This is a genomic window from Brevundimonas sp. UBA7838 (assembly GCF_002500885.1).
In the GTDB taxonomy this organism is placed as follows: domain Bacteria; phylum Pseudomonadota; class Alphaproteobacteria; order Caulobacterales; family Caulobacteraceae; genus Brevundimonas; species Brevundimonas vesicularis_C.
Window position 1 is genome coordinate 1 of sequence record NZ_DLTK01000109.1, and the last position, 55784, is coordinate 55784.

Below are 55784 nucleotides of genomic sequence, written 5' to 3' on the forward strand. Positions count from 1 at the left end.
GACCCCCGCGCCGACGGCCGCGCCTCAGGCGGCGGCGAGCGCCGCCGAACCGCGTGTCGAGATCGCTGCGCCGCAGACGATCACGATCAACCGCATCATCGTCCAGGGCGCGCAGCGGATCGACCAGACGACGGTCCTTTCTTATCTGCCGATCCGTCCTGGTGACGCGGTAGATGCCTCGGTGCTGGACGTCGCGGTGCGCACCCTGTCGCGGACGGGCCTGTTCGCCGATGTGCAACTGGGCATCCAGAACGGCGATCTGATCGTCCAGATCGTCGAGAACCCGATCATCAACCAGGTCGTGTTCGAGGGAAACAAGGCGCTGTCGAAGGACAAGCTGACCAAGGAAGTGACCCTGGCGCCGCGCGGCATCTATACCCGCGCCAAGGTTCAGGAAGACGTCGGCGCCATCGTCGAACTGTATCGCCTGCAAGGCCGCATCTCTGCGACTGTGACGCCGAAGCTGGTCCAGCTGGAACAGAACCGCGTCGATGTGATCTTCGAGATCAACGAAGGCCCGCAGACCGGGATCAGCGCCATCAACGTCTTGGGCAACGAGGCGTTTTCCGATCGTGACGTGCGCGGTGTGATGGTCACCGAGAAGTCGACCTGGTGGAAGTTCTTCTCCAACAACGACAACTATGACCCCAACCGCCTGGAATACGATCAGGAGCAGTTGCGGAAGTTTTACACCAACCGCGGCTATTACGACTTCCGCGTGGTGTCCTCGGTCGCCGAGCTACAGCCGGACGATCAGGCGTTCCAGCTGACCCTGACGCTGAACGAAGGCGACAAGTACAACTTCGGTGAGATCAAGGTCGTCACCCAGAACGACCGGCTGAACGCCGACTTCCTGAAGGCCCTGGTGCCGATCCGAGAAGGCCAGCTGTACGAGAGCGACAAGATCGAACAGGCCGTCGACGCCCTGACGTTCGCGGCGGGTTCGGCCGGCTACGCCTTTGTCGAGATCAATCCGACCTATAAGGCCAATCCCGAGACGGACACGGTCGATGTGACCTTCAACGTGTCCGAGGGCCAGCGGGTCTACATCGATCGCATCAATGTGGTCGGCAACACCCGCACGATCGACCCGGTGATCCGCCGCGAACTGCTGCTGACCGAGGGCGACGCCTTCAACCGCGCTCTTATGGAGCGCTCGCGCAACAACCTGCGCGCCCTGGGCTTCTTCAAGGACGTTACGGTCGAGGAGACGCGCGGCAGCGCGCCGGATCGCTCGGTCATCAACGTCAACGTCCAGGAACAGCCGACTGGCGAACTGTCGGTTGGCGCAGGCTTCAGCTCCGTGGATTCCTTCACCGTCAACCTGGGTATTTCGGAGCGGAACTTCCGCGGACGTGGCCAAAACGTCGTGGCCCGTCTGGAGTGGGGCTCGCTGCGTCAGCAGGTCGACTTCCGCTTTACGGAGCCGAAGTTTCTGGGACGCGATCTGCGCGCCGGCTTCGACCTGTTCCACTCGCGCTACGACTTGAGCCAGTATTCGTCGTACGACTATCGTTCGACCGGAGCGGGCCTGCGTCTGTCCTACCCGCTGAACGGCAATATGCTGCTCAGCACGCGCTATTTCCTGAAGTCTGACGAGATCATCGTGCCGACGGGCTTCTGCTCGGGCGTGGGCCAGGGATCCTCGGCGCTGTGCGACCAAATCGGCAGCTTCATCAACTCGTCGGCGGGCTACACGCTTCAGGTCAACTACACCAACGATCCGATCCGTCCGACACGCGGCTGGGCCGGTTCGCTGCGTCAGGACCTCGCGGGTTTGGGCGGCGACGTGAACTATGTGAAGACCGAGGCTGATGCGAGCTGGTACTATGGCATCACCCCAGCCTGGGTCGTCAGCGTTCAGGGTTCGACCGGATACGTCAGCGGCTGGAACGGCGATCCGATCCGCATCAACGACCGCTTCTTCAAGGGCGGCAACAGCTTCCGCGGCTTCGAGACGGCCGGTATGGGGCCGCGCGATCTGAATACGACCGACGCCCTCGGCGGCAACTTCTACGCCATCGGCACGGTGGAGCTGACCCTGCCGAACTATCTGCCCGAGCAATACGGCATCAAGACCTCGCTGTTCGCCGATGTGGGTACGCTGGGCGTGCTGGACGACCGCTACAAGCTGACATCCACCGGAACGGTGAACACCAACATCGCCGATGAGCTGTCGCTGCGCGCGTCGGCTGGCGTCAGCATTCACTGGAAGTCGCCGATGGGTCCGATCCGCTTCGACATCTCCAAGGTCCTTTCCAAGGAAGATTACGACAAGACGGAATCCTTCCGCTTCTCGACCTCCACTCAGTTCTAATCGCGGCTTTTCGACCGCACGAGGAAACCCCATGAAAGCTCTGATCATCGCGGCGACGGCCGCTGCTTCGCTCATCGCCACCGCCGCTTCGGCGCAACAGGCCGGCGCGCCCGCCAACCCCGGCCCGGTCATCCCCGGCGTCTGCGTCTATTACAACGCGCGTCTGCTGGCCCAGTCGTCGGCCGGTCAGGCTGTCGAAGCCCGGATGCAACAGCTGGCCCAGGAAGTTCAGGGCGAACTGCAACCCTACGCCACGTCCATTCAGTCGGACGCCCAGCAACTGCAAGCCTCGGGTTCGAGCCTGCCGGCCGACCAACTGCAACAGCGCCGTCAGGCTCTGCAGCAGCGCGCTCAAGAAGCCCAGCAGCTGGAAGCCACCCGTGAAAACGAACTGCGCTACACCTTGGGCATGCAGCGTCAGGCCATCACTGAGGCCGTCTCGCCGATCCTGACCGCCCTGTATCAGGAAAAAGGCTGCGGCCTGCTGCTGGACCGCGAGAGCGTCTTCATGATGAACCCAGCCATGGATGTCACTGACCTGGCGATCCAACGCCTGAACACGGCCCTGCCGACCCTGAGCTTCAACCGTATGGCCGTGCCGGCTCAGACGCAGGCTCAACCGGCTGCCGCCAACTAAGTCGTAGATGCCCGATCCCCGCTTCTTTGAAACCCTGTCGCCCCTTAGCGTCGCCGATCTGGCGGCGCAGATCGGCGGCGAGGTCGAGCGGGGCGGGGATCGCATGATCGCCTCCGTCGCGCCCTTGTCCTCTGCGGACGGGGGCGCGATCGCGTTCTTGGGCGACCGCAAGTTCTCCGCCGCGCTGGCGACGACACAGGCCGGCTGCGTTATCGTGCCGGCTGAGGCCAAGGACGCCGCGCCTTCGTCCGCCGCCGTCATCATCTCGCGCACGCCGCAAGCCGCCTGGGCCAAGGCGTCGTTGGCGCTGCATCGGCCCATACTTCTGGACAAAGCGATCACCTACGACGCGGCGTGCGAGGACGACAGCGTCGTGGTCGAACCCGGCGCGATCCTGGGGCAGGGCGTCCGCATCGGTCGAGGATCCCGCATCGGCGCCAACAGCGTCATCGCGCCTGGCGTGCAGATCGGCCGTGATTGCGCGATCGGCGCCAACGTCAGCGTGGCCTTCGCCCTGATCGGCGACCGGGTGAAGCTGTACGCCGGCGCCCGGATCGGCGAAGCGGGCTTTGGCGCCACGGGGACAGCGGCGGGGGTAATGGATATTCCCCAACTCGGCCGCGTCATTCTTCAGGACGGCGTGACGGTGGGCGCCAACTCATGCATCGACCGTGGCGCCTATGACGACACGGTCATCGGCGAAAACACCAAAATCGATAATCTGGTCATGGTCGGCCACAACTGCGTCATCGGTCGCAACTGTTTGCTGGTCGCCAATACCGGCATCTCGGGCTCGGTGACCGTGGGCGACAACGTCATCTTCGGCGGCAAGGCGGGGATCGGAGACCACATCACGATCGGCGAGGGCGCGCGCGTCGCGGCCGGGGCCGGCGTGCTGGCCGATGTTCCTGCCGGCGAGACCTGGTCGGGTTATCCGGCGCGTCCGATCCGACAGTTCTTGCGCGAGACGGTCTGGCTCGCCAAACAGGCCTCATCGAAGAAGGCTCCGAAGGAATCATAGGGATGAGCGACACGACTGCCGTCGAAGGCAAGATCGATTACGCCGAGGTGATGCGGCGGCTGCCGCACCGTTATCCCTTCCTGCTGGTGGACAAGGCCGAAGAGTTCGTGCCTGCGACGTCGATCGTCGGCATCAAGAACGTCACCCACAACGAGCCTTTCTTTCCCGGGCACTTCCCGATCGACCCAGTCATGCCCGGTGTGCTGATTGTCGAGGCCATGGCACAGACCGGCGCCCTGCTGATGTCCAAGACGCTGGACGTCGCCGTGGCCGACAAGGTCATCATGTTCATGTCGATCGACGGGGTTCGCTTCAGAAAGCCCGCGAGGCCCGGCGACCAGCTCCGTATGGAGGTCAAGGTGATCCGCGCGCGGGGCGACGCCTACAAGTTCCGGGGCGAGACCTTCATCGACGGCAAGCTGGCGGCCGAAGCCGAGTTCATGGCCATGGTCGTGACTGTGCCCACTCCAGCGCCTGGGCCGGCGGCCTGATGACCGTTCATCCCACGGCTCTGATCGACGCGACGGCGACCCTGGGCGAGGGGGTGCAGGTCGGCCCATGGTGCACGGTCGGGCCGAATGTGGTGCTGGGCGACAATGTGCGTCTGGTCAGCCATGTCGTGGTGCAGCAGGACACGACGGTCGGGGCCGGGACGGTCATCCACCCGTTCGCCGTCATGGGCGGCGACCCGCAGCACAACGGCTACAAGGGCGAGACGGTTCGGCTGGAGATCGGCGAGAACAATCTGATCCGCGAACACTGCACCTTCAATCGGGGCACGCCGCAGGGGACGGGCGTCACGGTCGTGGGTTCGAACAACCTGTTTATGACCGGCGCTCACGTCGGCCACGACTGCGTCGTCGGCGACAATGTGGTCATGGCCAACAACGCGACCCTGGGCGGTCATGCTCAGGTCGGGGACAAGGTGTTCCTGGGTGGACTGTGCGCGGTGCACCAGAACGGTCGCGTCGGGCGGGGCGGGATCATCGGCGGTCTGGCGGCGGTGACGCGCGACGTCATCCCCTACGGCTCGGCCTGGGGCAATCATGCGCGGCTGCGTGGGCTGAACTTGATCGGGTTGAAGCGCAAGGGATACGGCAAGGATCAGGTGCGGCGTCTGCTCGCGGCCTATCGCGATCTGTTCGAGGGCGAGGGCGAGTTCGCCGGTCGGATCGACGGCGTGGCGGAACGCTATGCCGACCTGCCCGAGATCATGGAGATCATCGCCTTCATCCGCGACGGCGGGCGGCGTCCGCTGTGCCTGCCGAACGCGGAATGAGCGTGGCTGGAAAGCTGGGTCTGATCGCGGGCGGCGGTGATCTGCCGGCGGCCGTCGCGGCGCGTTGCGACGCGCTAGGGCGGCCGGTTTTCGTGATCCGACTGTCCGGGTTTGCCGATGAACATCTGGCGCACTGGCCCGGCGCCGAATTCGGCATGGCGCAGATCGGTGCGATCCTGAAGGCGCTGAAGACCGAGCGCTGCACGACCGTGTGTCTGGCGGGCATCGTCAATCGGCCGGATTTCAAGACGCTCAAGCCTGATTTCAAAGGGGCGACCCTGTTGCCGGGCATCGCCGCCGCCGCCTCCAAGGGGGATGACGCCCTGCTGCGTAAAATCCTGTCGGTGTTCGAGGCCGAAGGCTTCGCCGTCGAGGGCGCCGACGACATACTGGGCGGCGACACGCTCGGCGCGGGCGCGCTGGGCACCGTCTCGCCGACCGAGGAGCAGCTAGACGATCTGAAGAAGGCGCTGCATGTCGCCGAAAAATCGGGTGAACTGGATATCGGTCAGGGCGCCGTGGTCTGTGACGGGCTGGTCCTCGCGGTCGAGGCGCAGGAAGGCACGGACGCGATGCTGACCCGCGTCGCTGGCCTGCCCGCCGACTTGCGTGGAGCGGTTGATAGCCCCAAGGGCGCGCTCGGCAAGGCGCCCAAGCCCATTCAGGATCTGCGCGTCGATATGCCAGTGGTCGGGCCGCGCACCGTCGAAATGGCGGCGGCGGCGGGTCTTGCGGGCATCGGCGGGGTGGCCGGACGTTTGATCCTGATCGATCGCGCAGCCATCGTCGAGACGGCGAACCGTCTGGGCCTGTTCGTGTGGGGCGAGGATCGGTGAGCCGTCCGCTGAAGATCATGCTGGTGGCGGCGGAGGCTTCGGGCGATGCGCTGGGCGCCGGCCTGGCCAAGGCGTTGAAGGCGCGGTTAGGAGACGATGTGGCCTTTGTTGGCGTCGGCGGGCCCAAAATGGCGGCCGAAGGCGTGGTTAGCCCGTTCGACATCGCCGAATTGTCCATCCTGGGTTGGATCGAGGGTTTGCGCGCCTATGGCAAGGTCAAGCGGCGCGTCGAGCAGACGGCGGCGCTGGCCGAACGGGAAAAGCCCGACGCCGTTGTGCTGATCGACAGTTGGGGCTTCACGATCCGTGTGGCCAAGGCGATCCGGGCCGCGCGGCCGGACCTGCCGCTGATCAAATACGTCGGGCCTCAGGTCTGGGCCTCACGGCCGGGCCGGGCCAAGACCTTGGCAGGCGCCGTCGATCACCTGCTGGCCCTCTATGGCTTTGATGCGCCCTGGTTCGAGCGCGAGGGCCTGCCGACGACCGTGGTCGGGTCGTCGGCGCTTCACGTAAACGTCGATGCTGCGGACGGCGCAGCGTTCCGCGCACGTCGTGGGATCGCGGCCGACGCGCAGCTTCTCTTGGTTTTGCCCGGCAGCCGGCCCAGCGAGATCACGCGGATGGCCCCCGTTTATGAGGCGACGGTCAGAAAGCTGAAGACCACGAACCCCGGCCTCGAAGTCGCCGTGGTCGCCGCAGGGACGGTGGCTCACGATGTTGCGGGCCGCGTCGCCGCCTGGCCCTTCCGCGTTCATCTGGTCGACGAAGCCGAAAAGTATGACGCCATGCGCGCCGCGACCGTCGCCCTGGCCACCAGCGGCACCGTATCGACCGAGCTCGCACTTGCGGGCGCGCCGATGGTCATCGCCTACAAGATCGACGGGCTCAGCTATCAGCTGATGAAGCGGTTCGTGACCGCCAAACACATCACCCTGTTCAATGTCGCGGCCGACGATCGGATCGCGCCCGAGTTTATCCAACACGAGGCGACCCCGGCCATTCTGACGGCGGCGGTTGGGCGGCTGCTGGCCGACCCGGCCCTGGCGGCCGTACAGGCGCGTCTCCAGACGGCGGCATTGGACCTGATGGGACGCGGAGGACCGGACCCGTCCGAACTGGCTGCCGCCGCGGTGCTGAAGGTCATCGCCGAGAAGTCGGCGAGCTGACGATGGCGCGGGCGCTCAGTCCGCGACGTGCGGCCGAGGTCCGCGCCGCGCTTCAGATGGCGGTGGGCGCGATGGCTGCGCTCTATCTCGCGACCTGGCTGAACCTGCCGCACCCGTACTGGAGCGTGATTTCCGCCATCGTCGTCATTCAGGCGAGCGTCGGTGGCGGCGTCCTGACCGTTGCGCGCGACCGGGCCATCGGCACGGCGACCGGAGCGCTGGCGGGGGCGGTGTTCGCCTTCCTTCGTCCGCCGGGCCTGGAAAGCATGGCGCTGAGCATCGCTGTCTCGGCGGGCCTGCTGGCCTTCTTGGCAACCGGGCGGCCTTGGCTGAAGGTCGCACCCGTAACGGCGACCATCGTCATCGCCGGCGGGACGGGCGCGGAAGGACCGGCGTCCCTCGCGCTGGATCGGGTGATGGAAATCCTGGTCGGCAGTGGCGTGGGGGTTCTGGCGATCCTGGCCCTGTTTCCGCGCCATGCCAGGCAGTCCTTCAAGCTTCAGGCGCGCGAGGCGGCGGGCGAGGCGGCGGTGCTGTTGGCCTTGGTGTCAAAGGCCGCCCCCGAGGATGCGTCCGAGATTTCGCGCCGTCATGCCGATCTGAAGCGACGACTGGATGCGTTGGGTCAGGCCGCCAAGAACGTCATCGATCTGCCCGGTCCGCAACGTGAGACGGCGGATCGGGCTGCGCTCGTGCGCGCCTTCTGGCGCGTGCGCAGCGACATCGTCATCCTGGGGCGCGGTTTCCAGGCCGAGGGCGCCGGCGCCCGGCTGGATCCTTGGTCGCAGGATGCGGAGCGCGCGGTGGAGCAACTCAAAGCGCTGTCTCAAGGCAGGGCCGCCCAGCCCATGGGCGCGATCGACCAAAGCCTGGCCCTGTCCATGGCCGTCGAAGGGGACGATGTGGCTTTGGGCGCTGCTGCGATCGGTGTGGCCCATATGCACCGCGATCTGGATGACCTGGCTGCCCGGTTTGCGGATCTGAAGCTGGTCTGACGACAAAGAAAAACGCCGGGGATGTCTCCCCGGCGTTTTGCATCCTAGCCTGCGTATCAGCCGCGTTGTTCGATCGGCACATAGTCGCGCTGGGTCGGGCCCGTGTAGAGCTGACGCGGGCGACCGATCTTCTGCGACGGGTCGGCCATCATTTCCTGCCACTGCGAGATCCAGCCCACGGTACGGGCCAGGGCGAACAGGACGGTGAACATGGTGGTCGGGAAGCCCATCGCCGACAGGGTGATGCCCGAATAGAAGTCGACGTTCGGGAACAGCTTGCGCGAGGTGAAGTATTCGTCCGACAGGGCGACCTTCTCCAGTTCCTTGGCGACCAGGAACAGCGGGTCGTTTTCGCGGCCCGTGGCGGCGAGCACTTCATAGGCCGACTGTTGCATGACCTTGGCGCGCGGGTCGTAGTTCTTGTACACGCGATGGCCGAAGCCCATGAGTTTGTACTTGCGGTCCTTCACGCCCTGGATGAACTCCGGGATCTTGTCCGGGGTGCCGATTTCCTTGAGCATCGTCAGCGCCTCTTCGTTCGCGCCGCCGTGCGACGGGCCCCACAGGCAGGCGATGCCGGCGGCGATACAGGCGAACGGATTGGCGCCCGACGAACCGGCCAGACGCACGGTCGAGGTCGAGGCGTTCTGCTCGTGGTCAGCGTGAAGGGTGAAGATGCGGTCCATGGCGCGAACCAGGGCCGGATCGACGTGATAGTCCTCGGCCGGCACGGCGAAGCACATACGCAGGAAGTTTTCGGCGTAGGACAGGTCGTTGCGCGGCGACACGAACGGCTGGCCGACGTGGTACTTGTAGGCACGGGCCGCGATCGTGGGCATCTTGGCGATCAGGCGAATGGCCGAGATGTCGCGCTGGATCGGATCGTGGATGTCCAGGCTGTCGTGATAAAAGGCCGACAGGGCGCCGACAGTGCCGACCATGATCGCCATCGGGTGGGCGTCGCGGCGGAAGCCTTCGAAGAAGCGATCGAACTGGCTGTGCAGCATCGTGTGGGTGGTGATGCTGTTCTCGAACTTCTCGTACTGAGCGGCGGTCGGCAGTTCGCCGTGCAGCAGCAGGTGGCAGACCTCGACGAAGTTCGACTTCGACGCCAGCTGGTCGATCGGATAGCCGCGGTGCAGCAGCACGCCGGCGTCGCCGTCGATGTAGGTCAGCGCCGATTCACAGGCCGCCGTTGAGGTGAAGCCGGGATCGAAGGTGAAGGCGCCCGTTCCCGCATAGAGTTTGCGGATGTCGATGACGTCCGGGCCGGTGGAGCCCGAAAGGACCGGCAACTCGATCGTCTTGTCCTCGAAGGACAGGGTCGCCGAGCCGGCGGGTTTGGCTTGTTCAGTCATGAATGCCCCTTTGCATCACACGTCCAGGCGCGGGGAGGCGTCGGCCGCTTTTTGGTTTGTGGGTGATCACTTAGTCTGTTGCAGCGCATCATCCAAGCGCCCGAGACTTTCGTCGCGCCCAAGAGCCGACAAAGTTCGTGCAATATCAGGTGATGCTGACCCTGCGGTAAGCGCTGAGCGCATTGGCGGGCCGATCTTTCCGAACCCGACGCCCTCGGATTCCGCAAAGGCCTTGAGCTCGGCTTCCAGCGCGAAGACGTCCCAGGATTGGAACAGGGACAGCCGCTCACGCAGGCGGGCGAGGCGATCCAGCGTCTCACCGGACAGCAGCGCCTTCGCCTTGTCGTCCAGTATCAGCGGACGGGATTTCAGAACGAAGGCGGTTTGGTCGGCCAGATCGAGGATCGTCTTGGCCCGGTCCTTGACGAAAGGCATGGCGCGCTGGAGGCGGGCTTCATCCGCCTCCGCCAGGGCGTGACCCTTCTGCAGATGCGCATCCAGCGTCAGCTTGGCGAGCCGTTCATCGTCAGCGAGACGCAGCCAGTGCGAATTGACGTGGGCCAGTTTGTCGAAGTCCAAGCGGGCGGGCGCCTTGCCGATGCCGGCGAGATCGAACCATTCGATGGCCTGAGCGTCGCTGAACAGTTCGTCGTCGCCGTGCGCCCACCCCAGGCGAGCCAGATAGTTGCGCATGGCCTCGGGCAAGTAGCCCATCTCGGCGTATTCATGCACCGCCTGGGCGCCGTGACGCTTCGACAGCTTGGCGCCGTCCGGTCCGTGGATCAGGGGGATGTGGGCGAAGGTCGGACGCGTCCAGCCCAACGCATCGTAGATCAGGCTCTGGCGCGCGGCGTTGTTCAGATGGTCGTCGCCGCGAATGACGTGGGTCACGCCCATGTCGTGGTCGTCCACAACGACGGCGAGATTATAGGTCGGCGCGCCGTCCGAACGCAGCAGCACCAGATCGTCCAGGTCGTCGGTCGACCAGTTCACATCACCCTGGACCTCATCGGCCACCGTGACCGTCGTCGCCTTTGGCCGGCGGAAGCGCACGACGTGCGGCGAGGCCAGATCATCTACGGTCGGCTCGCGGTCGCGCCAGGGCGATTCGAAAGTGCGCTTCTCCGCCTTGGCCTCATCGCGCAGACGACCGGTCTCCTCGGCCGAGGTGAAGTCGCGGTAGGCGTGGCCGGTTTCGAGCAGTTGATCGACCACCTCGCGGTGGCGGTCGGCCCGGCTGAACTGGAACATCGGCTCGTCGTCGGCGAACAGCTCCAGCCAGCTCAAGCCGTCGAAAATGGCCTTCACCGCCTCATCGGTCGAGCGTTCGCGGTCGGTATCCTCGACGCGGATCAGGAAACGTCCAGCGTGTCTTTTGGCGTATAGCCAGTTGAATAAAGCGGTTCTCGCCCCGCCGATATGCAGATAGCCTGTCGGCGAGGGGGCGAAGCGGGTGACGACAGTCGAGGAAGGTGAGGTCATGGGGGAGGGGTCCGTAAGCGACGCCCTTATACGCCCCGATGCGGCAAAACCTACCCCCGCTGCGCGATTGCGCGCTTGGCTGCACGCCGAAGTCGCCGCCCAGACCCTGAGATGGCGGCTATGGGCGCCGGTCGCATTCGGCGTGGGCGGCGGCGTCTATTTCGCCCTGCGAGTCGAGCCGGTCTTGTGGCCCTTGTTGCTGGGCGCCGCCTTGGCCTTTGGGCTTTGGGTGGTGGCGCGCCGGCGCGGCGGGTCGCGGCGTCTGACCTGGCTGCTGTTGATGGTGGCCTGCGCGTCAGGTGGGCTGGCGGCGGCCAAGGTGCGCACCGAAGCCGTCGCCGCGCCGATCGCGCCCGTGCTCAGCGAACCGACCGTGATCGAAGCCTGGGTCGTTGATGTCGACAGCCCGGGGCAGCGAGGCGCGCGGGTCGTGATTGCGCCGGTCTGGATCCGCGGACTGACGCCCGAGCAGACGCCGGTGCGCTTGCGGGCGACGGTGCGGGGCGAGCCGCCGCGACCCGGCGAGGCGATCCGCTTGTTTGGCATTCTGAATCCGCCGCCTGCGCCGGCCAGCCCTGGCGCCTACGACTTCGGCCGGAACGCCTTCTTCCAGGGCATGGGAGGCGTGGCGTTCGCCTTGGGCGAAACGCGTGGAGCCGAGCTTGCCCCTCCGCCGTGGCGGCTTCGACTTGAAATGGCGGTCAACGGAGCCCGTTTCGCACTGGCCGAGCGGATCGTGGCAAGGCTCGGCGAACGGACCGGCGGGATCGCCGCCGCCATGACCACCAGCCATGAAACCTGGATTAGTCAGGAGGACATGGACGTGATGCGCGATTCCGGCCTGGCGCACATCCTGTCGGTGTCAGGGCTGCATATGGCCATAGTCGGCGGTTTCGTCTTTTTCGCCGTGCGGCTGGGCGTGGCGGCCTGGCCCTGGCTGGCCCTGCGGGTTCACGGCAAGAAGGTCGCGGCCTTGGCGGGCCTCACGGCGGTCGGGGTTTATCTGGTGGTGTCGGGCGCGCCGCCGCCGGCCGAGCGGGCGGCGATCACCGCCTCCATCGCGTTTCTAGCCATCCTGCTGGAGCGACAGGCGGTCACGATGCATGGCCTGGCTGTGGCGGCCTTCATCGTTCTGGCGATCCAGCCTGAAGCCATCGTCACGCCGGGTTTCCAGATGTCGTTCGCGGCGACGGCGGCCTTGGTCGCCTTGGTCGAGGCCTGGCCGAAGCGCCCGCGCGAAATATCCGCGCCTTGGCCGATCCTGGCAGTCCAACGGCTGGGCGGGTGGCTGACGGCGGCTGTGGCGGCCAGCGTCGTCGCAGGATTGGCGACGGGACCTTTCGCCATGCAACATTTCAACCGCACCGCCATGTACGGACTGCTGGCCAATCTCGGCACGTCGCCCGTGGCGGACTTCATCCTGATGCCGGCGCTTGCCTTGGGCGCAGCGCTTGAGCCCTTGGGGCTGGGGGGACCGTTCCTAGCGGTCGCGGGATGGGGCGTGGATCTGATGCTGGCGATCGGCGCCTGGACGGCGGGGTTGCCTGGGGCGGTCAGAACGGTCGCCAGCGCGCCGAACTATGTCCTGCCGATCGCCTTTCTGGGCGTGCTGTTTGTCTGTCTGTGGCAGGGCCGCCTGCGATGGATGGGACTGCCCTTCGCAGCCGCCGTCCTGATCTGGCCGCGTGCGCCGACGCCGAACCTCTGGATTGGCGATGGCGGAACAAACGCCGCCTTTCACCGTGACTGGGCGGCCGTCGTCATACGGCCTGGCGTGCGTGAATTTGCGGTGGATCTCTGGTCGCGACGACGGGGGCTGGCCATGACGGATCGCTCGGAGACAGGCTGGGTCTGCGACCGCTTTTCCTGTCGACCGGAAGCCGATGAGGCCGGGCCCGTTGCAATCTGGTGGGGGCGGAAGTCGCCGAGCTCAGATCAGATGGAGACTTTATGCCGCGCAGCGCCCGTCGTCAGCGTCCGCGCTGTCGTCACCTCAATTCCAAGCGCCTGTCAGGATCGCCTTGTCCTGGACGGGGTGGATTTTGCGCGAGGCGGGGCAGTAAAGTTGTGGCGCGTCCGTTCGGGCGAGCCGAATCGATGGCGCGCGGTGTGGACGGCCGACGTTCGCGGCGACCGCCCCTGGGCGCGTCAGTCCGATCCGGACGTCAGTGATAGCGGCGCATAAGGCCGACCAGCTTGCCTTGGACCGCGACCTGATCCGAGCCGTAGATCTTGGTCTCGTAGTTGCGGTTGGCGGGTTCCAGCGCGATCGAGGCCCCCTTCTTGCGAAGGCGCTTCAGCGTCGCCTGCTCGCCTTCCACCAGAGCCACCACGATTTCTCCGGAGGCGGCGTTGTCGGTCGATTTGATCACCACCATGTCGCCGTTCAGGATGCCCGCCTCGATCATGGAGTCGCCCTCGATCTCCAACAGATAGTGCTCGCCCGAACCCAGCATGGATTCCGGGACCGGGTAGCGGGCGGTTTCATGCTCGATCGCATCGATCGGCGTGCCGGCGGCGATCTTGCCCATCAGCGGCAACTCGCGGGTGTCGTTGGCCGCGAGCGGCGCCGAAGCGCGAACACCGCCGCCGCCCTCGATGACGTCGGGCTTGAACCCGGCGCGACCGCGCGGCGCACCGGCCGTCGCCTGTTCGGGCAGCTTCGTGACTTCCAACGCGCGGGCGCGGTGAGCGAGACGGCGGATGAAGCCGCGTTCCTCCAGCGCTGTGATCAGCCGGTGAATGCCAGACTTGGAGGCCAGATCGAGCGCCTCCTTCATCTCGTCGAACGAAGGGGAGACGCCGGTCTCCTGGATGCGTTCGTGGATGAACATCAGCAGTTCGTGCTGTTTGCGCGTGAGCATCGCCAGGCCCTCATGCGCCCGCCGACGAATCGGAACGGGCCGTGAACATTTGTCGATGTTCTGTAAGTGTTCCTTGCTAATGTCAACTTAACGGCGGCGCTGGGACGGCGCCGGAACGTTCAGGCCGCGAGCAGTCGGCGTGTTGCGGCTTCGACGTCGTCCTGGCGCATCAGACTCTCGCCGACCAGGATCGCCTGAGCGTGCGCAGCCGAAACCCGCGCCACGTCGTCGGGCGTGAAGATGCCGCTCTCTGCGACCAGCAGAGCGCGCACGGGGCTGAGCATCGACAGCCGCTCCGTGGTTTCCAGATCGACCTCGAAGGTGCGTAGAGAGCGATTATTGACCCCAACAAGATCGCCGCCGAGGGCGCAGGCGCGCGCCATTTCTTCCTCGTCATGCGTCTCGATCAGCGCGTCCATGCCCAAGCGTTCGGCTTCCGACAGCAGTTCATCCGCCAAGGTGTCGTCGATCATGGCGAGGATGATCAGGATACAGTCGGCGCCCAGGGCGCGGCTTTCGGCGACCTGCCAGGGATCGACCAGAAAATCCTTGCGCAGGCAGGGCAGGGCGACGGCCTCGCGGGCCTGGCCCAGATAGCCGTCGTCGCCCCGGAAGCTGGGGCCATCGGTCAGCACCGACAGACAGGCCGCACCGCCGGCCTCATAGGCGCGGGCCAGGGCCGGCGGATCGAAATCGGGCCGGATGAGGCCCTTGGACGGGCTGGCCTTCTTGATCTCGGCGATCAGGGCGGGACGACCGGTTTCCTCTCCGACCCGCTCCAGGGCGGCGCGAAAGCCGCGCGGGGCCGATGCGGCGCGGGCCAGGGCTTCGATCGCGTCCTGTGAGGTCGCAGCCTTGCGGGCGGCGACGTCCTCGCGCTTGTAGGCAGCGATACGGTCCAGAACGTCGGTCATGCGGGCTCTTCGCTTTCCAGCGGCGTGGAGGTGATGCGGGCCAGGCGACCCAGCGCCTCGGCGGCTCGACCGTCGTCGATTGCGGCAGCGGCGAGCGCGGCGCCGTCGGCCAGATCGGTCGCGCGATCGGACACAACGAGGGCGGCAGCGGCGTTCAGCAGCACGATGTCGCGGTAGGGTCCGGCCGCGCCGGCCAGAAGCGCGCGCAGGGCGACGGCGTTCTCCTCGGCGTCGCCGCCGCGAATGTCTGCGATAGAGGCGCGCGGCAAGCCGGCGTCCTCGGGCGTGACCTGGAAGCGACGAACCGCGCCATCCCTCCATTCGGCGACGTCCGTGGGGCCGGAAGTCGCCAGTTCGTCCAGGCCTTGGCCGTGAACGGTCCAGGCCCGAATGGCGCCAAGCCGGCCCAGCACCTCGGCCAGCGGCTCCAGCAGACGCGGGTCATAGACGCCCATCACCTGTCGCCTTGCAGACGCTGGATTGGAAAGCGGTCCCAGAAGATTGAAAACAGTCCGGAAACCGATCTCGGCTCGCACCGGCCCGACATGACGCATCGCCCCGTGATATGCAGGCGCGAACAGGAAGCAGATACCGGCCTCGTCCAACGCCTTCTTCTGCTGCGCCTGCGACGCCATCAGGTTCACGCCGAGGATCGACAAGACGTCGGAAGATCCTGATTTCGATGACATCGCCCGATTGCCATGCTTGGCGACCTTCAGACCGGCGCCAGCCAGAACCAAGGCGGCGGCGGTCGAGATATTGTAGGTGTGCTGACCGTCGCCCCCGGTGCCGCAGGTGTCGATCACCTCGTAGGGATGATCCAGCGTCAGGGCGGCTTCACGCATGGCGCCCGCGAAGGCGGCGATCTCGTCCACGGTCTCGCCGCGCATCCGCATGGCGGTGACGGCGGCGGCGACCTGCGACGGGGTCGGCTCGCCGCGCAGGCAGGCGGCGAAGAAGTCGTGCGCCTGCTGGGACGTCAGGGGATGGCCCTCGACCAGTCGGGCGAGGATCGGCTTGAACCCGTCGCCCACGGTCAGGCGGCCGCGAGGCGCTTTACGCCGGCGATCTCAAGGAAGTTGGCCAGCATGTCGTGACCATGTTCGGTGGCGATGGATTCCGGGTGGAACTGCACGCCGTGGATCGGGCGCGTACGATGTTGCAAACCCATGATCTCGCCGTCGGCGGTCCAGGCGGTGACCTCCAGGTCGTCGGGCAGGGTTTCGCGCTTGACCGCCAGCGAGTGATAGCGTGTGGCGATGAAGGGCGAGGGCAGGTCGGCGAAAACGCTCTGGCCCTCATGCAGGATCGGCGAGGTCTTGCCGTGCATCAGGGTCTTGGCGCGGATGACGTCGCCGCCGAAAGCCTGGCCGATGGCCTGATGACCCAGGCACACGCCCAGGATCGGCATGGACTCTGGCGCGGTCGTGATCAACGGCAGGCAGATGCCCGCCTGATCGGGCGCGCACGGGCCGGGCGACAGCAGAACGGCGGCGGGGTTCAGCGCCCACGCCTCGTCCACCGTCAGGTCGTCGTTGCGCACCACATGCGTCGGCGCGCCCAACTCCGCGAGGTAGTGGACGAGATTGTAGGTGAAGCTGTCGTAGTTATCGACGACGAGGATCATGGCTTGGCTTCTAGGCGCGACGCGCGTCCGCGCCAAGCGGGCGCGGCCTTAAAGCGCATTTTAACTCGGCGGGACTAGGACTGGGCGGGTGAAACTCGCCGCTGAAAAAGACATCGCCGCCAAGATTGCCGCCGCAAAGGCGAAGCTGGTCGTGGTCGAAACCAAGCCCAACCCCGTCGCCGCGCTTGGCGCAGCCGCGCTCGCAGCGACTGCGGCGGTTTTGATGGCTGGCGTCGTGGTCATCGGGCCGGGCGTGCAGTTCAACGACCCGGTAATGACGATTTCGCGCTAGCGATTGCCGGTGCGAAAGCGCCAGGCGTCTTCCGCCGCCCGCATTGGCGCCCGCGCCTTGTGCTGGGTCTCGGCATATTCGGCCGCAGGATCGCTGTCGGCGACGACGCCGGCCCCGGCCTGAACGAAGATCCGATCGTTGGCGAACAGGGCGGTGCGCAGGGTGATGCAGATATCCGCTTCGCCGCCGGCCGAAATATAGCCGACGCCGCCGCCATAACCGACGCCGCGCTTTTCGCTTTCCAGTTCGTCGATGATCTCCATCGCCCGAACCTTGGGCGCGCCCGACAGGGTCCCGGCGGGCAGGGCGGCCAGCAGCGTGTCCACCGCATCCAGCCTGGGGTCAGCCTTGCCGCGCACGTTGGAAACGATGTGCATGACCTGGCTGTAGCGCTCGACGACGAAGCTCTCGGTGACTTCAACCGTGCCGGGTGCCGCGACGCGCCCCACATCGTTGCGGCCCAGGTCCAGCAGCATCAGATGCTCGGCAAGCTCTTTTGGATCAGCGAGCAGTTCGACTTCCAGCGCCTTGTCCGCTTCTGGCGTCGCGCCGCGCATGCGAGTGCCGGCCAGCGGCCGGATCGTGACCTCGCCGTCCTTCAGCCGAACCAGGATCTCGGGGCTGGAGCCGGCGAGCTGGAAGCCTTCGAAGTTCAGATAGAACAGATAGGGCGACGGGTTCTGGCGACGCAGCGAGCGATAGAAGGCGAAGGGATCGTCAGTCCAAGACGCCGAAAAGCGGTGGCTGAGCACGACTTGGAAGATGTCGCCGGCGCCGATGTAGTCCTTGGCCCTGGCGACCATCTCGCCGAAGGCCGGCTCGTCCACCGGCGAGGTGAAGACGGGAGCCGGCGTTTGCTGCGGGGCGGCGCGGATGGGCAGAGGCTCGCGCAAGGCCGTCTCGAACGCGTCCAGCCGCGCCGTCGCGGCGTCGAACGCCTCTTCGGAGGCGATGCCCGCGTCGGGATAGGCGGCCGACACCAGAACGATCTCGTGGCGAACCGAATCGAAGATGGCTACCAGCGACGGCCGTGTCAGCACGGCGTCGGGCAGATCAAGCGGATCGGGGTTTGGCGCGCCCAACGGCTCCAGCAGTCGCACCATGTCATAGCCGAAGACGCCGAAGAGGCCAGCGGCCATCGGAGGCAATCCCTCCGGCAGATCGAACTTCGACGCCGCGATCAGCGCGCGCAGGGATTGCAGCGCCGCCAGCGGTTCGGCCGTAAAGCGACCTTCCGCTATGGCTGAGCCGCGCGACAGTTCCGCCGCGTTGGAGCGACAACGCCAGACCACATCAGGATCCAGCGTGAGGATGGAGTAGCGACCCTTGACCGCGCCGCCCTCGACCGATTCCAGCAGACAGGCGTACGGCCGATCGCGTCCCAGCTTCAGATAGGCCGAGACCGGGGTTTCCAGATCGTCGATGATTCGTCGAACCAGGACCTGGGGCCGACCGGCCGAAAGGCCGGCGGCGAAGGCGTCGAACGTAATGTCGCGCGAAGCGTCGTCGGTCATTGCGCCGGTGCGGCGGGCGTTGCGCCACCCGACAGACCCAGGGCCGACAGCGCCTGGGCCGGGTCGTTCTTGGCCTTGGAGCGCTGGGCGCCCGCCGAGACCGACGATTCGACCATGGCCTGCACCAACTCCTGGGTCAGGCGCGGGCGGACCTGCTCGGCCAGCGGACCGGCTACGGCCGGATTGGCGGCGCGGACGTTGTCGACGCGGCCGACCACATAGGCGGTCTGCGACGCCGGCTGCGAGAAGGCCTGGCCCTTGGATTGGCCGAACAGCCCTTGAAGCACGCCCTGACCGAGGGCTTCCTGGGTTTGCTGATTGCGGATGACGCCGGTGCGCACGGTCAGCGGCGCATTGATCGAGCGGGCGACCGCAGCGATGTCCTCGCCATTGCGCACGCGGGTCGTCAGCTCTTCGGCCTTGGCCGACAGGCGACGCATGGTCTCACGCTGGATCCATTGAGCGGCCAGGGGCTCACGCACCTCGGCCAGGGTCGGCAGGGCCGACGGGCGGATGTCGTTGACGCGCACGGCGAAATACTGGCCCTGACCGGCGTCGATGACGTCGCTTTCGCCGCCCTTGGTCAGGCTCCAGGCCGTCTCGAAGATTTGCGGCGGGGCGTTCAGCGCCTGACCGTTCGGCAGTTTGCCGTCCTTGGTGAAGGGCGGCAGATCGACGACGCGACCGCCGGCTTCACGCGCCGCGTCAGCCAGGTTCTTGCCGGCGGTGCGGGCGGCTTCATATTTCTCGACCTTGGCGTAGGTCTGGGACTTCACGTCCTCGGCGCGCAGTTCCTGGATCAGCTCTTCGCGAGCGCTGTCCAGCGTGGCGGGCGCGGCGGGTTGAACCGCCGTGACCTTGGCGACGGCGAAGCCGACACCGGCCTGGACCGGGTTGGACACCTGATTGGCTTGCAGGCCGAAGACGGCGGCTGCGGTCGCGGCGTCGCCGATGGCCGAGCGGGGGGTCTCGTTGAAGGCGGCCGGGGTGATGTTGTTGGCGCGGCCGACGTCGGCGGGCGATTGGCCCGCGCGCAGGGCGGCGGCGATCTTCTGGGCCGTCTCGCGGTTCGGCGCGGTCAGGGTGACGAACGAGCGCGTCTCGGGCTTGCTCAGCGTGTCCTTCTTGAACTCGAAGCGCTCGCGGATGCGGTCTTCCGAGATCGGCGCATTGGCCGAAGCCTCAGGCGTGAACAGAACCACCGACACCATGCGGAATTCGGGCGCGCGCAGGCGGTCGGCGTTCTCCTGGATGAAGGCGTTCAACTGGGCGTCGGTCGGGGCGGGGATCTGACCGGCCATCGCCGGGGTCACCTCGAACCAACGACCGTCGCGGCTTTCGAAGGCGGAACCGGCCAGCAGCGCGCCATAGATGCGCGGCACGCGAGCGCCGGCGAAGACGGCGGCGCCGAAATGCTCCGTCGCGTATTGGTCGCGCAGGTCCTGCTCCAGCATGGCGGGCGTCAGGTTCTGCTGTGCAAGAGCCGCCTCATAGGCCTGCTGGTCGAACTGGCCGGTGACCGAGTTGAAGAAGGCCGGGATCTGGCGGATCTGCTTGACGATCAGCTCCTTGCCCGGGCGAATGCCCGCCTTGTAGGCCCAGTTCAGGAAGCCCAGTTGCTGCGTCTGCTCGGTCAGGAAGCGGACGTGAATATTTTCCGCAACCAGCTCCTGGTTCGTCAGGGGACGGCCGACCTGCTGCTGCAGCCGTTCACGCACCTGATCGAAAGCGGTGCGGAACTCGACTTCGTTCATCGAGCGGTCGCCCGCGTCGATGACGTGTTTCGGTCCCAGGTTGGAGAAGACGTCCATCCGCGCGCCGACGATCACAAAGCTGATCGCGATCAGGACGAGTAGGGCGGCCGCCCATTTGGATCGAGAGAAGGCGCGGAAGGCGGTGAGCATTCGAAAACCCGGGACTGGCCGATATTGGCGTCAATCGTCGCGTATAGTCGGGGCGGGGCCGCCGCTGCAAGGATGGCTTCGTGTCCGGATTGCGGCGGTGCCTCTTGGCTTGGCGGTTTTCGCCTTCTAGACAGGCGGCCATGAAACAATCCGTGAAGATGATCGTCGGCAATTGGAAGATGAACGGCGTTTCGAGCGCCTTGGCGCAGGCTGAGGCGATCAGGGACGCCGTCGGAACGACGGGCCAAGGATGCCGTGTGGTGCTGTGCCCGCCGGCGACGCTGATCGAGCGTATGAGGTCCGCCCTGGCGGGCAGCGACGTGGCGGTGGGCGGTCAGGACTGCCACGAGAAGCCCGCCGGCGCCTTTACCGGCTCTGTCTCGGCCGAAATGCTGGTCGACGCCGGCGCGACCGTGGTGATTCTGGGGCATTCCGAACGCCGCTCGGCTTTCGGCGAGACCGATGCGGACGTCGCCGCCAAGGTCGAGGCCGCCATCGCTGCCGGACTGGAGCCCATCGTGTGCGTCGGTGAAACCTTGCAGCAGCGGGAAGCGGGCGACGCCATCGCCGTGGTGTCGGGCCAGGTCGCGGGCTCGCTGCCGTCCAGCTTGGCCGAGCGCGACTTCGCGGTGGCCTATGAACCCGTTTGGGCCATCGGGACGGGCCTGACCCCCACTCTGGATCAGATCGCCGAGGTCCATGCCGCCGTGCGCGCCGCCATCGTCGCAAAGCTGGGAGAAGGCGCTCGCACCGCGCCCATTCTGTATGGCGGTTCGGTCAAACCGGACAATGCGCGCGACATTCTGGCTACGCCGGAAGTCGGCGGCGCGCTGGTCGGCGGCGCGTCCTTGAAGGCCGAGGACTTCATGCCGATCGTCAACGCCGCCGCGTGACGTTTGCCCCGGGCGCGCTTCGATGATAGAGGCCGCCGCTTGATCGGCGCAGATCCGCGCCCACATGAATGACGCCATGCTCCAGACCATCCTGCTCGTCGCCATCATCATCGTCGCCATCGCGCTGACGGGCATCGTGCTGCTTCAGAAGTCCGAGGGCGGCGCCCTGGGCATGGGCGGCGGTCCGTCGGGCTTCATGACCGCACGCGGCGCAGGCAATCTTCTGACCGTCACCACCTGGTGGCTGGCGGCCGCGCTGTTCGCCCTGACGATTATTCTGACGGTCGTCGGCAATATGGACCGCGCCTCGGTGTCCGGCATCGACGCCGACGCTGTGGGTTCGCTGGCCACGACGCCGCAGACCCAGACGCAGCAACCCGCCCAGCAGCAGCCCGCTGCGCCGGCCAAACCGACGACGCCCTCGCTGGATGATCTGGAAGCCAGCCTGCCGTCGGCCTCCACCGCTCCGGCGCCGGCTCAACAGCCCGCCCAATAGGGCTCCGACAGAGACCCGAGTTTCCGAAAGCGCGCCGCAGGGCGCGCTTTCTTCTTTTGATCAACAGTTCGATTCGACGGCGGCATGACCGAGCCGCGAATCATGGAGTAAGGTGTCCCCCCATGGCTCGCTATGTGTTCATCACCGGCGGCGTGGTTTCCTCGCTAGGAAAAGGCCTCGCCTCCGCCGCTCTCGGCGCTCTTTTGCAGGCGCGCGGATACAAGGTCCGCCTGCGTAAGCTCGACCCCTATCTGAATGTCGATCCGGGCACGATGAGCCCGTATCAGCACGGCGAGGTCTTCGTGACCGACGACGGCGCCGAGACCGACCTGGACCTGGGCCACTACGAGCGGTTCACAGGCGTATCGGCGGCCAAGTCCGACAACATTACGACCGGCCGCATCTATTCGACAATTCTGGAGAAAGAGCGTCGCGGCGACTATCTGGGCGCCACCGTCCAGGTCATTCCGCACGTGACCGACCAGATCAAATCCTTCTGCCTGACGCCCGCCCTGACCGACGCGGGCGAAGACGTCGACTTCGTTCTGGTCGAGATCGGCGGCACGGTCGGCGACATCGAGGGCCTGCCCTTCTTCGAGGCGATCCGGCAGTTGGGCCAGGACCTGCCGCGCGGCCAGAGCTGCTTCGTCCATCTGACGCTGCTGCCGTTTATCAAGACGGCCGGCGAGATGAAGACCAAGCCGACCCAGCACTCGGTCAAGGAACTGCGTTCCATTGGCATTCAGCCGGACATCCTGCTGTGCCGCTGCGAGCAGCCGATCCCGGCTGAGGAAAAGCGCAAGATCGGCCAGTTCTGCAACGTGCGCGAAAGCGGCGTCATCCAGGCGATGGACTCCGCCGACATCTATGCCGTGCCGCTGGACTATCACCGCGAGGGTCTGGACCGCGAAGTGCTGGCGCACTTCGGCCTAAACGACGCGCCCGAGCCGGATCTGACCGGCTGGCAAGAGATCGCGCGTCGCCGCCTGCAGCCCGACGGCGAGGTGACCATCGCCGTGGTCGGCAAATACACCGTCCTCAAGGACGCCTATAAGTCCCTGATCGAGGCCCTGCATCACGGGGGCGTGGCGAACAACGTCAAGGTCAACATCGACTGGGTCGAGGCCGACACCTTCGAAGGCGATCCCGAAGCCTGCGAGGAGCGTCTTCAGGGTGCGCACGCCGTCCTGGTGCCCGGCGGCTTCGGCGAGCGCGGTTCAGAGGGCAAGATCGAGGCGGCCCGCTTCGCCCGTGAGCGCAACATCCCTTATTTCGGCATCTGCTTCGGCATGCAGATGGCGGTGATCGAGGCGGCGCGGAACCTGGCCGGCTATCCCAAGGCCTCGTCCACCGAGTTCGGCCCGACCGCCGAGCCAGTCGTCGGCCTGATGACCGAATGGACCCAAGGCAACCAACGCGTCCTGCGTCAGCAGGGCGGCGACCTGGGCGGCACCATGCGGCTGGGCGCCTATGATTCGACTCTGACAGCCGGGTCCAAGATCGCCGAAATCTACGGCTCGACCGCGATCAGCGAGCGTCACCGCCACCGCTACGAGGTCAACATCAACTATCGCGAGGCGATCGAGCAGAAGGGCGGGCTGGTCTTCGCCGGTCTCTCGCCTGACGGCGTCCTGCCCGAAACCGTCGAACGCCCGGACCATCCCTGGTTCATCGGCGTTCAGTATCACCCCGAGCTGAAGAGCCGTCCGTTCGCGCCGCACCCGCTGTTCGCCAGCTTCATCGGCGCGGCCGTGGTGCAGAGCCGCCTGGTCTGACGGAACGCGGTTCTCACAGACTCCATCGGGTCCGCGTTTTGCAGTAGGCTGTCCGGAACGGATCGAATTGGCACGATCCGAATGCGGCGGGACCGTCGATGATCGGCGAGTTGCTTTATCACCTGCACCGGCACGTACGCCTGGTGCTGATCGCCGGAGCGCTGATGCTCGTGCTCGGCGTGGTCCTGGTCGGCTATGAAGCGCTACGGCTTCTGGACCAGCCGCCGGCCCGCCCGGCCGAAGCCGGACAGGCCTTGAGCTAGATTAGTCGATCTTCAGCCGCACGAAGAGCATCGCCCCGTCGGGATCGCCGCCGTAACGCGGCTCCAACGCCGTCGGCACGCGGTTCATGGCATAAAGACCGCCGAGACCGAAACGGACGTGTTCGGCGATCCGCCAGTCGCGGACAGCTCCGACTGAGGCCTTGCCTACCGTATAAAGCGGGCCGTGGCCGCCGCCGACGCCGGGAACCAGTTCATCCGTCTCGATCCGCTCGGCGCGGGCGAAGACCGTCCAGCGGTCGTTGGGATGGATCGCCGATTCCAGCAACCAGCCGTCTTTCGATTCGCCGTGGTCGTTGGTCTTGCGACCCCAGGCCAGGGTCGAGGACCACCAGCCATCATCGCCCAGACGGCGGGTGTGGATGGCGCTGGCCGACCATTTCGTCTCGTCCTCGTCGGGCTCCAGTTGTTCCGGCGCGGAGACATCGGCGTAGGAGACCTGCAGCGACCAGTCGTCGCTCGGATTCCAGGCGGCGCGAACGGACCAACTGTCCAGCCGTGGCGAATCGATGCCCCAGCGCTCCTCATCCGGCTCGCGTCCCTTGAAAGCCGAGGTCTCGATCTTGAAGCGGTCGTGCGCCCAGCCCAGGGTGGTCACACCGAAGACGATATGGGTCGAATCCAGCCAGTGGTGGGTGATCGGCGCCTCGGGACTGTCCATCGCGCTCAGGCGATGCATGAAGGCGGGCGGGCCGAAGGCGGGCTCGCCCGGCAGGCCGATATAGCCATAGACGCTGTCCTTGTCAGACAGGCGCTTCGAATAGCTGGCCGACAGCTCCATGAACAGATCGTGCGGATGCTGTCGATCGACCAGCGGATTGACCCCGTCCGCCGTCTCGCCCGCCGCTAGAAGCAGCGGATAGCCGGACTTGCCCATCAGCGGGTCGGGACTGAGCATAGCCCGCAGGTTCAGCGTTGAACCATCGTCGAAGTCACGGCGCGCCGAGGTCATCAACATGCCGGCGACGAAGGTCTTGTCGCCGCCGCGCGGCCCAGACTGGCTGTCATAGACCAGGTTCAGCATGGCGTGGGTCATCACCGTCCAGTCCCCACGGACGCTGTGGATGCCGCCGTGTTCGCCCGCGTCGGGCTGCCAGCCGGTGCCGGAGGCGTCGCGGCTCATGGGCCAGGGGCCGTAGGGGCTGGTCATTGTGTGACCCATGCTGGCGTGATCGGTCATCGGTTCGGCCGATGACATGGGCATGTCGTGACCTGCGTGCGGATCGGCAGTGGGCTTGATCGACGCGTGGTGCGAGTGATCCTGCGCCGCCGCGGCCTGAGCCAGGGCGAGCAGGGAAACGCCGGCGCAGACGCCGACGAGAGTACGGATAGCCATTCAAGGCCTCCTCTGATGATCGTGACGGAGTGCGCTCTGCGAGGGGCGCGAGGTGTGTCAGACGATCAGGAGGCGGGGCGGTCCGGGTTCGGGCGACAGCCGTTGCCCGACTGGCAAGGCGGCCGGAACCGCGGCGATGCGCGACGGCGACAGGGTCGGACCGGAAACCGGCGCGGGGTCCAGCGTCGGTACCGCGACGCAGGCGACGCAGCAGATCATCGCCTTCATGGCCTTGGGCGCATGGTTCGGGGTCTGGTCAGGCGAAGACTGGCCTGTCTCATGGCCCGTCTCATGGCAAGGCGCGGCGGTCGCCGGCGACGCCGAGGCGCCGACCGCGCCGAGCGCCAGCACCGACAGGGCGCCGATCAGCAGCAACAGGGATTGAACGATCTTCACGGCGTCAGGATAGGCGTCGGGTCACGGTGCCGCAATGCGTCAGCGCAGCGGCTTCTTGTCGACAAGGGGCAGACCCGGCGCGTCGGGCGCTGTCGCGCCGCCGTCGCCCAGCGCCCGCTGCATGAACACCACGTCGCGCCAGTCGTCGTGCTTCCAGCCGGCCGCCTTGAACACGCCGGCGTGGGTGAAGCCGCGTGTACGGTGCAGGGCGATTGAGCCGACGTTCGCCGCATCACCGATGACCGCGACCATCTGACGAAGACCCATCGCTTCGCACCGAAGGATCAACGCATCGAGCAGGGCGCCCGCGACGCCGCGCCCCCTGGCCCAGGGCGCGACGTAGAGGGAGTCCTCGACCATGTAGCGATAGGCCTGACGGGTGCGGAAAGGCCCGGCATAGGCGTATCCGACGACCGCGCCGTGGATTTCGACCACGAGGCGCGGCAGGCCGAGCGCCTCGACAGCGGCGAGCCTTGCGGCCATCTCGGTCTCGTCGGGCGCCTCCAGCTCAAAGGTGCCGCGCCCATTTGCGACGCTTTCGGCATAGATGGCCGTGATCGCCGCAATGTCGTCGGGACGGGCGTCGCGAATCGTCAGTGCGCTCACGCCTGCTCCCAGCCCTTGTCGATGGCCCAGACGGCGAAGGCGTAGTCGTGGGCGACTTCCTTCAGATAGTCGAACCGTCCGGCCGCGCCGCCGTGACCGGCCTCCATATTGATCTTCAGCAGCACGGGCTTGCCCGAGGTGGTGGCGGGTCGCAGCTTGGCGACCCACTTCTCCGGCTCCCAGTAGGTGACGCGCGGATCGGACAGGCCGCCTGTCGCCAGGACTGCTGGATAGGCTTTCGGCTCGACCTGATCGTAGGGGCTGTAGCTCATCATATAGTCGTAGGCGGCCGGGTCCTCGATCGGGTTACCCCACTCGGGCCATTCGGGCGGCGTCAGCGGCAGGGAGGTATCGCTCATGGTGTTGATCACGTCCACGAACGGCACCTGACCGATGATCCCGGCCCACAGGTCGGGCCGCATGTTGTTGACCGCACCCATCAAGAGCCCACCGGCGGATCCGCCCTGAGCGACAATGTTTCCGGCCGTGGCGTACTTCTTGTCGATCAGGTGTTCGGCGGAGGCGATGAAGTCGGTGAAGGTGTTCTTCTTCGTCATCTTCCGCGCGTCGAGGAACCAGCCCCAGCCCTTGTCTGAACCGCCGCGAATATGGGCGATGGCGTAGATCCAGCCGCGATCGACCAGCGACAGCCGGTTGGTCGAGAAGCTGGCCGGCATCGGGATGCCGTAGGAGCCGTACCCGTAGAGCAGCAGGGGCGCCGAACCATCGACGGGCGTCGATTTGCGGCGCAGCACCGTCACCGGCACCAACTGACCGTCGGATGCCGGCGCGTTCAGCCGCTCGACCACATAGTCATCGATGTTGTGACCGGACGGGATCTGCTGCGTTTTGCGCAGGGTCCGCTCGCGCGACGCCATGTCGTAGTCGAACGTCTGCGTCGGCGTAGACGGCGAGTTGTAGGTGTAGCGGGTGGTCGTCGTCTCGTATTCAGAGGTGCCGGCCAGCGACAGGGCGAAGGCCGGTTCGTCGACTGCGATCTCATGCTCGGCGCCGGTCCGATCGCGGATAATGATGCGGGTGTTGGCGTCGGCACGCTCCTGGCGCGCTAGATGAGCGTTGGTCAGGTCCAGGCCTTCGATGAAGCGGCCCGGCGTGTGCGGCACCAGATCGGTCCAGTTCGCCTTGGCCGGCGTCGCGGTCGGGGCCTGGACGATCTTGAAATCGATGGCCTCGTCCGCATTCGTGCGGATCACCCAGCGGTCGCCCCAGTGATCGACGTCGTAGCGGGTCGCCACCACGCGCGGCTCCAGCACGACGGGCTCGGCCGTCGGCGTGGCGGCGGGAATGTAGCGCGCCTCCGACGTTTCCTGGTTCTGGATGCCGATGACGATGAACTGGTCGTCGGCGGTGCGACCAACGCCGATGAACATGCCGTCGTCGGCTTCCTCATAGACCAGGGTGGTCTCGCCGCCGCGCGCCGGGCGACGGAAGATCTTGTCCGGACGGCCGTTATCGTCGCGGTTGGTCCAGAAGATCCACTGGCTGTCCGGCGAGAAGACGAAGTCGCCGGTGGCGCTGTCGATCACATCGGGCAGCACCTCGCCGGTCGCCAGGTCCTTGACGTAGATCTTGTGAACCTCGGAACCCTGGGCGTCCTCGGCATAGGCGAACAGCGTATGATCCGGGCTGTGGCTTGCGGCGGACACTTCCGAATAGGCCTTGCCCTTGGCCAGTTCGTTGGCGTCCAGCAGCAGTTGAGGCGTGGGCGCCATGACGAAGTTTTTCGTCACCGGCTGACCATCCACCATCCACGTGCCCTGACGCTCGACGCGCATGTAGCGGGGGTGCTGATCGCCCGTCTGGTATTCGACATAGTAGTTCCAGCCGCCGTCCGGCGCCGGAACCGAGCTGTCGTCTTCCTTGATGCGGCCGCGCATCTCGCTGAACATCGTCTCCTGCAAGGGCAGGGTGGAGGCCATCATGGCCTCGCGGTAGGCGTTCTCGGCGGTCAGGTGCTCCTTGACCTCAGCCTTGATCAGGGTCGGATCGCGCAGGACAGCCTGCCAATTGTCGTCCTTCATCCACTGATAGTCGTCGGTCCGGGTGCGGCCCAGTTGTTCGATGACGACAGGGATTTTCTTGGCGACGGGCGGCTGAGGCATGGGGGATCCGGTGGACTGACGGGCGAGCGCGGGGGAGGCCGAGACGGCGAGGGCGGTCGCCGCCGTGGACATGATCAGTTGCCGACGATTCATCGGACGCTCCCTGCTTGTTTTAAGGGCGGACCTTGAAGGTCCGGCCCCATCTACGTCAAACGAAGAAACGCTTCGCCGATCATCCGGCCAGCGCGTCCACCGTCATGCGCCGCAGCAGGTCGCCGCCCTGACCCACGGCCGCCAGACGGCTGGAGACGTGGCCCAGCACATTGGCGGCATAGACTTCGTAGAGGTCCAGCTTGCCCTGCAGCCAAACCGGATCGCCGTCGTTGGCGTCCAGCTTCGCCTTGGCCGCCAGCGCGCCTTTGGCCAGCATCCAGCCGCCGGCCACATCGCCCAGCAGTTTCAGATAGGCGTCGGCCGCCGCCAGCACATCCGCCGCGGCGTTCGGATCGGCCTTCTGATCCAGCAGCCACAGGGTCGCGTCCTCGACCGCCTCGATGGCGGTGGCGAACCGTTCGACCGGTTTGCCGCTGTAGAGCTTTCCGAGATCGACCAGGGTCACCTTCATGTCCGCGATCAGCGCCTTGGCAGAATCGCCGCCGTCCATCGACAGTTTGCGACCCACCAGATCCATGGCCTGGATGCCGTTGGTGCCTTCGTAGATCGGGGCGATGCGGGCGTCGCGATAGTATTGCGCCGCGCCGGTCTCCTCGATGAAGCCCATGCCGCCGTGGATCTGAACGCCCATCGAGGCGACCTCGCAGCCGATATCGGTGGACCAGGCCTTGGCGATCGGGGTGAACAGGTCCTCGCGTCCCTTCCAATGGCGGCGTTCCTCGTCGGTCCCGGCGTGGCGGGCCAGATCGGCGGCGACGCCGGTCGACAGGCACACGGCGCGCGCCGCCGAAATCTTGGCCTTCATGACGCTGAGCATGCGGCGCACGTCGGGATGGTCAAAGATCGGGGCGTTGGCCTCGCCGGTCCAGACCGAGCGCCCCTGACGACGGTCCAAGGCATAGGCGAGGGCATGCTGGTAGGCGCGTTCAGCGATACCGACGCCCTCGACGCCGACGGCCAGGCGCGCCGCGTTCATCATCACGAACATATGGGCCAGGCCCTGGTTCGGCTGACCGACAAGTTCGGCGGTCGCCCCCTCATAGCTCATGACGCAGGTCGGCGAGGCGTGGATTCCAAGCTTGTGCTCGACGCCGACCGGGCGGAAGGCGTTACGGTCGCCGAGCGTGCCGTCCTCCTTCACCGCAAACTTCGACGCCAGGAACAGGCTGATGCCCTTGGGGCCCTTGGGCGCGTCTGGCAGGCGGGCCAGCACCAGATGGACGATGTTGTCGGTCGCGTCGTGGTCGCCCCAGGTGATGTAGATCTTCTGCCCGTTCAGCGCATAGGTCCCGTCGCCGTTCGGCGTTGCCGTGGTGATCAGCGAACCCAGGTCCGATCCGGCGCCCGGCTCGGTCAGCACCATGGCGCCGGTCCATTCGCCGCTGACCAGCTTGGTCAGATATTTGGCCTTCTGCTCTTCCGTTCCGACCTGCTCCAGCGCCTCGATCGAGGCCAGCGACAGCATGGGGCATAGGCCGAACGCCATGTTGGCGGCATGGACGGTCTCATAGGCCGCCAGTTCCAGCGCCTTGGGCAGGGCCTGTCCGCCCGCTTCGGTCGAAGCCGACAGCCCGGTCCAGCCGCCGGCCGCAAACTGGCGATAGGCGTCGGCGAATCCGGGCGCGGCGGTGACAGCGCCGTTGGCGTAGGTCGAGCCCTTCTGATCCCCAATCCGGTTTAGCGGCGCCAGCACCTCCTCCGAAAACTGGCCGGCCGCTTCCAGAACGGCGCCGGCGACGTCGGCGTCATAGTCGGGAAAGGCGCCGGTTGCGGCCACGTCGGCCATGCCGGCGACGGATTCCAGAGTGAAGGCCAGGTCTCGAACGGGCGCGCGATAGGTCATGGGTTTCCTCAATCGTCTTTGCGGCCTAAGTGCCGCGTCGGGGCCTGTCGCTGCAAGCGTCTTGGCGACGCGCCCCGTCTCAGTGCAAAGTGGCTGAATGCATGGTGAAGCCGTGCCGTCGCGGAAGGGAAGACATGGGCGAGCCCCGCAATCGATATTCGGTCGTTTCCCTGCTGATGCATTGGGGCATCGCCGCCGCCGTTCTGGCTCAGGTGCTGCTGATCACGGCGCATGAGAATACGGAAGGGCCGATTTCGGGCCAGTTCGTCATGCTGCACAAGTCGCTGGGTCTGACGATCCTGGTGCTGACCCTCGCACGGATCGGATGGCGTCTGGCGCATCCGGCGATTCCTCTGCCATCGGCCTTGCCGCGCTGGCAGAAGGTGGCGGCGCGCGCGACGCACGTCCTGTTCTACCTGGCCCTGATCGTCATTCCGATGACCGGTTGGCTCGCGTCGTCGGCGGGCGGGCGGGCGATCGAGTGGTTCGGCCTCTTCTCTTGGCCCCTGCTGCCCGTCGGCGGCGGGCGCGAAACGGCGCGCAGCCTGATGGGGCTGCACGAACTGGCGGTGAAGGGTCTCTATGTCTTGATCGCCCTGCATGTGATCGCGGCGCTCAAGCATCAGTTCATTGATCGGGACAATGTGCTGCACCGGATGATCCCGATCATCCCGCGCAGACCGTGAGCCAAACGCCGCTGCAAGCCGCTCAGGCGCTGGCGAACGGCGATCTGATCCTGCTGCCGACCGAGACCGTTTATGGACTGGGCGCCGACGCGAGCAATGCCGAGGCGGTCGCCGCCATCTTCGCCGCGAAAGGGCGGCCGAAGTTCAATCCGCTGATTTCGCATGTCGTTGATGCCGATGCGGCGGCCAAGATTGGCGAGCTTGGCCCGCTCGGACTTGCCTTGGCGGACGCCTTCTGGCCCGGCCCCTTCACCCTGATCACGCCAGTCCTGGACACGCGCAGTGTCTGCGATCTGGCGCGGGCCGGACTGGACAGCGTCGCGATCCGTGTTCCGGCGCATCCGGTGGCGAGAGAAGTGTTGGCGGCGTTCGGCGGCCCGGTCGTGGCCCCCTCGGCCAATCGTTCCGGCCGACCGAGCCCGACGACCTTCCCCGATGCTGTCGAGGAGACGGGCTTTGCGGTCTCAGCGGCTGTCGATGGCGGACCCTGCCAGGTCGGTCTGGAAAGCACGGTCGTGTCAGTGCTGGGAGGAAGGGTCGCCTTGCTTCGTCCCGGCGCCATCACCCGGTCCGAGATCGAGGCGGTCGTCGGCGCCATTGAAGAGGGCTCAGAAGGGCATCGTTCGCCCGGGCGACTGACCCTGCACTATGCACCGGATGCTCCGGTTCGCATCGAGGCCGGCGCGGCGCGTGACGGCGAAATCCTGCTCGGCTTTGGCCCCGAAGCCGGCGAGCCACGCTGGAGCCTGAGCCCGTCGGGCGACCTGCGCGAAGCCGCCGCCAATCTGTTCCGACTGCTGCGCGAGGCCGACCGCACACGGCCGACGGGTATCGCCGTGTCGCCGATTCCGACGACGGGACTGGGTGAAGCCATCAACGACCGTCTGCGACGCGCCGCAGGCTTCGTCGGTTAGCCGAAGCGGGCCTGAAGATCGACGCTGGACTGGCGTCCGACGCTGCTCACGCACGCGTTCAACCAATCGTCAGCGGCCGCACGTCCCCGCGCCTTCAGATCGTTGAGGAAACCCCATTCGGTGTTGAACTTGGATCGTAGCGACAGGTCCGAAAGCCAGCCGTCCGCCTCAATGGCGTGCAGTCGGACGTGCCGATAAGGTCCGGCGCCGCCGCCTTTCAACTGCCCGTGTTCGATTAGTTCACCCGCGAGGGCGATGGCGCGCAGTTCTGCGACCAGCGGCGCGTTGAAGACGATCTCGTTCAGCCGATCGACGATGTCGCCTGCGCTTTTCGGCGTCTCGTCGCGCACCATCGGATTGAGTGTGATCAGCAGGACGTCGTCCGGCGTGTCGTCTCCGGTCAACGGCCACAGCGGCGGATTGGTCAGATAGCCGCCGTCCCAATAGGGCTCCCCATCGATCTCCACGGCTTGAAACAGATGGGGGAGGCAGGCCGACGCCATCAGGACATCCGCGTTGATCTCATTCGTCTGGAAAATGCGCGCTTTCGCTTGGCGCACAGCGGTGGCGGCGACGAAAAGCCGGATGTCCGAGGCCTGGACGGCGCGGAAATCGACCGAGGCCTGCAAAACCCGTTTCAGAGGATTATGGTTCAGTGGATTGAATTCATAAGGACTCATCGACATGGCCAGCGTCTCGCCCGCGCGCCAGAATGGGTTGTCCTTGATCCAGTCGGGCGTCCGCGTCGCAGTCCAGATCGCGCTGTCGCCGAAGACGTTGCGACCGCCGGACTGGTTGACCTCTCGCCAGAGCTTGTCCAACGCGGCGCGGCCATCTCCTGACGCCAGGCCTGAAACCAAGGCCGCGCCGTTCATCGCTCCCGCTGAGACGCCGGACACCGCGCGAATATCCAGACGATCGTCTTCCAACAGACGATCCAGCACGCCCCATTGGAAGGCGCCGTGTGCGCCGCCGCCCTGAAGCGCAAGGCAGATGGGCCGTCGGGCAGGAGCGGCGGGAACTGAGCCCGCCGCCTCGGCGGTCTTGCGCTTGAAAATCGCCATGACCGCCGCCTTCCTTTGCTACTGCGCGGTCCAGCCGCCGTCGATGGAGAAGCTGGCCCCGTTGGCCGAGGCGCCGAGGTCGCTGACCAGGTAAAGGAAGATGCCGGTCAGTTCCTCCGTCGTGACGAACCGCTTTGTCGGCTGGGCCGCCAGGATCACGTCCGTCAGCACCTGCTCCTCGGTCATGTTTCTCGTACGGGCCTGATCCGCGATCTGCTTGGTCACGATCGGCGTCTCGACAAAGCCGGGGCAGATGGCGTTGCAGGTGATGTTGTCGCGCGCCAGTTCCAGCGCTGCGGTCTTGGTGAAGCCGATGACGCCGTGCTTTGCCGCGACATAGGCGGACTTGAACGGACTGGCCACCAGACCGTGCGCAGAGGCCATGTTGATGATCCGGCCGCGCCCCTGCGCCTTCATGATCGGGATCGCCGCGCGCGTGGCGTAAAAGGCCGACGACAGGTTGATGGCGATGATCTTCTCCCACTGATCGGTGGGGAAGTTCTCGACGGATTCGACGTGCTGGATGCCGGCGTTGTTGACCAGAATGTCCAGGCGTCCCAGTTCGCGCTCAGCGAAGGCGATCATGTCGGCGATTTCGTCACCGCGCGTCATGTCCGCCGGATGATAGAGGACGCGAACGCCGGATGAGGCCTCCAGATCGGCGCGGGTGCGCTCGATCTCCGCGGGGTCGCCCAAGCCGTTCAGAACGACTTCACCGCCGCCTTCCGCCACGGCGCGTGCGAGAGCCAGCCCGATGCCGGAGGTCGAGCCCGTGATGACCGCGACCTGCCCTTTCAGATCGCCGATACCGCGTGCCGCCCGACTGTCGGCGCCCGTGGAGTCCTTAGGCTCTTGCGACATGAATCCGCCCCTTCGTTTGTTTTGGCGAGATTAGCGGGAGGTCGATGTCGGGATCAAGAATTTCCCGATCTGATGAATATCCACTCGGCGTCGGTCGAGGCGGCCTTGTCGAACGCATAACCGTCCCGGTCGAACGCCTTCAGGTCCGCGACCCGTTCCACGCGCTCGTCGATCGCGAACCGCGCCATGGCCCCGCGCGCCTTCTTGGCGAAGAAGGAGATGATGCGGCTCTCGCCGTTCTTTTCTTCCCGGAACTGGGGCGTGACGACAGGCAGTTTCAGAGCCTTTGCATCGACGGCCCCGAAATATTCCTGGCTGGCCAGATTCACCAGCGTCGGATCCGACTGGCCCTCGGCGTCTTCGTTCAATTGTTTGGAAATCCGGTCGCCCCAGAAGTCGTACAGGCTGGCCCCACGACGCGTCTTCAGCCGCGTGCCCATCTCCAGCCGATAGGGCTGAATCCGGTCCAACGGACGCAGCAGGCCGTAAAAGCCGGACAGAATGCGCAAATGGTTCTGGGCGAACGCCAAGGCGTCGGCGTCCAGTTCGCGCGCTTTCAAACCCTCATACACATCGCCGGCAAAGGCGAAGGCTGCCTGAACGCCCTCTGTGGATTCTGGATCGAATGCCTTGAAGCGCGCGGCGTTCAGGGTCGCCAGATCGTCCGAAATCCCCATCAGCCGACGCAGGTCCGCCTTGGTCTGGCGCTTGGCGGTCTTGGACAGGCTGGCTGTATCTTCGACGAACCGGCGGTCGCTGCCGGGAATAGCCCCATCGGCTTCGGTGAAATCGAGGCGCTTGGCCGGGGAAAGAACAATCAGCAAGACGCGGCTCCGTAATGTCGCCGCCCACATAGGATGCTTCGATGACGATTTGAACCGGCTGCGGCGAAGGGCGCGTCAGGCGTCCCGGCGTGACCAGCCGAGCTTGCCGAGAGTTTCCATCGGGCGGAAGTCGGCCTTGTAATCCATCTTGGCCGAGCCCTGGACCCAATAGCCGAGATAGACGAACGGCAGGCCGACGATGGCGGCCTGGCGCACATGATCCAGGATGGCGAACCGGCCCAGGCTGCGCCGCTCCATCGTCGGATCATAGAAGCTGTAGACCATCGACAGCCCGTCTTTCAGCAGGTCCGTCAGGGTCACGGCGACCAGATCGCCCGGCCCGCCGTCGGTGGAGGGCAGGCGGTATTCGATCAGATGGGTGCGCACGGCCGTATCCTCGACCATGGCGACGTAATCCAGCCAGCCCATGTCGCTCATACCGCCGGTCGGATGGCGCGTGGTCAGGTAGCGGCGCAGAAGCTGGAACTGTTCGGTTGTCGCCTCGGCTTCGACCAGGTCGCGCGAAAGGTCGGCGTTGCGGGCCAACACCTTGCGCTGCGAACGGCTGAAGGCGAACTCCGGCACCGGCAGCCGCACCGAAACACAGGCGTCGCACGCCTCGCACGCCGGGCGATAGGCGATGTTCTGGCTGCGGCGAAAACCGGCCAGCGTCAGTTCGTCATTGACGTGCGCGCCGTCCGAGAAGGGGAGGTTGGCGAAGACCTTCCGTTCCGTCTTGCCCGGCAGGTAGGGGCAGGGCGCGACCGAGGTCATGAAGAAGCGAAGCTGTCGGGTCGGTACGTGCTGGGTCACGGCCTCAAGTCCGCATCCGATCTTGCCAATATTGCGACGACACAACGCTCATCGCGCGATTTGGCGTCATCCGCGTTCCGGCTGCAAGCCTGTTCGCGTTGCAGCCGAGCGGAGTCACAGCGAGGTGTCCGATGGCAGGACCGGCGCCTCGCGCAACAGCACGATGGCGATGCGGCGGTTGCCGGCCAGGGTCGGATCGTCCGGATAGAGCGGGTCGGACCCCGCCTTGCCCGCCACCGAATAGACCCGGTCGGGATCGACGCCCGAACCTTGCAGCACCAGACGCGAGCCGTTGGCGCGCTCGGACGACAGCGTCCAGTCCGCAGGGGCGCTGGCGCGGCTGGAGCCGGGCGCCGCGCTGGTGTGTCCGGTGATTGAGATGCGGTTCGGCAACTGGTTGATCACCTTAGCCACAGCGCGCAGCAGCACCTGGGCGCGCGCATTCGGGCGCGCAGAGTTGTTGTCGAACATTGACCGGCCTTCCTGATCGACCAGCTGGATGCGCAGCCCTTCGGGCGTCTGGTCCACGATCAGCTGTTTCGACAGTTCGGCCAGCTCCGGCATCGACTGCATGGCCTGGCGCAGCGATTCGGCGGCGCTGGCGAACTCGGCGGCCTCGCGCTTCTGGATTTCAGCCTGGAGAGCGGCGTCGCTGGCGGACGACAGGCTGGAGCCCGTCTGATCGGTCGCGGGCGCCTCGGGCGCCAGTTCTTCCAGCACGGATTGCGAGCCGGCGCTCTTGACGCCGTCGTCGCCCAGCGATGTGCCGCCCAGAATGCCGCCGGAACCCGACGTCGTCTCGGACACGCTGGCCGGTGCGAAATATTCGGCGATGCCGCGCTTCTGCTCCGGGTCGGTCGTATTGATCAGCCACATCAGCAGGAAGAAGGCCATCATGGCGGTCACGAAGTCCGCATAGGCCACCTTCCACGCACCGCCGTGGTGGCCTCCGCCGGAGACCTTCTTGACCTTCTTGATGAGGATCGGACGATCGCTCACGGACATGGACGCGCACCCCGACGAATGGTGTCCCATTGTGGGCTGGCCAAGGTTAACCGGGCGTTGACCTTGAACCCCGGCGCGGCGCGGCCTAGTCCGACGGCAGGATCAAGGAGCCTGTCATGAAGATCGCATTCGCCGGCCTGGGCGTCATGGGCGCCCCGATGGCCCGTCATCTGATCGAGGCGGGCCACCACGTGACGGGGTTCAATCGCACTGTCTCAAAAGCCGAGGCCTGGGCGGCGGCGACGAGCGGTAAGGCGGCGGCGACGGTGGCTGAGGCGGCGCAGGGCGTCGACCTGTTCATCCTGTGCGTCGGCAACGATGCGGACGTGCGCGCCGTGGTGACCGAGGCCTTGCCGCATCTGTCGGAGGCCGCCGTGATCGTCGATCACACCACGACCTCGGCCAAGGTGGCGCGCGAAATGGCCGAACTGGCGAACGAGCAGGGCAAGTCGTTCATCGACGCACCGGTGTCGGGCGGCCAGGCGGGCGCCGAGAATGGACAACTCAGCGTAATGGCCGGCGCGGATGCCGCCGCCCTGGCGAAGGTAGAGCCCGTGTTGAAGGCCTATTCCAAGGCGATCAAACATATGGGACCGGCCGGGTCAGGCCAACTGACCAAGATGGTCAACCAGATCGCCATCGCCGGCGTCGTCCAGGGCTTAGCCGAGGCCGTCCACTTCGCTCAGGTCGCGGGACTGGACACCGACGCCGCCTATGAGGCCGTGTCCAAGGGCGCCGCGCAAAGCTGGCAGATGGACAATCGCTGGAAGACGGCGGCCAAAGGCGAGTTCGACTTCGGCTTCGCCGTGGATTGGATGCGAAAGGACCTGGGTCTGGTGCTGGACGAGGCGCGCACGAACGGCGCGCGCCTGTCTCTGACGGCGCTGGTCGATCAGTTCTACGCCGAGGTTCAGGCCATGGGCGGAAACCGCTGGGACACCTCCAGCCTGGCGGCGCGACTGCAACCCCGCGACTGATGCCTAAAGCCGGCGATGCATGATGTGCAGGCCGACCGGGCCGTGCGTCGGGTGATCGAACGCTTCAGGAACCGTGCCCACGATCTCGAACCCCAGCTTCTTCCACAGCGCCACGGCCACGGTATTGGTCTCGACCACGGCGTTGAACTGCATGGATCGGAAGCCGGCATCCCGCGCAAAAGCCAGCGCGGCTTCGCCCAAACTGCGGGCCACGCCGCGCCCGCGCGCTTCGGGCGCCACCATAAAGCTGCCGTTGGCGACGTGGGCGCCGTTGCCCTGCTGGTTCGGAATGATCTTGGCGACGCCCAGCACCTGGCCGTTCTCAACCGCAACCAAGGTTCCGCCCGGCGCGGGCAGCGTCCACAGCACGCGCGCCTGCGCCTCGTCCATGTCTAACGGATAGGTATAGGTCTCGCCCGCGCGAGTGACGGTTTCGATAATCGGCCACAGGCCCGGCCAGTCGGCCTCCGTGATCGGCCGGATCTCCACGCCCATCAGCCCAGTAGCCGTGCGGCCTGCGGTGCGAAATAGGTCAGTACGCCCGCGCACCCCGCGCGCTTGAACCCGTGCAGGGTCTCAAGGATCGCTCGGTCCTCGTCCAGCCAACCATTGGCGATGGAGGCCTGCATCATCGAATATTCGCCCGACACCTGATAGGCGAAGGTGGGTACGCGGAAGGTCTCGGACACGCGCCGGACGATATCCAGATACGGCATGCCCGGCTTGACCATCACCGCATCGGCGCCTTCCGACAGGTCCATCGCCACCTCCTTCAGCGCCTCGTCGGAGTTGGCGTAATCCATCTGATAGGTCTTCTTGTCGCCCTTCAGCATCGCCGAAGAGCCCACGGCGTCGCGATAGGGACCATAGAAGGCCGAGGCGAACTTGGCGGCGTAGGACAGGATCAGCGTGTCCTGAAACCCGTTCGCCTCCAGCGCCTCGCGCACCGCCTGGATGCGGCCATCCATCATGTCAGAGGGCGCCACGACATCGGCGCCGGCGTGGGCGTGGATGAAGGCCTGTTCGGCCAGGCGGTCCAGGCTAGCGTCGTTGGCGATGCGGTCGCCCTCCATCACCCCGTCGTGGCCATGGTCGGTGTAGCAGTCCAGGGCGACGTCGGTCATGACGCCGATCTCGGGCGCGGCGTCCTTGATCGCCTTGATGCAGTCGGGAATCAGGCCGTCGGGGTCGGTCGCGCCCGTGCCGACCGCATCCTTGATCGCGCCATCGACATTAGGGAACAAAGCCACCATCGGAATGCCGAGGTCGCGCGCCTCGACCGCCGCCGACGCCGCCGCCTTGGGGGAAAGCCGAAACACGCCGGGCATGGAGGCGACCGGGACGCGATCCTCGGTCCCGTCATGGACGATCAACGGCCAGATCAGATCGGCCGGCGTCAGGGTCGTTTCCGCCACCAGCCGCCGCACCCACGGGCTGGACCGCAGGCGGCGCGGACGGGCGAGCGGGAAGGGGGCGGGCTGATAGGGAAGCATGGCGAAACCTTGGAAAATCCAGCGTCGGACTAGCGCCGCAACGACCGGTGCGCAAATCGCGTGATGCGTCGGATCGTTTCGTGCGTGATGACGGCTTGCGCGGATCGGCGAAATGCGAGCCTATCGCGACAATTCGATGGAGACGATAATGATCGAGAAATTGGCGGCGGGTGCAACGGCCCTGGTCCTGGCGGCAGGTCTGTCCGGCTGCATCATCATCGACTCGGACGGCGGAGAGCGGACCGTCGTCGCCCCGGCGGCCGACGCGCAGCCGGCGGGCTATTCCAGTCTCTATGCTGAGGCGGTCGCCGATCCCAAACGTCCGGCCGAAGAGGTCGCGCGTGATCCGCTGCGTCACCCGGCCGAAATCCTCGCCTTCGCCCAACTCGAGCCGGGCGACAAGGTCGCCGACATTCGCCCCGGCGCCGGCTATTTCACTCGGCTGTTCTCCGACGTGGTCGGCCCGACCGGCCGGGTCTACGCCTTCGTGCCCGAGCGGACGATGGCGCGCGAGAACGCGGGGGCCGATGCGCTTGTCGCCGCCTATTCGAACGTGACGCGCGTCAACGGCCTGCTGGACGCGATGACCTACGCCGAGCCGCTGGACATGATCTTCATGAGCCAGGAATACCACGACTTCCATATCCCCGGCTTCAACACCGACGTGGCTAAGATGAACGCGGCGGTGTTTGCGGCGCTCAAGCCCGGCGGCCGCTACATCCTGATCGACCATGACGCCGCGCCCGGCACGGGCATCTCGGCGGTCCAGACCCTGCACCGCATCGAAGGCGACTATCTGAAGCGCGAGGTCGAGGCGGCCGGCTTTGTCTTCGAGGGCGAGAGCCAGGCCGTCGCCAATCCCGCAGACGACCACAGCCTGAACGTCTTCGACGAGAAGATCCGCGGCAAGACAGACCAGTTCGTCTACCGCTTCCGCAAGCCGGGCTGATCAATCTCGATACTGAGAACCGTTATCAATTAAGGGTTTGGGGCGTTTTGTCCATGCGGCGGACATGGACAAGCCCGCTTCAGGAGAGCAAACAACGCAAAGACATCGCCATAAGCGAAAGAACGCGTAGTTTGTTCGACTATAAGGCCGCCTTTAATAGCTCCGTTGAGCAGGTTCGCAGCGAAGGACGCTATCGCGTCTTCGCCGATCTGAAGCGCGTGCGCGGTCAGTTTCCGCAGGCTGTGCGTCGCCGCGAGGATGGCTCCGAACAGGACGTCGTCATCTGGTGCTCCAACGACTATCTCGGCATGGGCCAGCACCCCGTCGTGCTGGACGCCATGCATAGTGAGATCGACGCGGTGGGCGCCGGCGCCGGCGGCACGCGCAACATCTCAGGCACCACGCGTTCGGCCGTCGATCTGGAAGCCGAGCTGGCCCACTGGCACCAGAAGGAAGCGGCCCTGCTGTTCACCTCGGGCTACGTCGGCAACGAGGCGACGCTGTCGACCCTGCAGAAGATCCTTCCGGGCCTGATCACCTTCTCCGATTCGCTGAACCATGCCTCGATGATCGCCGGCATCCGTCACGGCGGCGGCGAGCGTCACGTCTTCATGCACAACGATCTGGCGCATCTGGAGGCCCTGCTGGCGGCGGCGCCGGCCGATGCGCCCAAGCTGATCGCGTTTGAGAGCGTCTATTCGATGGACGGCGACATCGCCGATCTGGCCGGCACCATTGCGCTCGCCAAGAAATACGGCGCCCTGACCTATCTGGACGAGGTCCATGCGGTTGGCCTGTATGGCGAAACCGGCGCGGGTGTCGCCGAGCGCGACGGCGTGCTGGACCAGATCGACATCATCGAATGCACCCTGGGCAAGGCGATCGGCGTGATGGGCGGCTATATCGCCGCCGACGCCATGATCATCGATGCGGTGCGCAGCTGGGCCTCGGGCTTCATCTTCACCACTTCGCTGCCGCCGGCCCTGACCGCTGGCGCCTTGGCTTCTGTTCGTCACCTGAAGGCCCACCCCGAACTGCGCGTCCAGCATCAAGAGCGCGCCGCGACGCTCAAGGCCCGCTTCGCCGCGGCCGGCATCCCCGTGATGGAAAGCGAGAGCCATATCGTGCCGGTCCACGTCGGTGATCCGGTCCACTGCAAGATGATCTCGGACATGCTGCTGGACGAGTACGGCGTCTATGTTCAGCCGATCAACTATCCGACTGTGCCCAAGGGGACCGAGCGCCTGCGTTTCACGCCGTCGCCGAACCACACCGACGCCATGATGGATCATCTGGTCCAGGCGATGGACAAGCTGTTCGCCCACTGTAACGTGGCGCGCCGACCCGTCGCCGCATGACGACGGGCGACGACCTCGGAGAGGTCATCGTCGAGTTCACCCGCAACGGCCCCTACCTCAAATGCTCGGCCATCCATGTCGCGACAGGCCGGGAGGTCAGCGCCATGGGGCCAGTCAACGAACCCAAGTCCGTCGAACGGGTCGCGATCGCCAAGCTGAGGCGGGCACTGTCTCGCGAGCTTTGACACGGCGTGATTGAATCGACTCTGACGCTGGACGATGGTTCTCTCCGCGCGGGGAGGACGCCATGCTGTTACCGGATAGCCCGGCAATTCTTGGGTGGGGCGCGTTTTCGATCTTCGCTGTGCTGGCCGGTCTGGTTCTGTTGATCGGAGCTGACCATGCGGCGCCAGGTTGTACCGGGCCCGAAGTACAGCGATGTGACTACATCGAAACAGCGAAGGCGGCGCTGGGTGACCGCAGCCACTTCCAGCCCGATCTGGGATTTGAGATCGTTGACGCAGGCTCGTCAGTTCGCGTGCAGCAAGTTCTGCCTCGAGGCTCTTCAGCACTGTTCGAAGGGCCTGCCGTTCTGATTGATAAGAAAAGTTGCCGCGCTTGCAGCGTCTCGGTGCGCGTTTCGACCGGAGGCGTGACGGACGTGCGTGCTCGCCGTATTCCGGCCAGTGGCGTTTAACGGTTGCCGCCACAAGATGTTGTGGTCACGCGCGGCTGGGGATAGATAGGCCAGCTTCTGATTTCCGGGGATTCCAGCGTGACGGCCTTCACCCACGACGCCTATTTCACCAAGACGCTCGCTGACGCCGACCCGGACGTCTTCAAGGGCATTCAGGGCGAGTTGGGCCGTCAGCGCGAACAGATCGAGCTGATCGCTTCCGAGAATATCGTCTCCCAGGCGGTGCTGGACGCGCAGGGGTCGGTCCTGACGAACAAATACGCCGAAGGCTATCCCGGTCGGCGCTATTATGGCGGCTGCGAGTTCGTCGACGTGACCGAGGATCTGGCGCGCGAGCGGGCCAAGCAACTCTTCGGCGCGGCCTTCGCCAACGTCCAGCCCCACTCGGGCGCCCAGGCGAACCAGGCGGTCTTCTTCACCCTGCTGCAGCCCGGCGACACCTTCCTGGGCATGGATCTGGCCTGCGGCGGACACCTGACGCACGGCTCGCCCGCGAACCAGTCGGGCAAGTGGTTCCGCCCTGTGACCTACAAGGTGCGCGAAGACACCCACCTGATCGACTATGACCACGTCGCCGAAATGGCCGAGCGTGAGAAGCCCAAGCTGATCCTGGCCGGTGCCTCGGCCTACAGCCGCCACATCGACTTCAAGCGCTTCCGCGAGATCGCCGACAGCGTCGGCGCCTATCTGATGGTGGACATGGCCCACTACGCCGGCCTGATCGCCGGCGGCGCCTATCCGGACCCGATCCAGCACGCCCACGTCGTCACCACGACCACGCACAAGACCCTGCGCGGCCCGCGCGGCGGTATGATCCTGTCAAACGACGTCGATCTGGGCAAGAAGATCAACTCCGCCGTCTTCCCCGGCCTGCAAGGCGGCCCGCTGGAACACGTCATCGCCGCCAAGGCCGTGGCTTTCGGCGAGGCGCTGAAGCCCGAGTTCAAGGGCTATGCCCAACAGGTCGTCAAGAACGCCCAGGCCCTGTCCGGCGTCCTGATCGAGCGTGGCCTGGCCATCGTCTCTGGCGGCACCGACAGTCACCTGGCCCTGGTCGACCTGCGGCCTAAGGGCGTGACCGGCAAGGCGACCGAGCATGAGCTCGAAAAGGCGCTGATGACCTGCAACAAGAACGGCGTGCCGTTCGACACCGCGCCGTTCACCGTCACCTCGGGCGTCCGCCTGGGCACCCCGGCCGGCACCACGCGCGGCTTCGGCGAGGAAGAGTTCAAGCAGATCGGCCACTGGATCGCCGACGTCGTCTCCTCGATGAATGGCGGCGACGAAGCTGATCCGGCTGTGGTCGCGGGCGTCGCGGCCCAGGTGCGAGAGTTGACGCACCGCTTCCCGATCTACGGATAAGCGCCTGATGAAGTGCCCTTTTTGCGGTCATCAGGATACTCAGGTGAAGGACAGCCGGCCGTCGGACGACGGCTCGGCCATTCGACGCCGCCGGTCCTGCCCGAACTGCAACGGGCGCTTCACGACGTTCGAGCGCGTGCAACTGCGTGAACTGGTCATCTTGAAGCGCAACGGGCGGCGCACGCCCTTCGACCGCGACAAGCTGGAACGCTCGCTGGGCGTGGCCCTGCGTAAACGCCCGGTCCAGGCTGATCAGGTCGAGCAGATGGTCAATCGGATCGTCCGCCAGCTGGAAAGCCTGGGCGAGACTGAAATCCCGTCCAGCACGGTCGGCGACTTTATCATGAAGGCGCTGAAGGGCGTCGATGAGGTGGCCTATGTCCGCTACGCCTCGGTCTACAAGGATTTCCGCCACACAGGCGACTTCGCCAAATTCTTGGGCGACGAAGGGTTCGACGAACCGTCCGGCAAGGCCTGATGCGGGTCACGCTGAAACTGGCGACCTCCTTGGACGGACGGATCGCCACGGCCTCTGGAGAGAGCCAGTGGATCACCGGCGAAGCGGCGCGGCTTGAGGGTCACCGCCTGCGCGCCGCCCACGATGCGATCCTGGTCGGCGTCGAGACGGTTCTGCACGATGATCCCGAACTGACCGCTCGCCTGCCGGGCCGCAGTGTGGATCAGCCGCTGCGCGTCGTGCTGGACAGCCGGCTGCGAACGCCGCAGGCGGCGAAGGTCGTGGGCGAAAACACCCTGATCCTGACCGCTGCGGAGCCGCGCAGTATCGGCGCCGCCAAGGTGATGCAGGTCGCCGCCGAGCACGGTCGTCCGACCATCCCGGCCGTGGTGAAAGCCTTGGAAGCCGCCGGCGCAACATCGCTGCTCATCGAAGGCGGCGGTCAGGTCGCGGCGTCTTTCCTGCGCGCCAATGCCGTCGATGTGCTGGAATGGTTTCGCGCCCCGATCCTGCTGGGCGGGGAAGGGCGGCCCTGCGTCGCCGCCCTGGCTCTTGCAAAGCTGGCGGACGCCCCCAAGTTCCGTCGCCTGGGCGTCGAGCCCGTCGGGGACGATCTGTGGGAACGCTACGCCCGTCTCTGACGCCGTCCAATTAGACGATTAGACGAATTAGACGGTATTTTTCTCCCAAGGGGTCCAGAGTCCAAATGTTCACCGGCATCGTCACCGACATCGGCCGCGTCCGCGAGGTCCGCGAGACCGATCGTGACCGGCGCTACGAGATCGAGACCGCGTGGAATACCGACGGCATCGACCTGGGCGCCTCCATCAGCCACGCGGGCTGTTGCCTGACGGTGACCGAAAAGGGCCACGATGCACGGGGGGGCTGGTTCGCCGTCGAGGTGTCGAATGAGACTCTGTCCAAGACCACCCTGGGCGCCTGGAAGGCCGGCGACGGCGTCAATCTGGAGCGGGCCGCCAAGCTGGGCGACGAGATGGGCGGCCATGTCGTGTCCGGCCACGTCGATGGTCTTGGGCGGGTGGTTTCGATCACGCCCGAAGGCGGATCGCACCGGATCGAGGTCGAGGCTCCCGCGCCTCTGCATCGCTATGTCGCCGCCAAGGGGTCGGTCACCGTGGACGGCGTGTCTTTGACCGTCAACGCCGTGGAGGGGCAGATCTTCTCCCTGAACATTATCCCGCACACTTGGGACGTGACGACCTTGGGGCGTTTGAAAGTAGGCGATCCGGTCAATCTGGAGATCGACATGCTGGCGCGATATCTCGCGCGGTGGCAGGAGACCGCGTGATGCAAGCCCAGGCCGCGAACATGAACGACAGCCCCATCAGTCCTATCGAGGACATTCTGGAAGACGCCCGCAACGGCCGTCCCTACATCCTGGTGGACGCCGAGGATCGCGAGAACGAAGGGGACATCATCATCCCCGCCCAGTTTGCGACGCCGGACCAGATCAACTTCATGATTCGCCAGGCGCGCGGCCTGGTGTGCCTGGCCCTGACCGCCGAGCGCGCCCAGCAACTGCGCCTGCCGCCAATGGCCGCCGACAACCGCGAGAGCATGAAGACCGCCTTCACCGTCTCGATCGAGGCCAAGGACGGCGTGACGACCGGCATTTCCGCCGCCGACCGCTCGCGCACCATCCATGTAGCGACCGACGCGTCAAAGGGCATGGACGACATTGTCTCGCCGGGACACATCTTCCCGCTGGTCGCGCGCGACGGCGGCGTTCTGGTCCGCGCCGGCCACACCGAGGCGGCTGTGGACATTAGCCGCATGGCCGGCCTGACCCCCGCCGGGGTGATTTGCGAGATCATCAAGGACGACGGCGAGATGGCGCGGATGCCCGATCTGGTCGCCTTCGCCCAGCTGCATGGGCTGAAGATCGGCACCATCGCCGACCTGATCGCCTATCGTCGCCGCACCGAACGCTTCGTCGAACGGATCATGGATACGCCGTTCGAGAGCGTTCACGGCGGACCGTTCCGCCTGATGCTGTACAAGAACACCATTGAGGGCGCCGAGCATGTGGCCTTGGTCAAGGGGCGCGTCGATCCTGCCAAACCGACCCTGGTGCGGATGCACCAGGTGGACTTCGCCTGCGACCTCTTGGGCCACGTCGAGGCGCGCCAGGACTATGTGCCCAGCGCCCTGAAACAGATCACCGACCATGACGGACCCGGCGTCGTCGTCTTCCTACGCGATCCGTCGCTGACCTCGCTGGCCGAACGGCTGGCGGGCGCGGACAAGCCGGCGGCGATGGATCGCTCGCTGCGCGCCTATGGCGTGGGGGCCCAAATCCTGCTGGACCTGGGTGTCAGGGACATGATCGTGATGAGTTCGACGCGACCCGAACCGACGGCGCTTGAAGGCTACGGCCTGCGCATCGTCGGCTGGCGCGACATGGATGGAGAAATAAAGGCGTGACCGAAGCCCCCCGTATTTTGATCGTTGAGGCGCGCTTCTACGACGACCTGGCCGACGCCCTGCTGGAAGGGGCCAAGGAGACGCTGAAGGCGCGCGGCGCCGACTTCGACGTCATCACCGTGCCCGGCGCGCTGGAGGTGCCGCCGGCCATCGCCCTGGCCGAGGAGGCCGGCCGCTTCCCGACCGCGCCCCGCTATGACGGCTATGTCGCGCTGGGCACGGTCATCCGTGGCGAGACTTACCATTTCGAGATCGTCTCCGATCAGTCGGCGGCCGGCATCATGGCGCTGGGCGTCAAGGGCGTCATCATCGGCAACGGCATCCTGACGACCGAAGACGAAGATCAGGCCTGGTATCGGGCCCGTCTTTCGGAAGGGGATAAGGGCGGCGGCGCCGCCAAGGCGTGCCTGGACCTCATTGCATTGAAGAAGCGGTTGCGTCATGGCGTCGGCGCATGACTGAACCGAACAGCGTCAAAGCCGTCCTCGAACAACTCGCCGAAGCCGAAAAGCAGCGCGCCGAGCCCAATCTGAGCTCCAAACAGCGTCGCGCCCGCACCGTGTCGCGTCTCGCCGCCGTCCAGGCCCTGTATCAGATGGAACTGGCGGGCGAGGGCGTGGAGACGGTGATCACCGAATTCTCTAACTTTCGCTTCGACGCCGACATAGAGGGCCAAGCGCTGGCCGAGGCCGACGAGGCCTATTTCGCCGACATCGTGCGCGGCGTGATCGAAAGCCAGCGCGACATCGACACGGCCATTAAGGCTCGCCTGGCCTCCAACTGGAAGCTGGAGCGGATCGACGCCACCCTGCGCGCCCTGCTGCGGTCAGGCGCCTGGGAGCTGATCAAGCATCCCGAGACCCCGCGCGAGGTCGTGATTGACGAATATGTCGAACTGGCTAAGGCCTTCTTCGACGACGCCGAGGCGCGCTTCGTCAACGCGGCGCTGGACGGCGTGGCCAAAGACACCCGCAAATAATGCCGGCGCTCGACGTCGCGGGCGAGTTCGAGACGATCGAGCGGCTGTTCAAGCCCCTGTCCCATCCCGAGTGGGGAAGGGGGCTGGCCGACGATGTGGCGGCGCTGCCGTCACGCCCGGGTCATGACCTCATCCTGACGAAGGACGCCATCGTCGAGGGCGTGCATTTCCTGCCTGACGATCCGCTGGACACGGTCGCCAGGAAGTTGCTGCGGGTCAATCTGTCGGACCTCGCCGCCAAGGGTGCTGAGCCGTTCGGCTATCTGCTGGCCTGCTTCTGGTCGGAGCGCTGCGGCTGGCCCGAGCGCGAGGCCTTTGCAGCGGGCTTAGCCGAGGATCAGGCGCGGTTCGGCGTTCATCTGCTCGGCGGCGACACGGTCAAGACGCCCGGCCCGCTGTCCTTCTCGCTGACGGCCTTGGGGTGGGCCCCAACGGGCAAAGCCGTTTCTCGCGCAGGCGCGCAGGTCGGCGACCTCGTCTTCGTGACCGGCGTCATCGGGGACGGGCTGCTGGGGCTAAAGGCGGCGCAAGGAAAAGTGGCTCTGGCGCCTGAGCGGATGGAAGCCTTGGTCAGCCACTACCGGATGCCGACGCCACGTACCGACTTCGCCGACATCGTGCGCGAGTACGCCACCGCATCCGTCGATGTGTCGGACGGCCTGGCCGCCGACCTGGCCCACATCGCGCAGGCCAGCAGGGTCGGTGTGGCGCTTAACCTGAACGTCCTGCCCCTGTCCGCGGCGACCCAGTCCTGGTTCGACGACCGGGTCGATCCGCAGCTATCGCTGGAAGATCTGGCCAGCGGTGGTGACGACTATGAGATCGCCTTCACCGCCCATCCGCGCCACGAAGACGCCCTGCGGCGCGAGGCCGAGCGCCGACTGATTCGCCTGACCCGCATCGGCGAGGTCACCGCTGGGCAGGGCCTGACGGTCCTTTACGACGGCCAGCCCGTGCCGATGGCCAGAAACGGCTGGACCCACGGCTGAGGCGGCAAGGGAATCCTAACGCCCGTCCGGCATGATGTCGTGATGGACCGTAGAACCCTGATCGCCGCCGGAACCGCTGCTCTGACCGGCGCCGCCGCCAGTCGCGCCGCCGCCTCCGGCAGCGAAACCGAGTCTGCGCCTGCGGCCCTGAGCATCGCAGGCCTCGGCCTGCCTGTCATCGAGGGCGGGCGTTTGCGGAACTACGTGTTTGTCGCCCTCAGGCTCGAACTGGGCGCCGGCAAGACCGTCGAGCAGATGAAGCCCAAGGAAGCCTTCTTCCGCGACGCCGTCGTTCGCGCGGCCCACAAGACGCCCTTCACCGTGCCCGGCGACTGGACACGGCTGGACGAGCGGGCCCTGTCCGCCTCGCTGGTGGCGGCGTCTGCAGCGATCTCGGGTCGCGGCTCCGTCCGACGCGTCGAGGTCGTCAGCCAGTCGCCGCGTCGCCGAACGGGCATGCAGACCGCCCGCTGAACAGGCTGAGTGACCGCTGTTGCGTCACTCCGCCTGCCATGACAGGCTCCCTTTGCAAATCCCAAAGAACGCACTGACGCGTTCGCCGCGTGCGGGGGGACCGGAAGGCGGACAGAGGCGATAACGCCCGACCGCGCCAAGGCCTGCGCGCCTGTTTGCAAGGGCATGGAAACGCCAATGACGAACTCACTTACGCTGGTCTTCGCGGCCGGTGTGCTGGCGGTGCTGTATGGCGCCGCGCAGACCGCCGTGCTGATGAAGGCGAGCACTGGCAACGACAAGATGCGAGAGATCGCCGCCGCGATCCAGGAAGGCGCCTCAGCCTATCTGAAGCGGCAATATCTGACCATCGGCATCGTCGGGATCGTGATCCTGATCGCCGCCTATTTCCTGATCGGCGCTTACGCCGCCGTCGGCTTCCTGATCGGCGCCGTCCTGTCCGGGGCAGCGGGGTACGCCGGGATGCTGATCTCGGTGCGGGCCAATGTGCGCACGGCTCAGGCTGCGTCCGAAAGCCTGTCCAAGGGGTTGAACCTGGCGTTCCGCTCGGGCGCCATCACGGGCATGTTCGTAGCGGGCGGCGCCCTGATCGGGGTGTCAGGCTACTACATCTTGCTGACCCAGCATCTGGGCTTGGCCTCGACGGGTCGCGAGGTGATCGACGGGCTGGTGGCGCTAGGCTTCGGGGCCTCGCTGATCTCGATCTTCGCGCGCCTGGGCGGCGGCATCTTCACCAAGGGCGCCGACGTTGGCGGCGACATGGTGGGTAAGGTCGAGGCGGGTATTCCCGAGGACGATCCTCGCAACGCCGCGACCATCGCCGACAATGTGGGCGACAACGTCGGCGACTGCGCCGGCATGGCGGCCGACCTGTTCGAGACCTATGCCGTGACGACTGTCGCGACCATGGTGCTGGCCGCGATCTTCTTCAGGGGGCAGCCCTATGTGGATCTGATGATGGTGCTGCCGCTGGCGATCTGCGCGGTGTGCATTGTGACCTCCATCATCGGCAGCTTCTTCGTGCGGCTGGGCAAGTCGAACAACATCATGGGCGCCCTCTATCAGGGGCTGATCGTCACCGGCGTTCTGTCCATCGGTGCGGTCTGGTGGGTGATCAACCAGATGGTGACGGGGCCGATCGTGACGGCCAGCGGTCTCGAAATCCAGCCGATGGCGCTGTTCTGGTCCGGCATGGTTGGTCTGGCGGTGACGGCGGCGATCGTGGTCGTGACCGAATACTACACCGGGTCCGGCTTCCGTCCGGTGCGATCGGTCGCCAACGCCTCGGTGTCCGGGCACGGCACCAACGTCATTCAGGGCCTGGCCGTCTCGCTGGAGGCGACGGCGTTGCCGGCGCTGACAATCATCGTCGGCATCGTGGCCAGCTTCCAGCTGGCCGGCCTGTTCGGCATCGCCATCGCCACCACGACCATGCTGGGCGTCGCGGGAATGATTGTGGCGCTGGACGCCTTTGGACCCGTGACCGACAACGCCGGCGGAATCGCCGAGATGGCCGGTCTGCCCAGTGATGTGCGGCATTCGACGGATGCTTTGGACGCCGTGGGCAACACGACCAAGGCCGTGACCAAGGGCTACGCCATCGGTTCGGCGGGCCTCGGCGCGCTTGTGCTGTTCGCCGCCTATACGTCGGATCTGCAGTATTTCTCGGCCAACCCGGCGGACTACCCCTTCTTTGCGGGCATGGGGGAGATCGCCTTTGATCTGACCAATCCCTACGTCGTCGTCGGGCTGCTGTTCGGGGGGCTGCTGCCCTTCCTCTTCGGTGGGATGTCGATGATGGCGGTGGGACGGGCGGCCGAATCAGTCGTTGCGGAGGTTCGACGCCAATTCCGCGAGAACCCCGGCATCATGACCTATGAGGTGAAGCCGGAATACGGCCGGGCGGTCGACATCCTGACCAAGGCGGCTATCCGCGAGATGATCGTGCCGTCGCTGTTGCCGGTGCTGTCGCCGATCGCCCTGTTCGTCGCGGTGCTGGCCATTTCGGACAAGGCGAACGCCTTTGCCGCTCTCGGCGCCATGCTGATGGGCGTGATCGTCACCGGCCTGTTCGTCGCCATTTCGATGACGTCAGGCGGCGGCGCCTGGGACAACGCCAAGAAGGTGATCGAGGAAGGCTTCACCGACAAGAACGGCGTCGTCCACGGCAAGGGCTCGGAAGCCCACAAGGCGGCCGTGACCGGCGATACGGTCGGCGATCCCTATAAGGATACGTCCGGTCCGGCGGTGAACCCGATGATCAAGATCACCAACATCGTCGCCCTGCTGCTGCTGGCGGTGCTGGCGAGCGGGACCATCGGCTAGGCTAAACCACAGCCATTACGAAAACGCCCCGGAGAGCGATCTCCGGGGCGTCTTTGTTTGGGGAGATGAGCCGCCTTAGTCGGGGCGGCGCTGGCCAGGGGTGTCGTCTTCGGTGCGGGGCAGTTGGCCACGGCCGACGTTGCCCAGCAGTTGTTCCAGAACCGTCAGCTCACGACCGCGCGTCGGCGTCTCGTTGCGGTTCATGGCGATCTGCTCGCCATCAGTCAGGCCGAGAGTGCGCACCGACGCCACCTGATCGCCCTGCGGGACGAAGGTGATCTCGGTCACCGTGCGCGTCGAAACCTTGGGCAGGTTGTAGGTGTATTTCTCGGTCGTCTGGCTGATGTAGTACCAGACCTGATCCGGCTCGAAGGTCGAAGTGGTCGAAGGCGAACCCAGCTTGGCGAGGACGGTCTCCTTGGTGTCGGTGCCGGCGACCACGTCCTGGGGCTTGGCGTCGATGGCCTGGAAGCCGTTGGAGCCGATGGTCGGGGCGCAGGCGGCGGACAGGCCGGCCAGCGAAACAGCGACGAAAAGCGGGACGAAACGGGACATGGTCGGGCGCCTGCGAGAGAACAAGGTCTTTGACCTAGACGGACCTGCGTCCTAGTTCAACGGCGCGGCGGAAAAGGGGCCGTTGGAACCCATGCTGAAAAACCTGTTCAAACCCCGATCCGGCGTCCGTCTCGGCGACGATCTCTACGCCAAGGCCGTCAGTCAGGCCCGCAATCCGGCCTTCTACACGCGTCTGGCGGTCGACGACCGCATCGACGCGCGATTCGAGCTCTACACGCTGCATGTGCTGATGCTCGTGCTGCGGCTGCGCGATGAGAACACGGCTCAGGGCCAGGATGCGGCTCAGGCGGTCTTCGACGTCTATGTCTCGGCGCTGGATCACGTCCTGCGCGAAGAAGGCGTGGGCGACGTCGCCGTCGGCAAGAAGATGCGCAAGCTGGGCGAAGCCCTCTACGGCCGGATGAACGCCTATGAGCAGCCGTTGCGCGTTGGCGATGCGGCGGCTCTGGCGGAGGCGATGGCGAAGAATGTCTATGCGGATCCGCAAGCGCCCCATGCGGACACACTGGCGCGCTATGCGCTGACGACACGCGCGGCCTTGGCGGCGCAGGATTTCAACAAGGTGCTGGCGACGCCGGCCTGGGCGGAAGTTTGAACGAGATGAGCGCGACGCTCCCCTACAGCGAAACGGTGCGGGTCAATCAGATCGGCGCGGGCCTGAGCCGCCGGCTGGAACCGGATGCGGAGACCCGCAAGCGAATCGCCCGTAGCCTGGATCTTCAGGGGCTGGACGATTTCGCCGTCGATCTGGAGATCAAGCCGACGCCGTCGACCAGCGAATGGACGATGAAGGGCAGGGTGACGGCACATGCGGTGCAGACCTGCGGCCTGACGCTGGAACCCCTGCCGGCCGATGTGGATCGGCGTTTTTCCATTCAGCTTGTCGAAGCCAAGCCCGAGGAAACCGACGAGATCGAGGTCACGCTGGATGAAGAAGACGCCGACGTGATCGAGGACGGTAAGATCGACCTGGGCCAGTATGCGGTCGAGCAATTGGTGCTGTCGCTTGATCCGTTCCCGCGCAAGCCGGGCGCGGAGTTCGTGCAACCTGAGGAGCCGACGGAGATTTCACCGTTCGCGGCCCTGAAGGCGCTCAAGTCCAAAGACGACCAAGGCTGAGGTTGACGTAGGGGCCGGGTGGTTGCATCCCCCGGCGTCGGCGCTATCGTCCAGCGCATCCTGCCAAGCGTCGCGCGACAAGACGACGCGGCCACAAGAGGTCCATTTGCCAGCCCCAATTACGATCTCGCTTGACGCCATGGGCGGCGATCACGGGCCCTCCGTCGTCGTTCCCGGCATCCGCAGCTATATCCGCACCCATGACGGCGAGGGGGTTCGCTTCCTGTTGCATGGCGACGAGGCCAAGATCGCGCCGGAACTGGCGCGTTGCGGGCTGGCGGCGGACGTCTGCGAGATCCGCCACACCGACAAGGTCGTGGCCATGGACGAAAAGCCGGCCCAGGCCATGCGCCGCGGCAAGGGCTCCAGCCTGTGGAACGCCATCGAGACAGTGAAGACGGGTCAGGCCGGCGGCGTCGTCTCGGCCGGCAACACCGGCGCCCTGATGGCGATCTCGAAATTGATCCTGCGAATGTCTGCGCCTGGGCTTGAGCGTCCGGCCATCGTCGCCAGTTGGCCCACCTTCAAGGGCCATACGGCGGTTCTGGACGTCGGCGCCAACATCGGCAGCGACGCGGAGCAGCTGATCGAGTTCGCCATCATGGGCGAAGCCTTCCAGTCCGCAGTGCGCGGCATCGCCCGCCCGACCATCGGCCTGCTGAACGTCGGGTCCGAGGAAATGAAGGGCAACGAACAGGTTAAGGAGGCGCACGCCATTCTGCGCGATGGGCCGTTCGACCTGAACTATCACGGCTTCGTCGAGGGCGACGATATCGCCAAGGGCACGGTGGACGTGGTCGTCACCGACGGTTTCACCGGGAATATCGCGTTGAAGACCGCCGAAGGCACGGCGCGCTATATTTCGGCGCTGTTGAAAGAGGCATTGACCTCCAATCTGCAATCCAAGCTGGGCGCCGTCATCGCCATGCCGGCGTTGAAGAAGATGCGCCAGAAGATCGACCCCAGCGCCATCAACGGCGGCCCCCTGTTGGGCCTGAACGGTATCGTGGTGAAGAGCCATGGCGGCGCGGACGCCAAGGGATTCGGCAATGCGATCCGCATCGCTGTCGATCTGGCCCGCAGCGACTATATGAGCAAGGTGGGGGACAACCTGGGCAAGCTGGACGCGGTGTTCGACCATGCCGCCAAGCCCGCCGCAGCCGTGGGAGAACACCTCCAGTGACCGTCACCCGCAGCGCCGTGACCGGCGTCGGCTCTTACCTGCCGGATGAGATCGTCACCAATGCCGACCTGGCCAAGTTCGTCGACACATCCGACGAATGGATTCAGGAGCGCACCGGGATCAAGCAGCGTCACAAGGCGCGTGATGACCAGCCGACCAGCGATCTGGCGGTCGAGGCCGCCAAGAAGGCGCTTGCCGACGCGGGCAAGGCGGCGTCCGACGTCGACCTGATTATCGTGGCCACCACCACGCCGGACATGACCTTCCCGGCGGTCGCGTCGATCGTCCAGGCCAAGCTAGGCGCGGGCGTCGGCATTGCTTTCGACGTTCAAGCCGTCTGTTCCGGTTTCGTCTATGCGCTCAGCGTCGCCGACGGCTTCGTGGCGCGCGGTCTGTCGAAATGCGCTCTGGTGATCGGGGCCGAGGAGATGACGCGGCTGATGGACTGGACCGACCGGACCACCTGCGTCCTGTTCGGCGACGGGGCCGGCGCCGTGGTGCTGGAACCGCGCGAAGGGCAGGGCACATCGGACGACCAGGGCATGCTGGGCTTCGCCTTGCGCGCTGACGGATCCAAGACCGATCTGCTCTACGTCGATGGCGGCCCGGCGACGACGGGGACCGTTGGCCATCTGCGCATGGCCGGAAACCAGGTCTTCCGTCATGCCGTCGTGAACATCGCAGAAGGCATCACCGCCGCCTGCGCCGCCGCCAACATCGAGATCGCGGATGTCGACTGGTTCGTGCCGCACCAGGCTAACCAGCGAATCATCAAGGGCGTCGGCGACCGGCTGGGTCTGGATGAGAACAAGGTGATCTCCACCGTCGCCACCCACGCCAACACCTCGGCCGCCTCGATCCCGCTGGCGCTGGACGCCGCGATCCAGGATGGGCGTATCAAGAAGGGCGATATGGTGCTGCTTGAAGCGATGGGCGGCGGCCTAACCTGGGGCGCCTGCGCGCTTCGGCTCTAATCGACATCGAGGCATTGATTTTTCGGGGGCTTTGCGCCCCTATGGATGCGAGCGGATCGCATGACAGCGGGGATACGATGGCAGGCCAACAGACCGTGACGCGCGCCGACTTGTGCGAAGCCGTGCATGAAGAGGTCGGCCTGTCGCGTCAGGAATGCTCCAGCCTGGTCGAGCGCACCCTGGAACTGATCGTCGAATCGCTGGAACGCGGCGAGACGGTGAAACTGTCCGGCTTCGGCGTTTTCCAGGTCCGTGAGAAGCGCGCACGGATGGGCCGCAATCCCAAGACGGGGGAACCGGCGGCGATTAATCCGCGCCGGGTCATCAGCTTCCGCGCTTCGCAAATCATGAAAAGCCGGGTCCACGACGCCGTCGTCGAGGCCTGATCGCGGTGGCCAAGAGCGCCGACGCCTTCCGAACCATTTCCGAAGCGGCCGAAGAGGTCGGCGCGCCCCAGCATGTCCTGCGGTTCTGGGAGACGAAGTTCGATTTCGTCACACCTGTGAAGCGGGCTGGCGGTCGGCGCTTCTATCGGCCTCAGGACATCGCGGTGCTGAAGGCGGTCAAACGCCTGCTGCACGATGACGGGCTGACGATTCGCGGCGTCGAGCGCCTGCACAAGGAACAGGGGCTGAAAAAGCTGATCGGCGCGGAGGCCGCCGCACTGATCGACGACGGCGATGTCACGATCTCTGCGGTGACTTCCGATGTCACGCGGGCCGAAACCTCGAATTTGCATCAGGTTCTGGCCGATCTTGAGCAGGCCAAAGCCCGTCTGGACGTCGTTCTTTCAAGGTAGGTGGAAAAGTCGTTTTAGCGTTTGCGGACAGCGGTCCCCCCGTCTATAGGGAGCGCCTTCGGAGCGTGGCGCAGCCTGGTAGCGCACTTGACTGGGGGTCAAGGGGTCGCAGGTTCGAATCCTGTCGCTCCGACCATTTCCTTCAAGGAAATTGGTCAGTTGAAGGGGTCGTCTTCGGACGGCCCCTTTGCAATTCGGCGCTGTTGTCACACTTGTTGTCACAAAGTGGCATCGTCGAGCCAGGCCTGTTCATCGCCGATGATAGGCACACGCTACCGTAGTGATGAGCCATTAAACCACGGACGCAGCCGCGAGGCTGATGACGGATCGCGACGTAGGCTACGATAGATTTCCATCTGGGCTTACCGCTGCGTCTCGACGTTGGGGCAGTCAGCGGCCTTCCCGGGAAGATGAGCCCCCCATTCGATGAATGAGTAGGTCGAGGTTACTGC

The 55784-nt window shown here is 65.8% G+C and carries 58 protein-coding genes and 1 tRNA gene; 38 read left to right on the forward strand and 21 right to left on the reverse strand.

The window, feature by feature from the left end; genetic code table 11:
- From bamA to B3T77_RS10030, 8 genes are all read left to right on the forward strand, one after another.
- A partial coding sequence (gene bamA, locus B3T77_RS09995) for an outer membrane protein assembly factor BamA (RefSeq protein ID WP_409514533.1) occupies positions 1-2317 on the forward strand: 2317 nt, incomplete at its 5' end.
- 31 nt (positions 2318-2348) lie between these two features.
- Positions 2349-2954, forward strand: coding sequence for an OmpH family outer membrane protein (locus tag B3T77_RS10000; RefSeq protein WP_055753512.1), 606 nt, complete (start codon positions 2349-2351; stop codon positions 2952-2954).
- 7 nt (positions 2955-2961) lie between these two features.
- The gene (lpxD, locus tag B3T77_RS10005) at positions 2962-3975 is read left to right on the forward strand and encodes a UDP-3-O-(3-hydroxymyristoyl)glucosamine N-acyltransferase (RefSeq protein ID WP_292079257.1); all 1014 of its coding nucleotides are present in this window, start codon (positions 2962-2964) and stop codon (positions 3973-3975) included.
- Positions 3972-4466, forward strand: coding sequence for a 3-hydroxyacyl-ACP dehydratase FabZ (gene fabZ, locus B3T77_RS10010; RefSeq protein ID WP_409514535.1), 495 nt, complete (start codon positions 3972-3974; stop codon positions 4464-4466). The genes lpxD and fabZ overlap by 4 nt, the downstream gene beginning before the upstream one ends.
- Positions 4466-5254: an acyl-ACP--UDP-N-acetylglucosamine O-acyltransferase gene (gene lpxA / locus B3T77_RS10015; protein ID WP_292079260.1), complete on the forward strand. Its 789-nt coding sequence runs from the start codon at positions 4466-4468 to the stop codon at positions 5252-5254. Before fabZ ends, lpxA begins: the two co-directional genes overlap by 1 nt.
- Entirely contained in the window at positions 5251-6090 is an 840-nt protein-coding gene (gene lpxI, locus B3T77_RS10020) for a UDP-2,3-diacylglucosamine diphosphatase (RefSeq protein WP_292079261.1), read from the forward strand. The genes lpxA and lpxI overlap by 4 nt, the downstream gene beginning before the upstream one ends.
- Positions 6087-7256 carry a lipid-A-disaccharide synthase gene (lpxB, locus tag B3T77_RS10025; RefSeq protein WP_292079263.1) on the forward strand — a complete coding sequence of 390 codons (1170 nt, stop codon included), beginning with the start codon at positions 6087-6089 and terminating at the stop codon, positions 7254-7256. Before lpxI ends, lpxB begins: the two co-directional genes overlap by 4 nt.
- Before the next feature lie 2 nt (positions 7257-7258).
- A complete protein-coding gene (locus B3T77_RS10030; RefSeq protein ID WP_292079264.1) occupies positions 7259-8251 on the forward strand; it encodes an FUSC family protein in 993 nt (330 codons plus the stop codon).
- A gap of 56 nt (positions 8252-8307) precedes the next feature.
- Here B3T77_RS10030 and gltA read toward each other — a convergent pair whose 3' ends face one another.
- Together gltA and gltX are read right to left on the reverse strand one after the other, a co-directional pair.
- The gene (gltA, locus tag B3T77_RS10035; protein WP_292079267.1) at positions 8308-9609 is read right to left on the reverse strand and encodes a citrate synthase; all 1302 of its coding nucleotides are present in this window, start codon (positions 9607-9609) and stop codon (positions 8308-8310) included.
- Between the two features lie 66 nt (positions 9610-9675).
- On the reverse strand, positions 9676-11091 hold the full coding sequence (gene gltX / locus B3T77_RS10040) for a glutamate--tRNA ligase (RefSeq protein ID WP_292079269.1): 1416 nt from the start codon (positions 11089-11091) through the stop codon (positions 9676-9678).
- Positions 11092-11158: 67 nt separating this feature from the next.
- Between gltX and B3T77_RS10045 the strand changes: the two genes are divergently transcribed.
- Positions 11159-13276 (forward strand): ComEC/Rec2 family competence protein, encoded by a 2118-nt coding sequence (locus B3T77_RS10045; RefSeq protein ID WP_312184595.1) that lies wholly within the window; start codon positions 11159-11161, stop codon positions 13274-13276.
- Here B3T77_RS10045 and lexA read toward each other — a convergent pair.
- The 4 genes from lexA to B3T77_RS10065 form a co-directional block, all read right to left on the reverse strand.
- Positions 13257-13955, reverse strand: a complete 699-nt coding sequence (gene lexA / locus B3T77_RS10050) for a transcriptional repressor LexA (protein ID WP_066627658.1) — start codon at positions 13953-13955, stop codon at positions 13257-13259. The genes B3T77_RS10045 and lexA overlap by 20 nt on opposite strands.
- 119 nt (positions 13956-14074) lie before the next feature.
- A complete protein-coding gene (gene trpC, locus B3T77_RS10055) occupies positions 14075-14869 on the reverse strand; it encodes an indole-3-glycerol phosphate synthase TrpC (protein ID WP_292079274.1) in 795 nt (264 codons plus the stop codon).
- Positions 14866-15903 (reverse strand): anthranilate phosphoribosyltransferase, encoded by a 1038-nt coding sequence (gene trpD, locus B3T77_RS10060; RefSeq protein WP_292079276.1) that lies wholly within the window; start codon positions 15901-15903, stop codon positions 14866-14868. Before trpD ends, trpC begins: the two co-directional genes overlap by 4 nt.
- A gap of 2 nt (positions 15904-15905) precedes the next feature.
- Positions 15906-16496, reverse strand: a complete 591-nt coding sequence (locus tag B3T77_RS10065; RefSeq protein WP_292079278.1) for an anthranilate synthase component II — start codon at positions 16494-16496, stop codon at positions 15906-15908.
- Between the two features lie 88 nt (positions 16497-16584).
- Between B3T77_RS10065 and B3T77_RS10070 the strand changes: the two genes are divergently transcribed.
- Positions 16585-16788: a peptidoglycan-binding protein gene (locus B3T77_RS10070; protein WP_292079280.1), complete on the forward strand. Its 204-nt coding sequence runs from the start codon at positions 16585-16587 to the stop codon at positions 16786-16788.
- On the opposite strand, the gene trpE is transcribed toward B3T77_RS10070, so the two are convergent.
- On the reverse strand, positions 16785-18302 hold the full coding sequence (gene trpE, locus B3T77_RS10075) for an anthranilate synthase component I (RefSeq protein WP_292079283.1): 1518 nt from the start codon (positions 18300-18302) through the stop codon (positions 16785-16787). The genes B3T77_RS10070 and trpE overlap by 4 nt on opposite strands.
- Entirely contained in the window at positions 18299-20206 is a 1908-nt protein-coding gene (locus B3T77_RS10080) for a peptidylprolyl isomerase (protein WP_292079285.1), read from the reverse strand. The genes trpE and B3T77_RS10080 overlap by 4 nt, the downstream gene beginning before the upstream one ends.
- 140 nt (positions 20207-20346) lie before the next feature.
- Here B3T77_RS10080 and tpiA point away from each other — a divergent pair, with 140 nt between their 5' ends.
- From tpiA to B3T77_RS10100, 4 genes are all read left to right on the forward strand, one after another.
- Positions 20347-21099, forward strand: a complete 753-nt coding sequence (tpiA, locus tag B3T77_RS10085; RefSeq protein WP_292079286.1) for a triose-phosphate isomerase — start codon at positions 20347-20349, stop codon at positions 21097-21099.
- A gap of 64 nt (positions 21100-21163) precedes the next feature.
- Positions 21164-21595 carry a preprotein translocase subunit SecG gene (gene secG / locus B3T77_RS10090; protein WP_292079289.1) on the forward strand — a complete coding sequence of 144 codons (432 nt, stop codon included), beginning with the start codon at positions 21164-21166 and terminating at the stop codon, positions 21593-21595.
- Positions 21596-21717: 122 nt separating this feature from the next.
- Positions 21718-23370 carry a CTP synthase gene (locus B3T77_RS10095; protein WP_292079291.1) on the forward strand — a complete coding sequence of 551 codons (1653 nt, stop codon included), beginning with the start codon at positions 21718-21720 and terminating at the stop codon, positions 23368-23370.
- A gap of 98 nt (positions 23371-23468) precedes the next feature.
- The gene (locus tag B3T77_RS10100) at positions 23469-23633 is read left to right on the forward strand and encodes a hypothetical protein (RefSeq protein WP_165116665.1); all 165 of its coding nucleotides are present in this window, start codon (positions 23469-23471) and stop codon (positions 23631-23633) included.
- 1 nt (position 23634) lies between these two features.
- Here B3T77_RS10100 and B3T77_RS10105 read toward each other — a convergent pair whose 3' ends face one another.
- From B3T77_RS10105 to B3T77_RS10125, 5 genes are all read right to left on the reverse strand, one after another.
- On the reverse strand, positions 23635-24987 hold the full coding sequence (locus tag B3T77_RS10105) for a hypothetical protein (protein ID WP_292079294.1): 1353 nt from the start codon (positions 24985-24987) through the stop codon (positions 23635-23637).
- A 57-nt stretch (positions 24988-25044) separates the two neighbouring features.
- Positions 25045-25383, reverse strand: a complete 339-nt coding sequence (locus tag B3T77_RS10110) for a hypothetical protein (protein ID WP_292079296.1) — start codon at positions 25381-25383, stop codon at positions 25045-25047.
- A gap of 39 nt (positions 25384-25422) precedes the next feature.
- Positions 25423-25989: a GNAT family N-acetyltransferase gene (locus B3T77_RS10115; protein ID WP_292079297.1), complete on the reverse strand. Its 567-nt coding sequence runs from the start codon at positions 25987-25989 to the stop codon at positions 25423-25425.
- Positions 25986-28205: a S9 family peptidase gene (locus B3T77_RS10120; RefSeq protein WP_292079299.1), complete on the reverse strand. Its 2220-nt coding sequence runs from the start codon at positions 28203-28205 to the stop codon at positions 25986-25988. The genes B3T77_RS10115 and B3T77_RS10120 overlap by 4 nt, the downstream gene beginning before the upstream one ends.
- A 79-nt stretch (positions 28206-28284) precedes the next feature.
- Positions 28285-30069, reverse strand: a complete 1785-nt coding sequence (locus B3T77_RS10125) for an acyl-CoA dehydrogenase (protein ID WP_066551587.1) — start codon at positions 30067-30069, stop codon at positions 28285-28287.
- Positions 30070-30203: 134 nt separating this feature from the next.
- On the opposite strand from B3T77_RS10125, the gene B3T77_RS10130 reads away from it, so the two are divergent.
- Together B3T77_RS10130 and B3T77_RS10135 are read left to right on the forward strand one after the other, a co-directional pair.
- The gene (locus tag B3T77_RS10130; RefSeq protein WP_137721589.1) at positions 30204-30755 is read left to right on the forward strand and encodes a cytochrome b; all 552 of its coding nucleotides are present in this window, start codon (positions 30204-30206) and stop codon (positions 30753-30755) included.
- Positions 30752-31669, forward strand: a complete 918-nt coding sequence (locus B3T77_RS10135; protein ID WP_292079304.1) for an L-threonylcarbamoyladenylate synthase — start codon at positions 30752-30754, stop codon at positions 31667-31669. Before B3T77_RS10130 ends, B3T77_RS10135 begins: the two co-directional genes overlap by 4 nt.
- On the opposite strand, the gene B3T77_RS10140 is transcribed toward B3T77_RS10135, so the two are convergent.
- The 5 genes from B3T77_RS10140 to B3T77_RS10160 all read right to left on the reverse strand — a co-directional run bounded on the left by B3T77_RS10140 (position 31666) and on the right by B3T77_RS10160 (position 36236).
- Entirely contained in the window at positions 31666-32733 is a 1068-nt protein-coding gene (locus B3T77_RS10140; protein ID WP_082503570.1) for a patatin-like phospholipase family protein, read from the reverse strand. The two genes, B3T77_RS10135 and B3T77_RS10140, sit on opposite strands and share 4 nt — an antisense overlap.
- A gap of 18 nt (positions 32734-32751) precedes the next feature.
- The gene (locus B3T77_RS10145; RefSeq protein WP_112862053.1) at positions 32752-33594 is read right to left on the reverse strand and encodes a 3-hydroxybutyrate dehydrogenase; all 843 of its coding nucleotides are present in this window, start codon (positions 33592-33594) and stop codon (positions 32752-32754) included.
- A 53-nt stretch (positions 33595-33647) separates the two neighbouring features.
- Entirely contained in the window at positions 33648-34418 is a 771-nt protein-coding gene (gene yaaA / locus B3T77_RS10150; protein ID WP_292079309.1) for a peroxide stress protein YaaA, read from the reverse strand.
- A gap of 75 nt (positions 34419-34493) precedes the next feature.
- Positions 34494-35231: an arginyltransferase gene (locus B3T77_RS10155; RefSeq protein WP_242076476.1), complete on the reverse strand. Its 738-nt coding sequence runs from the start codon at positions 35229-35231 to the stop codon at positions 34494-34496.
- 114 nt (positions 35232-35345) lie between these two features.
- A complete protein-coding gene (locus B3T77_RS10160; RefSeq protein ID WP_165116685.1) occupies positions 35346-36236 on the reverse strand; it encodes a flagellar motor protein MotB in 891 nt (296 codons plus the stop codon).
- A 116-nt stretch (positions 36237-36352) separates the two neighbouring features.
- Between B3T77_RS10160 and B3T77_RS10165 the strand changes: the two genes are divergently transcribed.
- Positions 36353-37213 (forward strand): NAD(P)-dependent oxidoreductase, encoded by an 861-nt coding sequence (locus B3T77_RS10165; RefSeq protein WP_292079313.1) that lies wholly within the window; start codon positions 36353-36355, stop codon positions 37211-37213.
- Between the two features lie 3 nt (positions 37214-37216).
- Here B3T77_RS10165 and B3T77_RS10170 read toward each other — a convergent pair whose 3' ends face one another.
- Positions 37217-37708, reverse strand: a complete 492-nt coding sequence (locus B3T77_RS10170; protein ID WP_292079317.1) for a GNAT family N-acetyltransferase — start codon at positions 37706-37708, stop codon at positions 37217-37219.
- Positions 37708-38706, reverse strand: a complete 999-nt coding sequence (gene hemB / locus B3T77_RS10175; RefSeq protein ID WP_292079320.1) for a porphobilinogen synthase — start codon at positions 38704-38706, stop codon at positions 37708-37710. The genes B3T77_RS10170 and hemB overlap by 1 nt, the downstream gene beginning before the upstream one ends.
- A gap of 148 nt (positions 38707-38854) precedes the next feature.
- On the opposite strand from hemB, the gene B3T77_RS10180 reads away from it, so the two are divergent.
- The 14 genes from B3T77_RS10180 to B3T77_RS10245 all read left to right on the forward strand — a co-directional run bounded on the left by B3T77_RS10180 (position 38855) and on the right by B3T77_RS10245 (position 50681).
- Positions 38855-39655: a class I SAM-dependent methyltransferase gene (locus B3T77_RS10180; protein WP_292079321.1), complete on the forward strand. Its 801-nt coding sequence runs from the start codon at positions 38855-38857 to the stop codon at positions 39653-39655.
- A 131-nt stretch (positions 39656-39786) separates the two neighbouring features.
- The gene (gene hemA, locus B3T77_RS10185; RefSeq protein WP_017503921.1) at positions 39787-41013 is read left to right on the forward strand and encodes a 5-aminolevulinate synthase; all 1227 of its coding nucleotides are present in this window, start codon (positions 39787-39789) and stop codon (positions 41011-41013) included.
- Positions 41010-41198 carry a DUF6898 family protein gene (locus B3T77_RS10190; protein WP_292079323.1) on the forward strand — a complete coding sequence of 63 codons (189 nt, stop codon included), beginning with the start codon at positions 41010-41012 and terminating at the stop codon, positions 41196-41198. The genes hemA and B3T77_RS10190 overlap by 4 nt, the downstream gene beginning before the upstream one ends.
- Before the next feature lie 62 nt (positions 41199-41260).
- Positions 41261-41650, forward strand: a complete 390-nt coding sequence (locus B3T77_RS10195; protein WP_292079326.1) for a hypothetical protein — start codon at positions 41261-41263, stop codon at positions 41648-41650.
- Between the two features lie 78 nt (positions 41651-41728).
- Positions 41729-43012: a serine hydroxymethyltransferase gene (glyA, locus tag B3T77_RS10200; protein ID WP_292079328.1), complete on the forward strand. Its 1284-nt coding sequence runs from the start codon at positions 41729-41731 to the stop codon at positions 43010-43012.
- A 7-nt stretch (positions 43013-43019) separates the two neighbouring features.
- Positions 43020-43490 carry a transcriptional regulator NrdR gene (gene nrdR, locus B3T77_RS10205; RefSeq protein ID WP_039245113.1) on the forward strand — a complete coding sequence of 157 codons (471 nt, stop codon included), beginning with the start codon at positions 43020-43022 and terminating at the stop codon, positions 43488-43490.
- Positions 43490-44110: a RibD family protein gene (locus B3T77_RS10210; RefSeq protein ID WP_292079332.1), complete on the forward strand. Its 621-nt coding sequence runs from the start codon at positions 43490-43492 to the stop codon at positions 44108-44110. The genes nrdR and B3T77_RS10210 overlap by 1 nt, the downstream gene beginning before the upstream one ends.
- Before the next feature lie 65 nt (positions 44111-44175).
- On the forward strand, positions 44176-44778 hold the full coding sequence (locus tag B3T77_RS10215) for a riboflavin synthase (RefSeq protein ID WP_292079334.1): 603 nt from the start codon (positions 44176-44178) through the stop codon (positions 44776-44778).
- The gene (ribB, locus tag B3T77_RS10220) at positions 44778-45914 is read left to right on the forward strand and encodes a 3,4-dihydroxy-2-butanone-4-phosphate synthase (RefSeq protein ID WP_292079336.1); all 1137 of its coding nucleotides are present in this window, start codon (positions 44778-44780) and stop codon (positions 45912-45914) included. The genes B3T77_RS10215 and ribB overlap by 1 nt, the downstream gene beginning before the upstream one ends.
- Complete coding sequence (ribH, locus tag B3T77_RS10225; protein ID WP_017503913.1) at positions 45911-46372, forward strand: 6,7-dimethyl-8-ribityllumazine synthase; 462 nt, start codon at positions 45911-45913, stop codon at positions 46370-46372. Before ribB ends, ribH begins: the two co-directional genes overlap by 4 nt.
- Positions 46369-46893, forward strand: coding sequence for a transcription antitermination factor NusB (gene nusB, locus B3T77_RS10230; protein WP_039245120.1), 525 nt, complete (start codon positions 46369-46371; stop codon positions 46891-46893). Before ribH ends, nusB begins: the two co-directional genes overlap by 4 nt.
- The gene (gene thiL, locus B3T77_RS10235; RefSeq protein WP_292079338.1) at positions 46893-47882 is read left to right on the forward strand and encodes a thiamine-phosphate kinase; all 990 of its coding nucleotides are present in this window, start codon (positions 46893-46895) and stop codon (positions 47880-47882) included. Before nusB ends, thiL begins: the two co-directional genes overlap by 1 nt.
- A gap of 42 nt (positions 47883-47924) precedes the next feature.
- The gene (locus tag B3T77_RS10240; RefSeq protein ID WP_045811165.1) at positions 47925-48356 is read left to right on the forward strand and encodes a hypothetical protein; all 432 of its coding nucleotides are present in this window, start codon (positions 47925-47927) and stop codon (positions 48354-48356) included.
- 177 nt (positions 48357-48533) lie between these two features.
- Positions 48534-50681 (forward strand): sodium-translocating pyrophosphatase, encoded by a 2148-nt coding sequence (locus B3T77_RS10245; protein ID WP_292079339.1) that lies wholly within the window; start codon positions 48534-48536, stop codon positions 50679-50681.
- A 75-nt stretch (positions 50682-50756) separates the two neighbouring features.
- Here B3T77_RS10245 and B3T77_RS10250 read toward each other — a convergent pair whose 3' ends face one another.
- Positions 50757-51236 carry an outer membrane protein assembly factor BamE gene (locus B3T77_RS10250; protein ID WP_017503908.1) on the reverse strand — a complete coding sequence of 160 codons (480 nt, stop codon included), beginning with the start codon at positions 51234-51236 and terminating at the stop codon, positions 50757-50759.
- A gap of 91 nt (positions 51237-51327) precedes the next feature.
- Between B3T77_RS10250 and B3T77_RS10255 the strand changes: the two genes are divergently transcribed.
- The 7 genes from B3T77_RS10255 (at position 51328) to B3T77_RS10285 (ending at position 55468) form a co-directional block, all read left to right on the forward strand.
- Positions 51328-51852, forward strand: a complete 525-nt coding sequence (locus B3T77_RS10255) for a ubiquinol-cytochrome C chaperone family protein (RefSeq protein WP_292079340.1) — start codon at positions 51328-51330, stop codon at positions 51850-51852.
- Between the two features lie 5 nt (positions 51853-51857).
- A complete protein-coding gene (locus B3T77_RS10260; protein WP_292079341.1) occupies positions 51858-52376 on the forward strand; it encodes a YceD family protein in 519 nt (172 codons plus the stop codon).
- A 139-nt stretch (positions 52377-52515) separates the two neighbouring features.
- Positions 52516-53559: a phosphate acyltransferase PlsX gene (plsX, locus tag B3T77_RS10265; protein WP_292079376.1), complete on the forward strand. Its 1044-nt coding sequence runs from the start codon at positions 52516-52518 to the stop codon at positions 53557-53559.
- Positions 53556-54533, forward strand: coding sequence for a beta-ketoacyl-ACP synthase III (locus B3T77_RS10270; RefSeq protein ID WP_292079342.1), 978 nt, complete (start codon positions 53556-53558; stop codon positions 54531-54533). Before plsX ends, B3T77_RS10270 begins: the two co-directional genes overlap by 4 nt.
- 77 nt (positions 54534-54610) lie before the next feature.
- Positions 54611-54919: an integration host factor subunit alpha gene (locus tag B3T77_RS10275; RefSeq protein ID WP_026108237.1), complete on the forward strand. Its 309-nt coding sequence runs from the start codon at positions 54611-54613 to the stop codon at positions 54917-54919.
- A gap of 5 nt (positions 54920-54924) precedes the next feature.
- The gene (locus B3T77_RS10280) at positions 54925-55332 is read left to right on the forward strand and encodes a MerR family transcriptional regulator (protein ID WP_292079344.1); all 408 of its coding nucleotides are present in this window, start codon (positions 54925-54927) and stop codon (positions 55330-55332) included.
- A gap of 59 nt (positions 55333-55391) precedes the next feature.
- Positions 55392-55468, forward strand: a tRNA-Pro gene (locus tag B3T77_RS10285).
- Positions 55469-55784 lie beyond the last annotated feature (316 nt).

Excerpts from the sequence above, each read along its gene's own strand:
- secG (WP_292079289.1), top strand. The coding sequence starts at position 21,164 with ATGAATGACGCCATGCTCCAGACCATCCTGCTCGTCGCCATCATCATC.
- lexA (WP_066627658.1), bottom strand. The coding sequence starts at position 13,955 with ATGCTCACGCGCAAACAGCACGAACTGCTGATGTTCATCCACGAACGC.
- plsX (WP_292079376.1), top strand. The coding sequence starts at position 52,516 with ATGGGCGGCGATCACGGGCCCTCCGTCGTCGTTCCCGGCATCCGCAGC.
- B3T77_RS10130 (WP_137721589.1), top strand. The coding sequence starts at position 30,204 with ATGGGCGAGCCCCGCAATCGATATTCGGTCGTTTCCCTGCTGATGCAT.
- B3T77_RS10105 (WP_292079294.1), bottom strand. The coding sequence starts at position 24,987 with ATGGCTATCCGTACTCTCGTCGGCGTCTGCGCCGGCGTTTCCCTGCTC.
- B3T77_RS10030 (WP_292079264.1), top strand. The coding sequence starts at position 7,259 with ATGGCGCGGGCGCTCAGTCCGCGACGTGCGGCCGAGGTCCGCGCCGCG.
- nusB (WP_039245120.1), top strand. The coding sequence starts at position 46,369 with ATGACTGAACCGAACAGCGTCAAAGCCGTCCTCGAACAACTCGCCGAA.
- B3T77_RS10245 (WP_292079339.1), top strand. The coding sequence starts at position 48,534 with ATGACGAACTCACTTACGCTGGTCTTCGCGGCCGGTGTGCTGGCGGTG.
- B3T77_RS10180 (WP_292079321.1), top strand. The coding sequence starts at position 38,855 with ATGATCGAGAAATTGGCGGCGGGTGCAACGGCCCTGGTCCTGGCGGCA.
- B3T77_RS10215 (WP_292079334.1), top strand. The coding sequence starts at position 44,176 with ATGTTCACCGGCATCGTCACCGACATCGGCCGCGTCCGCGAGGTCCGC.
- thiL (WP_292079338.1), top strand. The coding sequence starts at position 46,893 with ATGCCGGCGCTCGACGTCGCGGGCGAGTTCGAGACGATCGAGCGGCTG.
- B3T77_RS10165 (WP_292079313.1), top strand. The coding sequence starts at position 36,353 with ATGAAGATCGCATTCGCCGGCCTGGGCGTCATGGGCGCCCCGATGGCC.
- trpE (WP_292079283.1), bottom strand. The coding sequence starts at position 18,302 with ATGACCGACGACGCTTCGCGCGACATTACGTTCGACGCCTTCGCCGCC.
- hemB (WP_292079320.1), bottom strand. The coding sequence starts at position 38,706 with ATGCTTCCCTATCAGCCCGCCCCCTTCCCGCTCGCCCGTCCGCGCCGC.
- gltA (WP_292079267.1), bottom strand. The coding sequence starts at position 9,609 with ATGACTGAACAAGCCAAACCCGCCGGCTCGGCGACCCTGTCCTTCGAG.
- ribB (WP_292079336.1), top strand. The coding sequence starts at position 44,778 with ATGCAAGCCCAGGCCGCGAACATGAACGACAGCCCCATCAGTCCTATC.
- B3T77_RS10190 (WP_292079323.1), top strand. The coding sequence starts at position 41,010 with ATGACGACGGGCGACGACCTCGGAGAGGTCATCGTCGAGTTCACCCGC.
- trpC (WP_292079274.1), bottom strand. The coding sequence starts at position 14,869 with ATGACCGACGTTCTGGACCGTATCGCTGCCTACAAGCGCGAGGACGTC.
- B3T77_RS10080 (WP_292079285.1), bottom strand. The coding sequence starts at position 20,206 with ATGCTCACCGCCTTCCGCGCCTTCTCTCGATCCAAATGGGCGGCCGCC.
- tpiA (WP_292079286.1), top strand. The coding sequence starts at position 20,347 with ATGAAACAATCCGTGAAGATGATCGTCGGCAATTGGAAGATGAACGGC.
- B3T77_RS10275 (WP_026108237.1), top strand. The coding sequence starts at position 54,611 with ATGGCAGGCCAACAGACCGTGACGCGCGCCGACTTGTGCGAAGCCGTG.
- B3T77_RS10240 (WP_045811165.1), top strand. The coding sequence starts at position 47,925 with ATGGACCGTAGAACCCTGATCGCCGCCGGAACCGCTGCTCTGACCGGC.
- lpxA (WP_292079260.1), top strand. The coding sequence starts at position 4,466 with ATGACCGTTCATCCCACGGCTCTGATCGACGCGACGGCGACCCTGGGC.
- B3T77_RS10260 (WP_292079341.1), top strand. The coding sequence starts at position 51,858 with ATGAGCGCGACGCTCCCCTACAGCGAAACGGTGCGGGTCAATCAGATC.
- B3T77_RS10120 (WP_292079299.1), bottom strand. The coding sequence starts at position 28,205 with ATGAATCGTCGGCAACTGATCATGTCCACGGCGGCGACCGCCCTCGCC.
- B3T77_RS10000 (WP_055753512.1), top strand. The coding sequence starts at position 2,349 with ATGAAAGCTCTGATCATCGCGGCGACGGCCGCTGCTTCGCTCATCGCC.
- B3T77_RS10170 (WP_292079317.1), bottom strand. The coding sequence starts at position 37,708 with ATGGGCGTGGAGATCCGGCCGATCACGGAGGCCGACTGGCCGGGCCTG.
- B3T77_RS10160 (WP_165116685.1), bottom strand. The coding sequence starts at position 36,236 with ATGTCCGTGAGCGATCGTCCGATCCTCATCAAGAAGGTCAAGAAGGTC.
- B3T77_RS10210 (WP_292079332.1), top strand. The coding sequence starts at position 43,490 with ATGCGGGTCACGCTGAAACTGGCGACCTCCTTGGACGGACGGATCGCC.
- B3T77_RS10195 (WP_292079326.1), top strand. The coding sequence starts at position 41,261 with ATGCTGTTACCGGATAGCCCGGCAATTCTTGGGTGGGGCGCGTTTTCG.
- B3T77_RS10140 (WP_082503570.1), bottom strand. The coding sequence starts at position 32,733 with ATGGCGATTTTCAAGCGCAAGACCGCCGAGGCGGCGGGCTCAGTTCCC.
- B3T77_RS10255 (WP_292079340.1), top strand. The coding sequence starts at position 51,328 with ATGCTGAAAAACCTGTTCAAACCCCGATCCGGCGTCCGTCTCGGCGAC.
- lpxD (WP_292079257.1), top strand. The coding sequence starts at position 2,962 with ATGCCCGATCCCCGCTTCTTTGAAACCCTGTCGCCCCTTAGCGTCGCC.
- B3T77_RS10065 (WP_292079278.1), bottom strand. The coding sequence starts at position 16,496 with ATGATCCTCGTCGTCGATAACTACGACAGCTTCACCTACAATCTCGTC.
- B3T77_RS10100 (WP_165116665.1), top strand. The coding sequence starts at position 23,469 with ATGATCGGCGAGTTGCTTTATCACCTGCACCGGCACGTACGCCTGGTG.
- B3T77_RS10125 (WP_066551587.1), bottom strand. The coding sequence starts at position 30,069 with ATGACCTATCGCGCGCCCGTTCGAGACCTGGCCTTCACTCTGGAATCC.
- lpxI (WP_292079261.1), top strand. The coding sequence starts at position 5,251 with ATGAGCGTGGCTGGAAAGCTGGGTCTGATCGCGGGCGGCGGTGATCTG.
- B3T77_RS10145 (WP_112862053.1), bottom strand. The coding sequence starts at position 33,594 with ATGTCGCAAGAGCCTAAGGACTCCACGGGCGCCGACAGTCGGGCGGCA.
- B3T77_RS10095 (WP_292079291.1), top strand. The coding sequence starts at position 21,718 with ATGGCTCGCTATGTGTTCATCACCGGCGGCGTGGTTTCCTCGCTAGGA.
- nrdR (WP_039245113.1), top strand. The coding sequence starts at position 43,020 with ATGAAGTGCCCTTTTTGCGGTCATCAGGATACTCAGGTGAAGGACAGC.
- gltX (WP_292079269.1), bottom strand. The coding sequence starts at position 11,091 with ATGACCTCACCTTCCTCGACTGTCGTCACCCGCTTCGCCCCCTCGCCG.
- B3T77_RS10250 (WP_017503908.1), bottom strand. The coding sequence starts at position 51,236 with ATGTCCCGTTTCGTCCCGCTTTTCGTCGCTGTTTCGCTGGCCGGCCTG.